55 protein-coding genes and 2 tRNA genes (1 of these 57 running past the window's edge) are annotated in these 57,281 nt (G+C 59.7%); 27 read left to right on the plus strand and 30 right to left on the minus strand.

All coding sequences use genetic code 11. The annotated features are described in order from the left end of the window. Positions 1–178 precede the first annotated feature (178 nt). Complete coding sequence (gene tyrS, locus B3Q33_RS11920; RefSeq protein ID WP_035248480.1) at positions 179–1,378, minus strand: tyrosine--tRNA ligase; 1,200 nt, start codon at positions 1,376–1,378, stop codon at positions 179–181. A 175-nt stretch (positions 1,379–1,553) separates the two neighbouring features. On the opposite strand from tyrS, the gene B3Q33_RS11925 reads away from it, so the two are divergent. Both B3Q33_RS11925 and B3Q33_RS11930 read left to right on the plus strand, forming a co-directional pair. Beyond that, complete coding sequence (locus tag B3Q33_RS11925; protein WP_035248477.1) at positions 1,554–2,873, plus strand: OapA family protein; 1,320 nt, start codon at positions 1,554–1,556, stop codon at positions 2,871–2,873. Then, entirely contained in the window at positions 2,863–3,963 is a 1,101-nt protein-coding gene (locus tag B3Q33_RS11930) for an anhydro-N-acetylmuramic acid kinase (RefSeq protein WP_272963509.1), read from the plus strand. The genes B3Q33_RS11925 and B3Q33_RS11930 overlap by 11 nt, the downstream gene beginning before the upstream one ends. A 182-nt stretch (positions 3,964–4,145) precedes the next feature. Here B3Q33_RS11930 and B3Q33_RS11935 read toward each other — a convergent pair whose 3' ends face one another. The 6 genes from B3Q33_RS11935 to B3Q33_RS11960 form a co-directional block, all read right to left on the minus strand. After that, a complete protein-coding gene (locus B3Q33_RS11935; protein WP_272963510.1) occupies positions 4,146–4,625 on the minus strand; it encodes a phosphatase PAP2 family protein in 480 nt (159 codons plus the stop codon). A 194-nt stretch (positions 4,626–4,819) separates the two neighbouring features. Then, positions 4,820–5,158, minus strand: coding sequence for an iron-sulfur cluster insertion protein ErpA (erpA, locus tag B3Q33_RS11940; protein ID WP_035248468.1), 339 nt, complete (start codon positions 5,156–5,158; stop codon positions 4,820–4,822). A gap of 91 nt (positions 5,159–5,249) precedes the next feature. Further along, a complete protein-coding gene (locus tag B3Q33_RS11945) occupies positions 5,250–5,714 on the minus strand; it encodes a bactofilin family protein (protein ID WP_272963511.1) in 465 nt (154 codons plus the stop codon). Positions 5,715–5,723: 9 nt separating this feature from the next. Next, positions 5,724–6,449 (minus strand): DUF6776 family protein, encoded by a 726-nt coding sequence (locus B3Q33_RS11950; RefSeq protein ID WP_035248463.1) that lies wholly within the window; start codon positions 6,447–6,449, stop codon positions 5,724–5,726. Position 6,450: 1 nt separating this feature from the next. Continuing rightward, positions 6,451–7,500 (minus strand): N-acetyl-gamma-glutamyl-phosphate reductase, encoded by a 1,050-nt coding sequence (gene argC, locus B3Q33_RS11955; RefSeq protein WP_035248461.1) that lies wholly within the window; start codon positions 7,498–7,500, stop codon positions 6,451–6,453. 105 nt (positions 7,501–7,605) lie between these two features. Next, complete coding sequence (locus B3Q33_RS11960) at positions 7,606–9,024, minus strand: chloride channel protein (protein WP_272963512.1); 1,419 nt, start codon at positions 9,022–9,024, stop codon at positions 7,606–7,608. A gap of 115 nt (positions 9,025–9,139) precedes the next feature. Between B3Q33_RS11960 and hemJ the strand changes: the two genes are divergently transcribed. The 6 genes from hemJ to hemL all read left to right on the plus strand — a co-directional run bounded on the left by hemJ (position 9,140) and on the right by hemL (position 15,941). Continuing rightward, complete coding sequence (gene hemJ / locus B3Q33_RS11965; protein ID WP_035248526.1) at positions 9,140–9,583, plus strand: protoporphyrinogen oxidase HemJ; 444 nt, start codon at positions 9,140–9,142, stop codon at positions 9,581–9,583. Positions 9,584–9,655: 72 nt separating this feature from the next. After that, the gene (gene thiD / locus B3Q33_RS11970) at positions 9,656–10,414 is read left to right on the plus strand and encodes a bifunctional hydroxymethylpyrimidine kinase/phosphomethylpyrimidine kinase (protein WP_272963513.1); all 759 of its coding nucleotides are present in this window, start codon (positions 9,656–9,658) and stop codon (positions 10,412–10,414) included. Next, positions 10,411–11,052: a thiamine phosphate synthase gene (gene thiE / locus B3Q33_RS11975; protein WP_272963514.1), complete on the plus strand. Its 642-nt coding sequence runs from the start codon at positions 10,411–10,413 to the stop codon at positions 11,050–11,052. Before thiD ends, thiE begins: the two co-directional genes overlap by 4 nt. Before the next feature lie 154 nt (positions 11,053–11,206). Continuing rightward, positions 11,207–14,005 carry a fibronectin type III domain-containing protein gene (locus B3Q33_RS11980; protein WP_272963515.1) on the plus strand — a complete coding sequence of 933 codons (2,799 nt, stop codon included), beginning with the start codon at positions 11,207–11,209 and terminating at the stop codon, positions 14,003–14,005. Next, positions 13,999–14,448 carry a DUF6174 domain-containing protein gene (locus B3Q33_RS11985; protein ID WP_272963516.1) on the plus strand — a complete coding sequence of 150 codons (450 nt, stop codon included), beginning with the start codon at positions 13,999–14,001 and terminating at the stop codon, positions 14,446–14,448. Before B3Q33_RS11980 ends, B3Q33_RS11985 begins: the two co-directional genes overlap by 7 nt. Positions 14,449–14,660: 212 nt before the next feature. Then, entirely contained in the window at positions 14,661–15,941 is a 1,281-nt protein-coding gene (gene hemL / locus B3Q33_RS11990; protein WP_272963517.1) for a glutamate-1-semialdehyde 2,1-aminomutase, read from the plus strand. 203 nt (positions 15,942–16,144) lie between these two features. Here hemL and ybaK read toward each other — a convergent pair whose 3' ends face one another. The 3 genes from ybaK to mrcB all read right to left on the minus strand — a co-directional run bounded on the left by ybaK (position 16,145) and on the right by mrcB (position 19,458). Then, positions 16,145–16,612: a Cys-tRNA(Pro) deacylase gene (gene ybaK / locus B3Q33_RS11995; RefSeq protein ID WP_273010311.1), complete on the minus strand. Its 468-nt coding sequence runs from the start codon at positions 16,610–16,612 to the stop codon at positions 16,145–16,147. Continuing rightward, complete coding sequence (locus B3Q33_RS12000; RefSeq protein ID WP_273010312.1) at positions 16,609–17,070, minus strand: tetratricopeptide repeat protein; 462 nt, start codon at positions 17,068–17,070, stop codon at positions 16,609–16,611. The genes ybaK and B3Q33_RS12000 overlap by 4 nt, the downstream gene beginning before the upstream one ends. A 150-nt stretch (positions 17,071–17,220) precedes the next feature. After that, on the minus strand, positions 17,221–19,458 hold the full coding sequence (gene mrcB / locus B3Q33_RS12005; RefSeq protein WP_272963357.1) for a penicillin-binding protein 1B: 2,238 nt from the start codon (positions 19,456–19,458) through the stop codon (positions 17,221–17,223). A gap of 252 nt (positions 19,459–19,710) precedes the next feature. Here mrcB and B3Q33_RS12010 point away from each other — a divergent pair, with 252 nt between their 5' ends. The 3 genes from B3Q33_RS12010 (at position 19,711) to B3Q33_RS12020 (ending at position 22,109) form a co-directional block, all read left to right on the plus strand. Continuing rightward, positions 19,711–20,715, plus strand: a complete 1,005-nt coding sequence (locus B3Q33_RS12010) for an adenosine kinase (protein WP_272963358.1) — start codon at positions 19,711–19,713, stop codon at positions 20,713–20,715. A gap of 105 nt (positions 20,716–20,820) precedes the next feature. Beyond that, complete coding sequence (locus tag B3Q33_RS12015; protein ID WP_272963359.1) at positions 20,821–21,153, plus strand: Rieske (2Fe-2S) protein; 333 nt, start codon at positions 20,821–20,823, stop codon at positions 21,151–21,153. Beyond that, positions 21,150–22,109, plus strand: coding sequence for a serine/threonine protein kinase (locus tag B3Q33_RS12020; RefSeq protein ID WP_272963360.1), 960 nt, complete (start codon positions 21,150–21,152; stop codon positions 22,107–22,109). Before B3Q33_RS12015 ends, B3Q33_RS12020 begins: the two co-directional genes overlap by 4 nt. Positions 22,110–22,421: 312 nt before the next feature. Here B3Q33_RS12020 and sfsA read toward each other — a convergent pair whose 3' ends face one another. The 3 genes from sfsA to B3Q33_RS12035 form a co-directional block, all read right to left on the minus strand. After that, a complete protein-coding gene (gene sfsA, locus B3Q33_RS12025) occupies positions 22,422–23,141 on the minus strand; it encodes a DNA/RNA nuclease SfsA (protein WP_272963361.1) in 720 nt (239 codons plus the stop codon). Continuing rightward, a complete protein-coding gene (locus tag B3Q33_RS12030) occupies positions 23,138–24,304 on the minus strand; it encodes an aminotransferase class I/II-fold pyridoxal phosphate-dependent enzyme (RefSeq protein ID WP_272963362.1) in 1,167 nt (388 codons plus the stop codon). Before B3Q33_RS12030 ends, sfsA begins: the two co-directional genes overlap by 4 nt. A gap of 122 nt (positions 24,305–24,426) precedes the next feature. Next, entirely contained in the window at positions 24,427–25,203 is a 777-nt protein-coding gene (locus B3Q33_RS12035) for a hypothetical protein (protein WP_272963363.1), read from the minus strand. A 64-nt stretch (positions 25,204–25,267) separates the two neighbouring features. Here B3Q33_RS12035 and dksA point away from each other — a divergent pair, with 64 nt between their 5' ends. From dksA to B3Q33_RS16605, 15 genes are all read left to right on the plus strand, one after another. Further along, positions 25,268–25,675, plus strand: a complete 408-nt coding sequence (gene dksA, locus B3Q33_RS12040) for an RNA polymerase-binding protein DksA (RefSeq protein ID WP_052042879.1) — start codon at positions 25,268–25,270, stop codon at positions 25,673–25,675. Positions 25,676–25,883: 208 nt separating this feature from the next. Next, positions 25,884–26,771, plus strand: a complete 888-nt coding sequence (gene gluQRS, locus B3Q33_RS12045) for a tRNA glutamyl-Q(34) synthetase GluQRS (RefSeq protein WP_272963364.1) — start codon at positions 25,884–25,886, stop codon at positions 26,769–26,771. Between the two features lie 199 nt (positions 26,772–26,970). Next, complete coding sequence (locus B3Q33_RS12050; protein WP_007149317.1) at positions 26,971–27,147, plus strand: hypothetical protein; 177 nt, start codon at positions 26,971–26,973, stop codon at positions 27,145–27,147. Then, a complete protein-coding gene (locus B3Q33_RS12055; RefSeq protein ID WP_272963420.1) occupies positions 27,137–30,088 on the plus strand; it encodes a sensor histidine kinase in 2,952 nt (983 codons plus the stop codon). The genes B3Q33_RS12050 and B3Q33_RS12055 overlap by 11 nt, the downstream gene beginning before the upstream one ends. A gap of 36 nt (positions 30,089–30,124) precedes the next feature. Beyond that, on the plus strand, positions 30,125–31,453 hold the full coding sequence (locus B3Q33_RS12060) for a sigma-54-dependent transcriptional regulator (RefSeq protein WP_272963365.1): 1,329 nt from the start codon (positions 30,125–30,127) through the stop codon (positions 31,451–31,453). A 362-nt stretch (positions 31,454–31,815) separates the two neighbouring features. After that, positions 31,816–32,067 (plus strand): hypothetical protein, encoded by a 252-nt coding sequence (locus B3Q33_RS12065; RefSeq protein ID WP_272963366.1) that lies wholly within the window; start codon positions 31,816–31,818, stop codon positions 32,065–32,067. Then, positions 32,051–33,406, plus strand: a complete 1,356-nt coding sequence (pcnB, locus tag B3Q33_RS12070; protein WP_272974761.1) for a polynucleotide adenylyltransferase PcnB — start codon at positions 32,051–32,053, stop codon at positions 33,404–33,406. The genes B3Q33_RS12065 and pcnB overlap by 17 nt, the downstream gene beginning before the upstream one ends. A 115-nt stretch (positions 33,407–33,521) precedes the next feature. Further along, the gene (gene folK / locus B3Q33_RS12075) at positions 33,522–34,025 is read left to right on the plus strand and encodes a 2-amino-4-hydroxy-6-hydroxymethyldihydropteridine diphosphokinase (RefSeq protein ID WP_272963368.1); all 504 of its coding nucleotides are present in this window, start codon (positions 33,522–33,524) and stop codon (positions 34,023–34,025) included. Next, positions 34,009–34,710, plus strand: coding sequence for a deoxynucleoside kinase (locus B3Q33_RS12080; protein ID WP_272963369.1), 702 nt, complete (start codon positions 34,009–34,011; stop codon positions 34,708–34,710). Before folK ends, B3Q33_RS12080 begins: the two co-directional genes overlap by 17 nt. Before the next feature lie 177 nt (positions 34,711–34,887). Beyond that, the gene (panB, locus tag B3Q33_RS12085; protein WP_272963370.1) at positions 34,888–35,676 is read left to right on the plus strand and encodes a 3-methyl-2-oxobutanoate hydroxymethyltransferase; all 789 of its coding nucleotides are present in this window, start codon (positions 34,888–34,890) and stop codon (positions 35,674–35,676) included. Positions 35,677–35,877: 201 nt separating this feature from the next. Then, a complete protein-coding gene (panC, locus tag B3Q33_RS12090) occupies positions 35,878–36,735 on the plus strand; it encodes a pantoate--beta-alanine ligase (RefSeq protein WP_272963371.1) in 858 nt (285 codons plus the stop codon). A gap of 88 nt (positions 36,736–36,823) precedes the next feature. Continuing rightward, complete coding sequence (panD, locus tag B3Q33_RS12095) at positions 36,824–37,204, plus strand: aspartate 1-decarboxylase (RefSeq protein ID WP_035248421.1); 381 nt, start codon at positions 36,824–36,826, stop codon at positions 37,202–37,204. Between the two features lie 363 nt (positions 37,205–37,567). Beyond that, complete coding sequence (acs, locus tag B3Q33_RS12100) at positions 37,568–39,505, plus strand: acetate--CoA ligase (protein ID WP_272963372.1); 1,938 nt, start codon at positions 37,568–37,570, stop codon at positions 39,503–39,505. A 217-nt stretch (positions 39,506–39,722) separates the two neighbouring features. After that, positions 39,723–39,899, plus strand: a complete 177-nt coding sequence (locus tag B3Q33_RS12105) for a hypothetical protein (RefSeq protein WP_286827701.1) — start codon at positions 39,723–39,725, stop codon at positions 39,897–39,899. Further along, positions 39,854–40,039 carry a TRL domain-containing protein gene (locus B3Q33_RS16605; RefSeq protein ID WP_414631550.1) on the plus strand — a complete coding sequence of 62 codons (186 nt, stop codon included), beginning with the start codon at positions 39,854–39,856 and terminating at the stop codon, positions 40,037–40,039. Before B3Q33_RS12105 ends, B3Q33_RS16605 begins: the two co-directional genes overlap by 46 nt. An 87-nt stretch (positions 40,040–40,126) precedes the next feature. Here B3Q33_RS16605 and pnp read toward each other — a convergent pair whose 3' ends face one another. The 15 genes from pnp to rlmE form a co-directional block, all read right to left on the minus strand. After that, positions 40,127–42,220 carry a polyribonucleotide nucleotidyltransferase gene (gene pnp / locus B3Q33_RS12115; RefSeq protein ID WP_272963374.1) on the minus strand — a complete coding sequence of 698 codons (2,094 nt, stop codon included), beginning with the start codon at positions 42,218–42,220 and terminating at the stop codon, positions 40,127–40,129. 244 nt (positions 42,221–42,464) lie between these two features. Then, positions 42,465–42,734: a 30S ribosomal protein S15 gene (gene rpsO / locus B3Q33_RS12120; RefSeq protein ID WP_035248417.1), complete on the minus strand. Its 270-nt coding sequence runs from the start codon at positions 42,732–42,734 to the stop codon at positions 42,465–42,467. 77 nt (positions 42,735–42,811) lie between these two features. Further along, entirely contained in the window at positions 42,812–43,729 is a 918-nt protein-coding gene (gene truB, locus B3Q33_RS12125) for a tRNA pseudouridine(55) synthase TruB (RefSeq protein ID WP_035248416.1), read from the minus strand. A gap of 17 nt (positions 43,730–43,746) precedes the next feature. Next, positions 43,747–44,157, minus strand: coding sequence for a 30S ribosome-binding factor RbfA (gene rbfA, locus B3Q33_RS12130; RefSeq protein ID WP_035248414.1), 411 nt, complete (start codon positions 44,155–44,157; stop codon positions 43,747–43,749). Positions 44,158–44,176: 19 nt separating this feature from the next. After that, positions 44,177–46,867: a translation initiation factor IF-2 gene (gene infB / locus B3Q33_RS12135; RefSeq protein WP_035248413.1), complete on the minus strand. Its 2,691-nt coding sequence runs from the start codon at positions 46,865–46,867 to the stop codon at positions 44,177–44,179. Between the two features lie 221 nt (positions 46,868–47,088). Beyond that, positions 47,089–48,597 (minus strand): transcription termination factor NusA, encoded by a 1,509-nt coding sequence (gene nusA / locus B3Q33_RS12140; RefSeq protein WP_035248412.1) that lies wholly within the window; start codon positions 48,595–48,597, stop codon positions 47,089–47,091. 39 nt (positions 48,598–48,636) lie between these two features. Beyond that, positions 48,637–49,092, minus strand: a complete 456-nt coding sequence (rimP, locus tag B3Q33_RS12145; protein ID WP_035248411.1) for a ribosome maturation factor RimP — start codon at positions 49,090–49,092, stop codon at positions 48,637–48,639. A 173-nt stretch (positions 49,093–49,265) separates the two neighbouring features. Then, a tRNA-Met gene (locus B3Q33_RS12150) sits at positions 49,266–49,342 on the minus strand. Between the two features lie 428 nt (positions 49,343–49,770). Further along, positions 49,771–49,856, minus strand: a tRNA-Leu gene (locus B3Q33_RS12155). Positions 49,857–49,870: 14 nt separating this feature from the next. Further along, positions 49,871–50,317: a preprotein translocase subunit SecG gene (gene secG / locus B3Q33_RS12160; RefSeq protein WP_272963375.1), complete on the minus strand. Its 447-nt coding sequence runs from the start codon at positions 50,315–50,317 to the stop codon at positions 49,871–49,873. 10 nt (positions 50,318–50,327) lie between these two features. Beyond that, positions 50,328–51,074 carry a triose-phosphate isomerase gene (gene tpiA, locus B3Q33_RS12165; RefSeq protein ID WP_035248410.1) on the minus strand — a complete coding sequence of 249 codons (747 nt, stop codon included), beginning with the start codon at positions 51,072–51,074 and terminating at the stop codon, positions 50,328–50,330. An 88-nt stretch (positions 51,075–51,162) separates the two neighbouring features. Further along, complete coding sequence (gene glmM / locus B3Q33_RS12170; RefSeq protein ID WP_272963376.1) at positions 51,163–52,497, minus strand: phosphoglucosamine mutase; 1,335 nt, start codon at positions 52,495–52,497, stop codon at positions 51,163–51,165. Between the two features lie 17 nt (positions 52,498–52,514). Continuing rightward, on the minus strand, positions 52,515–53,369 hold the full coding sequence (gene folP / locus B3Q33_RS12175) for a dihydropteroate synthase (protein WP_272963377.1): 855 nt from the start codon (positions 53,367–53,369) through the stop codon (positions 52,515–52,517). 12 nt (positions 53,370–53,381) lie between these two features. Then, complete coding sequence (gene ftsH / locus B3Q33_RS12180) at positions 53,382–55,289, minus strand: ATP-dependent zinc metalloprotease FtsH (RefSeq protein WP_198030663.1); 1,908 nt, start codon at positions 55,287–55,289, stop codon at positions 53,382–53,384. 136 nt (positions 55,290–55,425) lie between these two features. After that, the gene (gene rlmE, locus B3Q33_RS12185; RefSeq protein WP_272974760.1) at positions 55,426–56,052 is read right to left on the minus strand and encodes a 23S rRNA (uridine(2552)-2'-O)-methyltransferase RlmE; all 627 of its coding nucleotides are present in this window, start codon (positions 56,050–56,052) and stop codon (positions 55,426–55,428) included. A gap of 157 nt (positions 56,053–56,209) precedes the next feature. Here rlmE and B3Q33_RS12190 point away from each other — a divergent pair, with 157 nt between their 5' ends. Further along, positions 56,210–56,524 (plus strand): YhbY family RNA-binding protein, encoded by a 315-nt coding sequence (locus B3Q33_RS12190; RefSeq protein WP_035248405.1) that lies wholly within the window; start codon positions 56,210–56,212, stop codon positions 56,522–56,524. 75 nt (positions 56,525–56,599) lie between these two features. On the opposite strand, the gene greA is transcribed toward B3Q33_RS12190, so the two are convergent. After that, complete coding sequence (gene greA, locus B3Q33_RS12195; RefSeq protein WP_035248404.1) at positions 56,600–57,076, minus strand: transcription elongation factor GreA; 477 nt, start codon at positions 57,074–57,076, stop codon at positions 56,600–56,602. 66 nt (positions 57,077–57,142) lie between these two features. Further along, on the minus strand, positions 57,143–57,281 hold the 3' end of the coding sequence (carB, locus tag B3Q33_RS12200; RefSeq protein WP_272974759.1) for a carbamoyl-phosphate synthase large subunit. It continues 3,080 nt past the right edge of the window; 139 of the gene's 3,219 nt are visible here — the last part of the coding sequence; the start codon falls outside the window, past its right edge; it ends in the stop codon at positions 57,143–57,145.

Consider the following 57,281-nt stretch of genomic DNA (forward strand, 5'->3'; position numbering starts at 1 on the left):
TGCTTGCCTGATTGTTAAAGAGCGTCTCGTCCGTGGCGTGTTTCGTTGTTGCCCCGTCGAGGAGTGCGCATTCTAGGGATTTCGCTGGGGGAGTCAAACCCTTTTTTGCACTTTTTCTGAAAAACCGTTCAACCGCTCACTTTCTGCTCAAATCGCTGGAAAAACCATCGATTCCGGCCTATTTGAGCGTTACCCGGGCTATCTTCTTCTTGCCGGCCTGCAGCACCAGACTCTCGCCCCGGCCAAAACTGCGCTCCTCGGTGAGCTGGGCACCATCCAGATAGACCGCACCCCGCCCGAATGCATCCTTGGCCGCCTTACCGTTTTTAGTCAGGCCTGCCTTGGCAAGCAATTGGAAAAGGCGAATTTCCTCCTCTCCCTCCAGCTCAACCAGCACTTCTGGCACGTTATCCGGGATCTCGCCAAGGGCAATCTGGTTACCCGCAGATTTGGGCGCACTCGCCGCTGCCTGAGCACCGTGGAACCTCTCGACCATCTCCAGCGCAAAGGCCTTTTTGGCCTCCTGCGGGGAGCCCAGCGTGTCCGCCTCTGCCTTCAGCCCCTCAATACGCTCGTTGGAGCAGGAACTGAGCAATTCATAGTAACGCCAGGTGAGGCTGTCGGGAAGAGATAGCAGCTTGCGGTACATTTCCCCGGGAGCATCATTCACTCCCACGTAGTTCCCCAGCGACTTTGACATCTTCTGCACCCCGTCCAGCCCCTCCAGAATCGGCATGGTCAGACAGATCTGCGGGGCCTGGCCGTAGGCCTTCTGCAGGGTACGCCCCATCAGCAGGTTGAATTTCTGGTCGGTGCCGCCCAGCTCCACATCCGCCTCCAGCGCCACGGAGTCATAGCCCTGTACCAGCGGATAGAGAAACTCATGGATGGCAATGGACTGATTACCCTTGTAGCGCTTGTCGAAATCATCCCGCTCCAGCATCCGCGCCACGGTGTACTGCCCGGCCAGCTTGATCATGCCGGCAGCACCCACCTCATTCATCCAATCGGAATTGAATACCACCCGGGTTTTCGCCGGATCAAGGATCTTGAACACCTGCTCTTTATAGCTCTCCGCATTGCGCAGCACATCCTCCCGGGTCAGCGGAGGTCGGGTCGCACTCTTGCCGGTGGGATCACCGATCATGCCGGTGAAATCACCAATCAGGAAAATCACCTGATGGCCCAGCTCCTGAAACTGGCGCATCTTGTTGATCAGCACGGTATGCCCCAGATGCAGATCCGGGGCGGTGGGATCAAAGCCTGCCTTGATCTTCAGGGGCCGGCCAGAGGCCAGTTTTTCCCGCAATTCGTCTTCCTGGATGATTTCATCCGCACCGCGGGAAATGAGCGCCAGTTGTTCGTCCACCGTGGCCATGCCTACCTCTATACTGTCCGGGTACCGTTAACACAGGAATAAAGCCCCTGCGAGAAAGCCGGTTATTGTAGCACTTGAACGCGGCCAGAGAAGGCAGGTATCTTTGCAGGTCTGTTTTCGCTGTGCCTCCCGGGCACGACCGGCTTTTTACCCAACCAGGTCCTTCACACTCTCCATGAAAGAACTTTTATCCTCTGCTGGCAGGCTGGTGCGCCAGTTCCCCCGCACCCATTTACTGCTGAGCATGGTTTTGCTGGGCGGCGTCATCCTTATTGCTCTTAGCCCTGACAGCCCCCCGGAACAACCCAGACAACAGGCCAAGACGATTTCCCTACCGGCCAAACCGGCCCGCAAACCCGAGCCCCAGCCGCAAGCCCCACAGGCACCAGAGTGGCAAATCCTGACCGTACAAGCCGGTGACAGCCTGTCCTCGCTGCTGCAACCGCTGGGCGTCGGCGCCGGCCAGGTATTTGCCCTGATCAACAGCGACGACAAGCTGCAACGGCTGACCAAGATCCGCCCCGGCGAAACCCTCCAGGTCACCGTGGATAACGACAACCGACTGACTCAGGTGCAGTACCACCCCTCCAAAGTGGAAACGCTCACTGCCCGCCTCAGGGGCGGCGGCTGGGAAACCCGCCTGAGCCAGCGCGAATACCAGAAGCAGACCCGCTTTGCCGAGGCGGACATCACTGACTCCCTTTTTCTGGCCGGCGCAGCTGCCGGCATCAGCGACAAGCTCACCATGCAGCTGGCCAACCTGTTTGCCTGGGACGTGGATTTCGTCCTCGATATTCGCCGGGGCGATCGGTTCCGCATTATTTATGAAGAGCTGTATCTGGATGGCGAGAAAGTCGGCGAGGGCGACATCCTGATGGCCGAGTTCTGGAATCAGGACCGCCACCTGACCGCCTTCCGCTACGAAACCCGGTCCGGCGACGTGGAATACCTGGATATCAAGGGCGACTCCATGCGCAAGGAGTTCATCCGCACCCCGGTAGCTTTCTCCCGAATCAGTTCCCGCTTCAACCTGAGCCGCAAACACCCGGTACTCAACCGGATTCGCGCCCACAAGGGCATCGACTATGCAGCCCCGTCCGGCACCCCGATCAAGGCCGCCGGCGACGGCAAGGTGATCTTTGCCGGGGTAAAGGGCGGCTACGGCAACGTGATCATCCTCAAACACGGCCAGATCTACACCACCCTCTACGCACACATGCGCGGCTTCGCCAGGGGCATCCGCGTAGGAAAACGGGTCAAACAGAGCCAGACCATTGGCTATGTGGGCGCCTCCGGCCTCGCCACCGGGCCGCACCTCCATTACGAATTCCGCATTAACGGCTCTCACCGCAATCCACTCACCGTGCCCCTGCCCAAGGCGCGGGGCATCAACGACAATGAGCGTTCGGAGTTCCTGATTGCCGCCAATCGCCTCAAGGCCCAGATGACCCTGTTCGCCGAGGCCTCAACCCTGGCCAGCAGCGATGTCCTCTGAGGCCCGCGGCGATTACCTGATTGGTCTGATGACCGGCACCAGCGTGGATGGCATCGACGCGGTGCTGACCCGGATCGGTGACGGACATTTCTCCCTGCAGACCACCCTCAACCAGCCGCTGCCCGATCCTCTGCAAGACGCGGTGCTGGCCCTCTGCCAGCCCGGCGACAACGAAATTGACCGGGCCGGCGCCGTCAGTCGCCAACTCTCCCTATGCTATGCACAGGCCTGCCAGACCCTGCTGGAACAGACCGGCCTGAAGCCACAGCAGATCCGCGCCATTGGCTGCCACGGCCAGACAGTTCGCCACCGGCCCGGCGAAAACGGCTTCAGTCTGCAGCTGGGCTGCCCGGATACCCTGGCAGTGGAAACCGGCATCACCGTGGTGAGCAATTTCCGCAACAAGGACATGGCACTGGGCGGCCAGGGTGCACCCCTGGTCCCGCCCTTCCACCAACAACTGTTTGCCCGACCCGGCCAGCGCCGCGCCATTGCCAACATCGGCGGCATGGCCAACGTGACCCTGCTGGACGGCAACACCCTGCTGGGCGGTTTCGATACCGGCCCAGGCAATGTACTGATGGATCTCTGGATCCGGCAGCACCGCCAGCAACCCTTCGACCGCAACGGTGACTGGGCCGCTGGCGGCGAGCCAGACCCGAGGCTACTGGCACAGCTGCTGGATGATCCCTACTTCCGGCTGCCACCCCCCAAGAGCACCGGCCGCGAGCTTTTCCATGCCGATTGGCTGAAACCACACCTGCCAGGCCACAGTGAACCTCAACAGGTTCAGGCCACCCTGGCCGAGCTGACCGCCCGCAGCATCAGCGACGCGCTGGCGGATTTCGCCCCACAGCAACTGCTGGTGTGCGGCGGCGGCGCCCACAACCACCACCTGCTGGCACGGCTACAGCACCATCTGGAAATTCCGGTGATCAGCACCGAAAGCGAAGGCCTGCACCCGGACTGGGTAGAAGCCGCCGCCTTTGCCTGGCTGGCATGGGCACGGCTGGAAGGACAGTGCGGGAATGCGCCGGTGGTTACCGGGGCGTCCAGGGAAACCATTCTGGGCCAGGTCACCCTGCCCTGAAAGGCGAAGAGCAGCCGCTCATTACCTCGCCATACCCCCCGTAGGAGCGGCGCTTGAGCCGCGAACCATTCGGCCTTTATCGCAAGCAGGTTCGCGGCTCAAACGCCGCTCCTACGGGGAGGTATAGAAAAATGTGCGGACCTATGGCCAGGGCGGAAGAGGATCGTCGAGAGGAGGGAGAACTAAACCAGCCAGAGCGCAAGCATGGCACAGCTGACACCCAGGGTGGCGCCGGCGAGAATATCGCTGGGGTAGTGCACGCCCAGCAGCACCCGTGACAGCCCCACCATCACCGCCAGACCCAGGGCCAGCAGCATCACCGGCGGATAGAATACGCAGAGCAGGGATGCCATCACAAAGGCAGCGGCGGTATGGCCGGAGGGAAAGCTAAAGCGGTCTGCCGGCTGGATAAAGGCAGACAGGCTTTCCAGCGCATCCGCTGGTCGTGGTCGTTTGATCAGGTGTTTCAGCAGCACGAACAGCGGCACTTCCAGCGCGTAGGCGGCCATGGCGGTAAGGGCAAACTCGCTGCCCCCCTGCCGATCCATCCACCAGATCAGCAGTGTCAGGGCCACATAGAAGGGCCCATCACCGAGCCGGGACACCAGGCGGGCCATGCGGGCACGACGGGCGGCCTGGGGCTGCTGAAGCAACCAGCACATGGCACGGGTATCCGCGGCGGTCATTCTTTGAAATGTGGGTTTCGTAGTCATCATGGGGACAGTGTCACCCACGAAAACGACGGAAAGTTGATCAAACGGTGAAGGTTTTGTGACAGCAGGAGATGCAACAAGCAAGACCCATCATGCTGGAGGACGGGCCTGTTGTGTACTAGGGCGAGCGAGAAGGTCCGGCGTCAGACGGAGAAGGAAGACCCGCAACCGCAGGTAGTGGCCGCATTGGGGTTGCTGACCACAAAGCGCGAGCCCATCAGCCCCTTCTCGTAGTCAACCTGGGAACCATCCAGATACTGGATGCTCATGGCATCGACCAGCAGGGTAACGCCTTCCTTTTCAACAATGGTGTCGTCGTCGTTGACCGCCTCATCAAAGGTGAAGCCGTAGGAAAAACCGGCACAGCCTCCCCCCGTGATATACACGCGCAGCTTGAGTTGCGGATTGCCTTCGTCGTCACGCAGTTCCTTGACCTTGGCGGCGGCGGCATCGGTGAATGAGATTGGGGCGGTTTCGGTCATACTCTCGCTAGCAACGGATGGCGGATTGGCCCGTGGCCGGAAAGGCCTACGGGCTGATTATGTTCCAGTACCCGACTAAAACAGTCAAGAATTATTCAGCTGCCGCGGCCTTGGTCGCGGTCTTGCCGGCATTCTTGTCAGTGGCATCCGGTGCCGGCAGGTTGCGACGCTCATCGTCCAGCCGCACCAGCTTGCCGTTTACCCGGGCCCCCATGACCATTTCGATCATCAGGTAATAGACATTCCCTTCCACGGCGGCTTTCTCGGCCAGCTCCAGATTCTCGGTGGCGTGCACATCCCCTTCCACACGACCGTTGATGATGACATTGGGCACCTGAATCTCCCCTTTGACCACCCCGGTCTCACCAATAATCAGACGGCCACCGTCCTTGCCCACACTGATATTGCCTTCCACGGTGCCTTGCACGTGCAGGCCACCAGTGAATTCGATATCGCCCCGAACCGTGGCGCTGGGCGCGACCAGGGTGTGGTTACGATAATCCTGGGACGAACCGGATGTACTACCTGTTGCGGATTTCTTGTCTCGGCCAAGCACGGGTCTCTCCTACTGCCATTTTACGGTTTTTTGTATCTGGTAACGGTTTCTGCCGCCGCTCTCAGCTTCTACGTCCACGGCTTCCAGCTCCACCCCTTCCGGTACCTGAAAGCGGCCACTCAGCTCCTGAAAGTAACGAAACCGGAAGCGCGTCTCACTGCCATCTTCCAGCCAGTCGGTTCCATTCCGGGAAAAAGACTCCCCCTCGCGACTGCCACGCAGGGTGAGACTGATGTCGCCGGACAGATAATTGCGATTATCTCCTGCCTGCACCAGCACCACCCGGTAACGGTAAAAGCCGTTTTCATCATCCGGCTGCAGCACCATTTTTTCAATCTGCAGCCCTTCGCTGGCGCCCGGGGCCATGACGCTCTTGTAAAACACCACCGCCTCTTCCAGCTCGGCAGCCTGATCACGCAGGGATTTTATCTCCTGGCGCAGGGTTTCCCGAGCCTCCCGGGTAACTTCGGTATCGGTGCGGTACAGAGCCAGCTCATTGCGGGCCGCTTCCAACTCACGCTTGGTGCTCTTCAGATCGCTGCGCAGTCGCTGATTGGCCGCGGACGTATCCAGGGCGCCACTGCTACCGGTCCAGAAACCGCCGGCAAACAGCACTACGGCAAGAACCAGCAAACCCACCGTCCATAGCCGGCGACGCTTTTTCTGCCGGGACGGGCTCACCGGCATCAACATCACATCATCAATGCCTGCCCGACTTTTCGGTTTGCGCGCCATATCAGGGCATCAGCGGAACGACTGCGAGTCCCGCCCCTTCATCCAGCCCGAACATAATATTCATGGCTTGCACCGCCTGCCCGGAGGCACCCTTGACCAAATTGTCGATCACCGACAGTACTACAATCACGTTCTCGCCCCGGGGCTGGTGCAAGGCAATCCGGCAGGTGTTGGCGCCTTTCACGAAACGGGTCTCCGGGTGGCTACCCAACGGCATCACATCCACAAAGGGCTCATTGGCGTAACGAGCCTCGTAGGCCGCCTGGATCTCTTCCAGGGACGGCGATTGGTCGTTGAGCTGCCCATAGAGGGTGGCGTGAATACCGCGAATCATGGGAATCAGGTGTGGCACAAAGGTGGCTCTGACAGGCCCGCCGGCGATATCCGCCAAACCTTGTTCGATTTCTGGCAGGTGACGGTGACCACTGGCGCCATAGGCCTTGTAGCTCTCGCCGGCTTCCGCCAGCAGCATCGGCACCTTGGCACCCTTGCCGCCGCCACTGGCCCCACTGGCCGCGTTGGCAATCAGTTGCTCCGGCTTGATCCAGCCGTTCTCCAGCAACGGCAGGTAGCCAAGCTGGATGGCAGTGGGGTAGCAGCCGGCACAGGCCACCAGTCGCGCATTACGCAGTTTTTCCCGGTTCACTTCCGGCAGGCCGTACACCGCGTCCGCCAGCAATTCCGGGCACGCGTGCGGTTCGCCGTACCAGTCGCTCCACAATTCATGGTCACGCAGCCGGAAATCCGCAGACAGATCCACCACGCGCACCCCGGCATCCATCAGCTCCGGCATCATGCGCATGGCCACATTATGGGGGGTGGCGAAGAACACCACGTCGCAGGAAGCCAGCCGCTTCACGTCCGGCTCGCTAAAGACCAGGTCGGTGCGTCCCCGCAGGGAAGGGAACAGGTCCGCCACCGCGGTGCCGGCTTCCCCCCGAGAGGTAATCACATCGAGAGCCACATGGGGGTGGTTGACCAGCAGGCGCAACAACTCCACTCCGGTGTATCCGGTGCCACCAACTACGCCGACCTTGAGGGGCTCTGCCATATCATTCTCCACCCTGCTAATCAGGGAACTGCATTTAACCTGAAGCCGTAGCTTCAGGTTCACAAATGACCCCGCATGATAGGGGCGCCACCATGGGCCGGCAACTTATCCGGGCAATTGCCGTTCGGATTCCTTGCCCGCGGCCGACTCCGCTCCCCCGTCATCGCCTTTTTCCCGGGGCTTTTCAAGGGCCATGCCACGCCCATCCGAGAGACGCTCGGCGAGAGAATCATAGAGCGGGCGAGCCCAGACAAGCTTGGCCACCGCCGTTGCCAGAAACGCCCCGGCCATCAGCGGTAGCAGGATGTCATGGCGGTTACCGGTCAACTCCATGACGATCACAAAAGAGGTAATGGGACGCTGGATGACACCGGCCAGAAAGGCAGCCATGGCTACCAGGGTAATCCCCACCAGGGAAGACTCCGGGAAGAAACCGCCAATCACATTGCCGAACCCGGCCCCCGCAGCCAGGCTCGGCGAGAACAGCCCGCCGGGAATACCGGTGAAGTAGGACACCAGAGTGGCGGACATCTTGGCCAGGGCAAAACTCCAGTTCCCCGGGTGCTCTCCGTCCAGCAGGGTACTGGCCTGCTCATAGCCACTGCCGTAGGTGGCACCGCCGGTGAGCAACCCCAGCAACACCAGCACCAGCGCGCACATCAGCACCACTCGATAGGGGTGCGCCTTGGCATGGGGAGAAAGAAACTGACTGCCCTTGATCAGCAACCGACTGAACAGACCGCCGAACAGACCACACACCAGCCCGGTGACGCCAATCGCCGCCCAGTCCCGGGTAATATCCAGGGCGCCCTGCGGGTGACCGAAAAAGCTGTAGTGCCCCATGATCATCAGCACCACCACCCCGGAAAGAATAATGGCCAGGATCAGGGTACCGCTGGTGCGCTGCTCGAAGGAGCCGGACAATTCTTCGATGGCGAAAACAATCCCCGCCAGCGGCGCATTGAACGCCGCCGACACCCCGGCAGCACCACCGGCCACGATCAGGGAATTATCCACATATTTCTGATTCAGGCGCCCCAGCCGACCCACCGAATACATCATTGCCGCGCCCATATGAACGCTGGGGCCTTCGCGCCCGATACTGGCGCCGCACAGCAACCCCAGGCAGGTCAGAATGAACTTGCCGAAGATGACACGCAGAGAAAGAAAGGTGGGGCGCAGCCAATGGTAGCGCTGCTTGAGCACCACCAGCACCTGAGGAATACCGCTACCCTGAGATTCGGTGCCGAGCTGTCGCATCAACCAGACGATCAACAGCATGCCCAGCGGCGTGATCAGCACCGGCAACAGTGGCGACTGTTCGTGTATCTGGATAAAGGTGTGTGACGCCAGTTCTGCCACCCAGGCGAACGCCACCACCAACAACCCCACCAGCACGGCACCGATCCAGAACACCGCCCGCAGCTTCCAGTCTTCCCAGGACCCCAACTGACGACGACCAACGCGGCGAGAGCGAAACAGGTAGTAACGCATCAGACGACGGTGGCGTGGCCGCTTATTCACGGGACTCCTTGGCAATCAGTGCAGGTTGACGAAACAATGGCAGGAAGTCGGTATAGTCTACGCTCTGACTTCCGATCCCTCCACTCACTACACTCCGGAGATTTGCCACATCATGATGCAGTTCGCCCTTGACCACCTGCTCTGGATCAAAGCGTTCCACCTGATCGCCGTGATCTGCTGGTTTGCCGCCATCTTTTACCTGCCGCGTCTATTCGTCTATCACGCCATGGCGGAAGACACCGTCAGCCGGGAGCGTTTTAAGGTGATGGAGCGAAAACTGTACCGGGGCATCATGAACCCCAGCATGATCGTCACCGTATTGCTGGGCCTGTGGATGCTGATGGCCAACTGGGAAGCCTATAAAGGTTTCGGCTGGATGCACGCCAAGCTAACCCTGGTGTTTCTCCTGATCGGCTATCACCATGTCTGCCTGGCCTACATGAAAAAATTCGCCGCCGACGCCAACACCAAGAGCGACAAGTTTTACCGGATCTTCAATGAGATCCCCGTGTTTCTGCTGGTGGCCATTGTTATATTGGCGGTAGTGCGACCATTCTGAAAAACGCTGCACGCCTGACACCGGACGAGAAGATCGCCCGTACGTCAGGCGTCAAGCGCCAGGCGTTCTTTTATGAAAACCAATATTCTCGTCATCGCTGGCCACGACCCTTCCGGGGGCGCCGGCATCCATGCGGACATTGAAGCCATTCGCGCCCTGGGCGGCTTTGCCTCCACCCTGATCACCGGGCTCACCGTGCAGAATAGTCAGAACGTGCGCGGTTTCCGGCTCACCGACGTGGATCTGTTACGTCAGCAGGCAGCCACCCTGCTGGAAGACTACGACTACCAGGCAGTGAAAATCGGTATGACCGGTTCCGTAGCCATCATCGGCTTCATCGCCGAGCTGCTGCAGCAACTGCCCGGCGTGCCCGTGGTGCTCGACCCGGTGCTGGCCGCCGAAGCCGGCGGCAGTCTGGCCAGCGAATCCCTGGCGGAGGCCATGCTGGAACGGCTTGCTCCCCACTGCGATATAATGACTCCCAACCTGCCCGAAGCCCAGGCCCTCAGCGGCCAGGTCTCCGTCGCCGACTGCGGCGGCGAGCTGGTTAAACGCACCGGCTGCGCCACTCTGATCACTGGCACCCACGACGCCACCGACCAGGTCACCAACCATCTGTTCAGCGCCGACGGTGAGCAACAGTGGAACTGGGAGCGCCTGCCACACAGCTATCATGGCTCCGGCTGCACCCTGGCCTCATCTATCGCCTGCCTGCGCGGCCGCGGGGAATCCCTGGCCAATGCGGTGGCAGACGGCCAGGCCCATGTGGACCGCTTCCTGCGCAACGCCTTCCGCCCGGGCCAGGGCCAACATGTGCCCGATCGGCGATGAAGCACCCCGCCATCCATGGCCTGTACGCCATCACCGACCCGGCCCTGATTCGTGATCGGCAATTACTGCCAGCCGCAGAGGCGGCCCTGCGCGGTGGCGCCCGGCTGCTGCAATACCGGGACAAGACCGCCACCCCGGCGCAACGGCGCCAGCGGGCCGCCCAGCTGCAAGCCCTGTGCCGGCAGCATGACGCCCTCTTTCTGGTCAACGATGATCCCGCCCTGGCCGCAGACATTGATGCCGACGGCGTCCACATCGGCCAGAGCGACGGCGGCATCGCCCGCGCCCGACGCTTGCTGGGCCCAGGCAAGATCATTGGCGTTACCTGTCATAGCGATCTGGCACTGGCAGAGCAGGCCGCCGCTGCAGGCGCCGACTACGTGGCCTTCGGCCGCTTCTTCCCCTCTCGCACCAAACCCCTGGCTCCGCCCGCTGATCCGGCGATCCTCGACCAGGCCCGTCAACAGCTGACGATTCCGCTGGTCGCCATCGGCGGCATTGATTCCGACAACGGCGGCCAGCTACTGGAGCGGAGTGCCGACGCTCTGGCCGTAATCCACGCCCTTTTCTCCGACCCCGCTCCCGACCAGGTAGAGCGGGCCGCGCAGCAGCTCAGCGCCCTGTTTAACGCTGTCTGAACCTCAAATAACCGTGCACGACCGTTCAGATAGCGAGGAATGGGATACGCCGCACAACATACCCGCCCGCAGGTACGCAAAATCCCCCGCAACGTCTACACCGAAGTAACTACACCTAAAATACGAAAAACCCAGTAAGAGGGGAGCACCACCCATGGCAATGCGCTTTCGTCGGCCACTGGCATCCTGGCATGGCCTGCTGTTGGCTACCCTGCTTTTCCCGGGCAGTCATGTCGCCGCTGCAGATCCACAAGCCAGCACCGAACTGTTCATCGATGGCAGCCGTTACCGGGCGGTACTGGAACCCAGCACCGCCCGGATCGGCATGTCCGATGCGGATCGCAAACTCCTTCAGGGCAATCACTACAGCGGCTCTCTGGAACAGGTTCCGGGAAGCTGGGTGCGTCTGTCCCAGCTCGAGGATAACTGGTCCGGGGTCGTGTCACTGAATGGCGAAATGCACGTTATCGACAGCGACACGTTCAGCCAGCATAACAATCTCCCCGTTGCCCGTTCCCTGCAAAGCCTGCAGGCGCCCGGCACCTGCGGCGTAGGCAATGGCACCCACAGCTCCCTGGAACTGCCGACCCGGGAAGGAGCCAGCGCTCGTTCAGGTGAGTACCACATTGCCGCAGCCACCCTGGAAGAAATGTGCACCAAGCAGGTGGACGGTGTCTGCCTGCTGCCGGAGAAATACCTGATCGTCGACCACCTGTTTCAACAAAAGCACCCGGATACCTACCAGGACAAGGTGGTGGAACTGCTCAACATCATCGACGGTTTCTACCGCAACGACCTGAATATGGTCTTCGATACCCTGCACGTGGAATTTCCCAGCGAAGAGTTGCTGCTGGAATCCACCAGCGCCAATGAACTGCTGGTAGATCTGCGTGAGAAGTACCACGGCTTTTCCTTCGCCGACACCAGCACGGCCAGCCCATTGATGGAACTGCTCTCCGGCCGTGAATTCGACGGCTCCACGGTGGGCCTTGCCTATGTCGGCACCCTCTGCAATACCAATGGCTACGCCACCGGCGTAACCCAGGAATACGTCAACATTCCCCTGACTGCCGTGGTCATGGCCCATGAGATCGGCCATAACTTCGGCGCCAACCACGACAATGTGGAAGCCGACCAGGAGGAAAATCCGGAACGTTACTGCGGCAATGGCTACATCATGTCCAGCTGGGCTGACGGCAGCGCCACTGGCTTTTCCAGTTGCTCGGTAAACCAGATGACCGCCAAGGTCGACAGCCTGGGCAACCACGATGCCTGCTTCAACTACCCGGTGGATGCAGGATTCACCGCCGATAATGCCAACCCTGAGCGCTTCGATAACAGCACCGGCACCACCCTGGCGCTGGCCTTTACCGTGGACTACCAGCAAGCCTCCCGGGCACCGGACCAGATCCAGCTGCAGGGGAATCTCAGCAATGCCCGGATCGACCAACTGACCCTGCCGGATGGTGACTGCAGCATTGCCCCGGATCAGCGGAGCTATAGCTGCTCTCTGACACCGCCCTTCGCCCCTGCCAGCCTGACACTACGCATCATCAGCAGCACCCCGGCTGACGCTCTCCTGACACAGACAGCCACGATCAGTGGCAGCGAAGTGAAGGACATCCTTTCCGGTAACAACCAACTGAGCACTCCTCTGGCCTATGACATTGTGTCCAGCCAGCCCAACGACCTGCAGGCCCAGGTCCAGCAGGAGCCACCACAGGTGACTCTGACCTGGACCGACCGGGCATTTACCGAAACCGGTTACCGGGTCGAGCGCTCCAGTAACAACAACAGCTGGACGCCGCTGATCAGCCTTCCGACAGACAGCGAGACCCATACCGACACCGGCATCGACACTGATCTCAACTATCAATACCGGGTCATTGCCGAAGGCAACGACATCACCGGCGACAGCTCAAACATCGTCAGCATCATGGTCGAAGGCACACCTGATGCCCCGGCCAACCTGGCCACGACCTTGGCGGACGGCGGCATCCAGTTGACCTGGAGCGATCAGGCGGACAATGAGCAACGCTACGAAATCCAGCGCCGCCGGGACAACAATGGCAGCTGGACAGTCTGGACCCGTCTTGTCGAAGATCTGGCCGCGGACAGTGCGCAATACCTGGACAGCACCGCTGTGCTCGGCGAACGCTACCAGTACCGTGTCATTGCCCATAACGCCACTCTGGCTTCCGCCCCCTCCAATCTGGCCGAGATTCAGTTTGGTTCACGACCCGAAGCGCCCTCCAACCTGACCAGCCGCCTGCTGGAAGACGCCGTCCGCCTGACTTGGCAGGACAATGCGGACAACGAAACCGGCTTCCGGATTCTGCGCCAGCAATTCAACGGGCAGACCTGGAGTGAATGGCAAAGCCTCGCCGAGCTGGGCAGCAACCAGAGCCGCCACGATGACAGCTCAGTCCTCGCAGGCACGCTATACCGCTATCAGGTGCAGGCCTTCAATGCCGTAGGCCCCTCACCGCTCAGTAACAGCGCGGAGCGGCTCTTCGAGCGCGCACCGGCTGCCCCTGACAACCTGCAGGCACAGCGCCAGAACACGACCGTGGTATTGCAATGGCAGGATAATGCCGACAATGAATTCGGCTTCCGCATCGAACGCCAGCGCCGGGACGGCGACACCTGGCTGGCCTGGCAGGCCATCGCCGAGCTGAATGCCAACAGCACCCGCTACACCGATACCCGAGTCACCATCGGCAACCGTTATCGCTACCGGGTCGCCAGCCTCAACAGTGCCGGCAGCTCCACGCCCTCGGCGGCGGCGGCCATCGCCCTGAACAACGACATCACCCCAACCGGCGATGACAACACCCTTAACGACGACACTCCGCCACAAGATTTCAGCGATGACGGCGGCAGCGCAGGCTTCCTGACTGGCCTGCTGGCACTGCTGGTATTGCTTCGCCGTAAAGGCAGTGCCTCATGCTGAGCTCGCGCCCGCTGATAATGCTGCTGCTTGCAACCCTGCTGTCCGCCTGCCAGGCGGGCAGCCCGGATGCCGCAAACGACCCTCTGAGCCAGGCACGACAGCGCTGGGCCGACCAGGGTCTGGAGCATTACCACTACCAAGCCCGCCAGCAATGCTACTGCGGTCCCCGGGCCCTGCTCCCCGCCAATGTTAAGGTCAGCGGCCAACAGGCCCGATTGGAAACCCCCGACAATGACGAGCTGGCGCCCCTGGCCCGCACCGTGGAAGACTGGTTTGCCCTGATTGAGGAAAAACAACGCAAAGGATGGCACCAGGTAGACGTGGACTACCACCCGCAGCAGGGTTACCCCCGCCATATCCGTCTGGATTTCGATCCGCGCATGGCGGATGACGAGCAGCAATACTGGATCAAGGATCTGACTCCAACAGCGGCCACCCCCTAACCCCCCCGGACGCCCCACTGGTCAAGCCGCCACTCACCCCTCATAATGCCGCCACTTTCCGTGGCGGGCCCCGGGCACGCCCATGTCACGGGGCCTTCATGCCCCGACGACACCATCAACCGTAATTTCCCGTGTGTGCTCAGGCGCACACCCGCCGCCCGCGCGGCCTGCGATGCCAGGCATCGCCAACAGCCAGACAAAGAGGACACCCCATGAGCCGCAAGCACTCCGAACAGCTTTTCCGTCAGGCCCAGCAACACATTCCCGGTGGTGTTAATTCCCCGGTGCGAGCCTTCAAAAGCGTGGGCGGCACCCCGGTTTTTTTCCACTCCGCCAGCGGCGCCTATCTGCACGATGAAGATGACAACCGCTACATCGACTACGTGGGTTCCTGGGGCCCGATGATCCTCGGCCACAACCACCCCCAGGTGATTGCCGCCGTGCAGGCAGCGGTGCAGAACGGCCTCAGCTTCGGCGCCCCCACCGCCACCGAAGTGGCCATGGCGGACAAGGTCTGCGAACTGGTGCCCTCCATGGACATGGTGCGCATGGTCAACTCCGGCACCGAAGCCACCATGAGCGCCATCCGCCTGGCCCGGGGCTACACCGGTCGCGACAAGATCATCAAATTCGAAGGGTGCTACCACGGCCATGTGGACAGTCTGCTGGTGAAGGCCGGCTCCGGCGCCATGGGCATCCCAGGCTCACCGGGCGTCCCCGCCGCCGTGACCGGCGATACCCTGGTGCTGGATTACAACGACGCTGCCAGCGTGGAAGCCGCCTTCAATGAATACGGCGACCAGATTGCTGCCGTCATCGTTGAGCCTGTGGCCGGCAACATGAACTGCGTCCCGCCCACCAAGGCGTTCCTGCAGGCCCTGCGCCAATACTGTGACGACCACGGCAGCGTGCTGATCTTCGACGAAGTAATGACCGGCTTCCGGGTGGCACTGGGCGGCGCCCAGGCGCTCTACGACGTGACCCCGGACATGACCACCCTGGGCAAGATCATCGGTGGCGGCATGCCGGTGGGCGCCTTTGGCGGCAAGAAAGCGATCATGGAACATCTGGCGCCGCTGGGCCCGGTTTATCAGGCCGGCACCCTGTCCGGTAACCCGGTGGCCATGGCCGCCGGACTGACCACCCTCAACCTGCTCAGCGAACCCGGCTTCCATGAGGCTCTGGCGGAAAAAACCACCCGCCTGCTAGATGGCATGACGGCAGCCGCCCACGCCGAAGGCATCGCCTTCACCACCGCTCAGGCGGGTGCCATGTTCGGGTTGTTTTTCACCGAACAGAGCCGCATCAGCAGCTTCGCGGAAGTAATGGCCTGTGACAGCGAGCGCTTCAACCGCTTCTTCCACGCCATGCTGGACCAGGGCGTGTATCTCGCCCCCAGTGCCTTTGAAGCCGGTTTCGTGTCAGCAGCACACAGCGATGAGGACATCGACGCCACCATTGCGGCGGCGCGCAAGGCGTTTGCGAAGGTATAATAGCGTCGCCCAAAACCACCTGTAGGAGCGGCGTTTGAGCCGCGAATCCGAGCCTTGGCGAGGAAAACGCGGTGCGGTTTACTCGCGGCCTCCTCTAGAGAGACCTGTCGAGTTCGGAAGCTCCTGATCGCCTTTCAGGCGATTTCCGCACTGGCGCGCGGTTCGCGGCTCAAGCGCCGCTCCTACAGTGGCTTCGTAGTGAGTCAGTCGCGAACCAGCGCCACCATTTTTCCACCGGTCAGTCCCAGCAAATCACCCGGCGCCATGGCGATTTCGAGCCCGCGCCGACCGGCGCTCATGTAGATGGGATTGTGTGATTCGGCACTAAAATCCAGATATAGCGGCAACCGTTTTTTCTGCCCCAGCGGACTGATACCACCGAGTACATAACCTGTCAGGCGCTGCGCCTTGTCCCCCGGACACATGGCCGCTTTCTTGCCGCCGTGGGCGCGAGCCAGACATTTCAGATCCAGTTGATGAGCCACTGGCACCATGGCCACGACCGGCTGTTCATCCACCAATGCCAGCAGCGTCTTGAAGACGGTTTCCGGAGGCAGCTGCAAGACTTCCGCCGCTTCCAGCCCATAGCTTTCCGCCTTGGGATCATTGTCATAACTGTGCAATTGAAAGGAAACGCCGGCTTTTTTCGCAGCCTGCACCGCCGGTGTCATACCGGCCTGGCCTTGGGATTGCGCAACTCCGTCGCCTTGCTGCGGGCCTGACGGGCGCCGGATTTGTCACCCTGGCGATCACGGGCAGTGGCCACCAGATCCCACAAGCCAGCCCGGTAATCGTCATGGTCAGGAGCCAGTCGCAACGCCTTCAATGCGAAGCCTTCTGCGCCGCGGGGATCGCCCTCGGAAAGCCGCAAGCCCGCCAGCTCCTTGTACAACCAGGAGGAGTCCGGGGCGATATTCAGGGCTCGCTCCAGATAACGCTCTGCAGCCGATGTCTGGCCCTGCTGACGGGCCTGCTCCGCCCGACTCAACAGACCCAATGCCGGCGAGCCTTCCAGTTCCTGACTGGCGGTCATCGGCTCTGCCGGTTCCTCCATCGGAGGACGGACCGCACAGCCCGCCAGCACCATACTGATCAGCATCAGCTGAACAAGCCTTTGAGCACTCAACATTCTTTCTATCCTTGAACAGCGCCACGGCAAGACCGGATTACGGCGTAGGAGCGTGCTTGCCGCGAACCAAGCATCGGTTCGGCTGCAAGCAGCCTCCTACAGAAAACGGGGCTTACCTCGGTGAATTCTTTGCTCTCATCTGATTTGACCCTAGTCAAACAGCCCCTTGAACCAGCCCTTGATGCCTTTCCCCGCTTCTTTTACCGAGCCACAGCCATCGCTGTCCTGGGGAATCGAGGCTTCCAGCATCGGGTAACGACGGGCATCGCCGCAGCCCTCGGCACTGACGCGCTTGCCATCCGGGTTCATCCATACCCATTCCACCCCGGCCGGCGGCGTCTGCGACAGGCTGCGCTGGGGCAGCTTGCCCATCAGCTGCGCCCATACCGGCAAGGCACCGCTGGAGCCGGTAATCCCCGCATTGCGGTTATCATCCCGGCCCACCCAGACTACCGCCAGATGGTTGGCAGAGAAACCGGCAAACCAGGCGTCACGGAAATCGTTACTGGTGCCGGTCTTGCCTGCCACCTTGAGATCCTGCGGCAGCGACGCCCGGGCCGCACGGCCGGTCCCTTTCTCAACCACCTGCTGCATGGCCCACTGGGTCAGGAAAGCCGGGCCGGCATCCACCACCTCGTCGGTATTGACCGGGTAGCGGGCCAACGGCTTGGCTTCCTTGTCGAGCACATCGGTAATGGAGCGCAGGCGAGTGCTGAAACCGCCCGTTGAGAGAGGCTGGTACATCATCGCCACCTCGAACGGAGTCAACTCCAGACTGCCCAGCAGAATACTGGGATAAAGGGGGATATTGCGGGTCACCCCCAGGGTCTTCATGGTGCCGGCTACCTTGTCCAGGCCCACATCCAGCCCCAGGCGAGCGGTACCCTGATTGCGCGAATAGGTCAGCACATCCACCACCGGCATGGCGCCACGGGCCTGGTTGTCAAAGTTCTGCGGCGACCAGGTGGTGCCATTGGGCAGCGTCACTTCCACGGGCCCGTCTTCCACCAGGGTAGCCAGGGACCATTGCTTGGGCTGGCTCACCGCTGACAGCACCACCGCCGGCTTGGCCAGCGAACCGATCGGGCGCTGGGCATCCAGGGCCCGGTTGAAACCGGCCTCCCGGGAGCTGCGATTGCTGACCAGCGCCAGCACATCGCCCTGGGCGGGCGCTACCACTACCACGGCACCATTGAGCTTTTTGGTTTCGTCAGGATCGCGACGGTCCAGGTGATCGCGCAGCGCCCCTTCGGCCGCGAGCTGGGCCAGCACATCCAGGGTGGAGTGGATACGTAGCCCCTCATCGCTGAGCACTTCCGGCGGGTAATCCCGTGCCAGTTGGCGGCGCACCAGATCAATAAAGGCAGGGAAGGCATAAAGCGCGGAGGCCCCACGCGGCACCACTTCCAGGGAGCGGTTACTGTATTTATCGTAATCCGCTTTCGACAAGGCCCCCTCATCCAGCGCCACCTTCAATACCGTGTTGCGACGCTCCAGGGAACGCTCCGGGTGACGGCGCGGATCATACCAGCTGGGCCCCTTGAGCAGCGCCACCAGGGTCGCCAGGTGATGGGGTTCCAGCTCTTCCAGGGGGCGCCCGAACAGGAACTGGGCACCCAGCCCCATGCCATGAATGGCCCGGGCACCGTCCTGTCCCAGGTACACCTCGTTGAGGTAAGCCTCGAGAATCTGCTCCTTGCTGTAATGCAGCTCCAACAGCATGGCCATGGGCATTTCCAGGAGCTTGCGTGACAGGGTGCGCTCGGAGGTGAGCCAGAAATTCTTCACCAGTTGCTGGGTCAAGGTGCTGCCGCCCTGCACCAGCCGCCCGGCTTTGACGTTCGCCAGCATGGCCCGGGCCAGACCGCGCAGGGAAATACCATGGTGGTCGTAGAATGCCTGATCCTCGGTGGCGATCAGCATCTCCACCAGCAACGGCGGCACCTTGTCCAGCGGCACCAGCACCCGATCTTCCGCATGCTGGGGATGGATGCTGCCGATCTGCAACGGCTCCAGGCGAGCCAGCCGATCACCACCGGCCTCCAGGGAACGAATCTGCCCGCCGGACAGGCTCAATCGGATTCGCTCGGCCTTCTCGCCGCCATCACTGTCGTTGAAACCGCGGGTATGCAGCAGCAGGCTGCTGCCCTGCACCGCATAGCTGCCAGGGGTAGCCGCACGGGAATCGCGCCGGTAGCGCATCAGATCGAGCAACTTGAGCATGTCCTCGCGGGACAGCACGCGGCCTTCATAAAGCTCTACCGGTCGCGCATACACCCGCGCCGGCAATTGCCAGACATGGGCATCAAAACGCTCGCGTACCAGCGCATCCAGGTAGGCCAGTCCCGCCGCCCCCAGCACCAGGCACACCAACGCTGCCTTGCCCACAAAGGACCAGCTGAACCAGCGGCGTTGTTGTCCGCTGCTACGTTTTTTTCGATTTGGTTGCCGCCGCGATCGTGCGGGGGACTTTTTCGCTTTTTTCGCCATGGCACGGAGTATAGAGAAAAGTGTGAGTGTTTTATGAGTCTCTCTTGCCTTATCCGTTCCCTTCACAGTGATTTGAGTAAATTTTGCAACCGGACTCGGGGCGCCCATAATAGCCGCCCTTGCTTATCCGAACCGAAACACGGAGCCTCCATGACGAAAAAATACGACGTTTATGCCCTCGGCAACGCCCTGGTGGATACAGAAATCGAGGTCAGCGACGCCTTCCTTGAGCGCATGGAGGTAGGCAAGGGCCTGATGACCCTGGTGGACGAAGCCCGTCAGGCGGAGCTGATCGCTGCTCTGGCCGACGAAGCCGAGCCTCATAAACAGACCAGCGGCGGTTCTGCCTGCAACACCGTGGTCGCCACCCGCTACTTCGGTGGCAACAGCTACTACGCCTGCAAGGTGGCCGATGACGCTACCGGCGACATCTTTGTCAACGATCTGACCGCCGCCGGCGTAGACACCAACATGAACGGCAACCGCGACACCGGCATTTCCGGTAAATGTCTGGTCATGCTGACGCCGGATGCGGAACGCACCATGAATACCTATCTGGGTATTTCCAGTCAGGTTTCCGAAGCGGAGCTGGACGAAGCCGCCATCGCCGCCAGCCACTATGTGTACCTGGAAGGCTATCTGGTCAGCGGTGACAGCTCCCGGGCGGCGGCCATCAAACTGCGCCAGCTGGCCGAGAAGCATGGCGTGAAAACCTCACTGACCTTCTCCGACCCGGCCATGGTGCAGTTTTTCAAGGACGGCCTGTCCGAGATGCTTGGCGACGGTGTGGACCTGCTGTTCTGCAACGATGCCGAAGCGACCAGCTACACCGATACCGACAGCCCGGAAGCGGCCCTGGAAAAGCTCAAGGCCGTATGCCGTTCCGCCGTCATCACCCTGGGCGCCAAAGGCGCGCTGGTATGGGATGGCGAACAGACCCATCGCATCGACCCGGTACCAGTGAAGGCCATCGACAGTAACGGTGCCGGCGACATGTTTGCCGGTGCCTTCCTGTACGCCATCACCCACGGGCACGATTTTGCCGCTGCCGGCAAACTGGCCTCTGCGGCCGCCGCCCGGCTGGTGACCGAATTCGGCCCACGCCTTTCAGCGGACGTGCATCAGGAAATGCGCCAGACCGTACTCGGCGACTAACCGCCACTTTTTGAAGGGCAGACATGGCCACAGGCCGTCTCTGCCAGACCCAAAAACGGCGGGGATGTGCTGCACCCCGCCCGATAAACAGCACACAGGTAAGCCATGGAACACATCTGCAACGTGAACGACATCGAACACGAGAGCGCGCGGGAATTTCAGAAAGACGGCCAGCCCGTCATCGTGGTCAAATTTGATGGCCAGATGCACGCTTACATCAACTGGTGCCCGCACCTGGGCATCGAACTGAACTTTATGCCCGACCAGTTCATGGATGGCGACAACCAATTTCTCATGTGCGCCAACCACGGCGCCCTGTTCGACATTGATACTGGCGATTGCCTGTCCGGCCCCTGCAGCGGTGACAAGCTGATCCCGGTTCCCCTGGAAGTGCGCGGCGACGAAGTCTGGCTGGGCGAGGTAACACAACCGGCATGAGCCACCCCTTTGATGACCTTACCCCGGATTACATGCTGGATGCGGTAGACGCCGCCGGCTTCCTGAGCGACGGTCGCCTGCTACAACTGAACAGCTTCGAAAACCGGGTATACCAGGTGGGCCAGGAAGAGGGCCCGCCGGTAATCGTCAAGTTCTACCGCCCGCAGCGCTGGAGCGACGAACAGATTCTCGAAGAGCATGCCTTCAGCCTGTTTCTGGTGGAGCGGGATCTGCCCGTGGTTGCGCCGATCGAAAAGAATGGCACCACCCTGTTCCACTGCGACGGCTTTGCTTTTGCTGTCTTCCGCAGAGCGGGTGGCCACGCGCCGGAGCTGGACAACGACAACCATCTGGAACAACTCGGCCGCACCCTGGCCCGCTGGCATGCCTGCGGCAGTGACCGGCCCTATCAGCTCCGCCACACCATGGACCCGGTCGCCGACATTCGTGCCGCCAGCACCTTTCTGATCAATGACGTGGTGGACCTGAATTACCGTGGCCAGTATCGGGATGTCTCGGGCCAACTGCTGGAGACCATCGAGCAGCGCCTGAACGATGTGGACTTCCCGCTGCTCAATGTGCACGGCGACTGCCACACCGGCAACATTCTGTGGCGCGATGACAAACCGCATTTTGTTGATCTGGACGACAGCCTGCGCGCGCCCGCCATGCAGGATCTCTGGATGCTGCTTTCCGGCGAACAGGACGAACAGCAACATCAGCTACGGGTCCTCGCCAGCGGTTACGACACCTTTCTGCCCTTCCCCTGGCAGCAGGTTTCCCTGATCGAGCCATTACGCACGCGCCGCATCATCTGCTACGACGCCTGGCTCGCCAAGCGTTGGGATGACCCGGCCTTTCCGCCCGCCTTTCCCTGGTTTGAATCGATGAACTACTGGCAGGGCCAGGTGGAATTATTGCAGCAGCAGCTGCGCAGTTTGCAGACCCCCCTGTAGAGGAACAGCGAATTTCTGTAGGAGCGTCGCTCGCGGCGCGATAGGTTTTAAAAGACAACAGGCACCGTGTTGTCTACAAAGCCGCTGTAGGAACGTAGCGCAGCGGAGTAACGCACGTAGTTCCGTGCGGCCCGAAGGGTGAGCGAAGCGAATAATTCCTCTCGAGGGACGAATCCGAGCCACGGCGAGGGAAAAGGCGAGGCAGGGGTTGTGCCCGGTCACTCTGAAGGCGCCCCGGTTCACAGAAACGACGTTGCTGGCCTCTGAGGCGTTTCCCACGCTAACGCGTGGTTCGTCCCTCGAGAGGAACTCCTACAACTGTATCGGCAAGGGCTTTTCCAGCCGGAAATCGTCTGGCGATAACGCCACCTTCCACGCCAGCACTTCCACCCCTTTCTCAACCGCCTCGCGCAGCAGCTCTCCATAGCGAGCATCAATTTCGTCCGCCGGCCGGGCAGCCAATGCGCCGCTGTGCTGCACACAGAAAAACAATACCGCCCGCTTACCGGATGCCACCACATCCATCAGCGTCAGCAGATGTTTCTGGCCGCGCTCGGTGACGGAATCCGGGAAGGCAATGATTCCATCATCCGTGTCGTCGGGCCCCGGCCCCAGGGTGACGTTTTTCACCTCGACAAAGGTGTGGGGATCGCTGCGCTCTCCCAATGCCAGATCAAAGCGGCTGTCACCGTATTTCACTTCCCGTTCCACACCGGTACCGGGGCTCAGTGCGTCAACATGCCCGGCGCGGATCGCCTCTTCCACCAGCGCATTGGGCCGGCTGGTATTCACCCCGGCCCAATGGCCATGGCCCACCTGCAACGCTTCCAGGGTATGGCGATATTTGCGCTTGGGATTACCGCTGTCGGAGATCAGCGCCTGCTGGGGCTCACCGAGTACGCAGTTTTTCATGGAGCCGGTGTTGGCACAGTGCACGGTCATTTCGCTGCCATCGGCGCGCACCACATCGGCCATAAACCGCTTGTAGCGTCGCAGCAGCGTGACCTTTTCCAGGGGAGGAGAAAACTTCACAGGGACTCCAGGTAATGGCCCAGCCGGTGCAGAGCCTCCACAAGACGAGACTCGGCGCAGGTATACGCCAGCCGCACATAGCGGCCATGGGCATGACCCTCACCGAAATCCAGGCCCGGGGTCATGGCCACCTTTTCCTTTTCCAGCAGGTCCGCACAGAAGGCGAAGCTGTCGTCGGTCCAGTGGCTCACATCCACATACACATAGAAAGCACCGTCAGCATTGGAGACAACCGGCAACTTCAGATGAGCAAGCCCATTGAGCAGACACTGGCGGCGGCGAGCAAACAGCTGATGGCGCTGTTCCAGGATAGTCAGGGAAGGCTCCTGCAACGCGGCGAGCGCACCGTATTGCGCCGGAGTCGAGGGTGCCAGAAACAGATTCTGGGCCAGCCGCTCAATAGCCGGCACAAGCGGTTCCGGCGCCACCAGCCAGCCCAGACGCCAACCGGTCATGCAGAAATATTTACTGAAGCTGTTGATCACCAGCACCTGATCGGTACGCGACAACACCGACTCCGCCGGGCCTCGATAACAAAGCCCCTGATAGATTTCGTCCACCAGCAGCAGCCCATCTCGTTGTACCGCCCCCTCAGCCATGGCCTGCAGGGTGTCCAGTGACAGCATATTGCCGGTGGGATTATCCGGGCTGGCCACCATGGCCAGGCGGGTATCCGGCTGCCAGGCCCCCAGCAGCTCACTGGCCGTCAGGGTGAAGTGATTGTCTGCCTTTAATACCAGCGGCTGCGGTTTACCGCCCACCAGATTCACGAACTGGCGATTACAGGGGTAGCCCGGATCGCTCAGTAATACGCCGTCACCGGGATTGATCAGAGCCGCCAGCGCCAATTGCAGCGCCCCCGAAGCGCCTGGCGTCACCACGATCTGCGCCGGTGACACGTTAGCGGCAAACCGCTCCCGATAATCATCGGCAATCGCCTGGCGCAAAGCAGGCAGCCCTGCCGCTGGCGTGTAGCCGGTCCCCCGGTCACGGGTGGCGGCAGCGATGGCTTCCAGCACCGGCGCCGGGGTTTCAAAATCCGGCTCGCCCACTTCCAGATGAATCACATCGTGCCCCTGAGCAGCCAGTTGCTGAGCTCGCTCCAGCAGCGCCATAACATGGAAGGGTGGGATCTGTTCGGCGAAGTGCGACAGCGTTATCACAAGATTCCTCTTTCCTATAAGGGTGGCATGGCTATAATCGGCCAGATTTTCACCAACTGGTGACAAGACTTACCCTGACGGGGTAAGGTCAAAAGATTACATTACGCCCGTGCCTGGTGATATCAAGCGGGCCCCAGGGATAGTGGGACAGGATAGAGAGTCGAGAAGATGCTAAGGGAGTTACTCAAAATGGCCACCGGCAAAAAGAAAGCCCCGAAAAAGGCGGCTAAAAAACAAACTACCGGGTCTGCTTCCAGCAGCAAGAAAGCCACTACATCGACCGCTGCCCGCAAGGCGCCAGCCAAGAAGGCTGCCGTGAAGAAGGCTCCGGCCAAGAAAGCAGCGGCGAAAAAGGTGACTGCAAAGCCTGCGGCCAAAAAGGCCCCAGCCAAAACCGCAGCCAAAAAAGCTGCCGTAAAAAAAACCGCCACCAAGCCTGCCGCTAAAAAGGCGCCGGCCAAGAAGGCCTCTGTGAAAAAAACCACTCCCAAAAAAGCGGTCGCCAAAAAAACGACACCGGCGAAAAAAGCTGTCACCGCAAAACCCGCAGCGAAACCCGCTGCAAAGAAAGCCACCGCAACGAAAGCTCCGGTCAAAAAAACCGCAGCAAAGGCACCAGCCAGTAAACCCGCCGCCAAAAAAGCGGCCAGCACGCCGGCGGCAAAACCCACCGCCAGCAAGGCCCAATCCACTGCTGCCAGCGCCAAGCCGGCGAAGGCCAGCAAACCCGCTGCCAAAAAAACGGCAGCCAAAAAAGCAGCACCCGCTGCACCCAGAACAAAACTGCCTACCTCCGGGAAGGCATCGGCAGCGGCCCGGGCCGCTGCCAGAGACGCATCGAATACCGGTAACGCACGGAGCGCGACTGCCGGCAAAGGGACTTCGCCGAGCCGATCCACCTCTTCTGCTCAGGTAAAAGCAAACGTGAAAAAGAAAACCGCCTCATCCGCCTCGCAGGCTCAAATGCACGGCTTCAAGCCCTACATGCCAGCCAAGAACGAGGAGTACATGAACGAGAAGCAACGCGAACACTTCCGCCAGATTCTGCTGGCCTGGCGCCAGGAGTTGATGGAAGAAGCGGATCGCACCATGCACCATCTGCAGGACGAACAGGCCAATCTGCCCGACCCGGCAGACCGCGCCACCCAGGAAGAAGAGTTTGCCCTGGAGCTGCGTACCCGCGACCGCGAACGCAAGCTGCTGAAGAAGATCGAGAAGACCCTGGATCTGGTAGACAAGGATGATTACGGCTTCTGCGAAGCCTGCGGCATCGAAATCGGCATCCGCCGCCTGGAAGCCCGCCCCACCGCCGACCTGTGCATCGACTGCAAGGAACTGGCGGAGATCAAGGAAAAGCAGCTGGCAGGTTAAGATCAGTTGCAAGTTAAAAGTTGAAAGTTGCAAAGCGCGAGGTCGCGCCGAGCAAGTTTCAATTCAGGAGGCCGCGTCCATACTCTGGACCGGCCTTTTTGCTGTTTGAACCTGGCCACGCACTATTCCGGATACGCGCGGGCATGGCATCGCAAAATGCATATAGCCCTCCCCGCGCCTTGTAACTTTCAACTTTAAACTTGCAACTATGCATTATCGCGGACGTTTCGCCCCCACACCCTCCGGCCCCCTGCATTTCGGGTCGCTGCTAGCTGCGCTGGCCAGTTGGCTGGAAGCGCGCCATGCGGGCGGGGAATGGCTGGTGCGAGTGGATGATCTGGATCCACCCCGGGAAATGCCCGGCGCCGCCGATACCATCCTGCGTCAGCTGGACACCTTCGGGCTGCATTGGGATGGCACAGTACACTACCAGAGTCAGCGGCAATCCGCCTATCAGCAAGCGGTGGACTCCCTGCTCGACAGCGGCCATGCCTTTCACTGCCGCCTGACCCGCAAACAGCTGGCCGCCCTGGATCATAACCACCCCGGCATCAGCGCCGCTGTGCCCCCCGCCAACGATACCGCCATCCGCTTGCAGGTTCCCGACCGGGAGCTGAGCTACCAGGATGGTATTCAGGGGATCATCACCAACAACCTGCACCGTGACGGTGGCGCCTTTGTCATTCGTCGTCGCGACGGCCTGTTCGGGTATCAACTGGCCTGCGCCCTGGACGATGCGGATGAAAACATTACCCATGTGTTGCGGGGAGCCGACCTGCTCGATTCCACCTTGCGCCAGCGCTGGCTGCTGGAATGCCTGGGCAGGCCTGTGCCTGAGTATGCGCATCTACCGGTGGTCACCGATGGCCGGAACCTGAAGCTGTCCAAGTCAGCAGGCAGCGAAGCCCTCGATCCCGCTCGTGCCAGCCAGCTACTCACCGCCGCCCTCCACTGCCTGGGCCTGCAGCCACCCTCAGATTTACAAGGCGAAAGCCCGGCAGTGCTATTGGCATGGGGCACGACGCACTACCCTGCTCACCACTGGCCAGCGGGACGTCAGCAGCCACTACCAGAGGAGCTGCACGCTACAAGCTGAAAGCTGCACCGCGAATCAGGAAAGCCCCGCAACAAATGCTGTCTCCGCGCTTCACGGTATAAGCGCGGAAACAACCGACCAGAACACCAATACACATCCCGTGCCTTGCAGCTTGAAACTTGTAGCTTGCCGCTGTCCCCGCTTTTACACGCCTCACCCCCTGGCGTATGCTCATCGGCCCGGAGGGGTTAAACCACCTATGTATACCGACCGACTGCTGATCATCTTTATTCTCGGCACCTACCTGCTTTCACCCGCCATCATCGACTGGTGGAGCGAAGGTGGGCGCGCCTGGTATCGCCCCTATCTGATCTGGCTGGGCCTGATCGCCCTGAGCTACTGGATTGCCAAGAGCAAGGATGTCGATGGTCTATAGTGTCAGCGATCTGATCCTGATTGCCGGTTGCTACCTGCTGTTTCTGTTTGCGGTGGCCTGGATCACCGAGCGTGGCTGGCTGCCCGCTCACTGGGTACGTCACCCGGCGGTCTACGTGCTGTCGCTGGGCGTCTACGCCAGCGCCTGGGCGGTGTATGGGTCGGTGGGCTACGCCTACCAATACGGCTATAACTTCCTGTCCTACTTTCTGGGGATTTCCGGGGTCTTTCTGCTTGCCCCCATTCTGCTGGCACCTATCCTCAGACTGACCACCACCTATCAGCTCAGCTCGCTGGCCGACCTGTTTGCCTTCCGTTACCGCAGCCGGCTGGCTGGTGCCATGACCACCATCATCATGCTGATCGGGGTACTGCCCCTGCTGGCCCTGCAGCTGAAGGCCGTGGCCGAGTCGATCCAGATACTCAGTGGCACCGCCGACCCCCGCGATCTGGCCGCCGGGTTCTGCCTGATGATGGTAATTTTCGCCATCCTGTTCGGCGCCCGCCATACCACCGCCCGGGAAAAGCACGAAGGGCTGGTAATGGCCATCGCCATGGAATCACTGATCAAGTTGCTGGCCTTCGGGGCGGTGGCATTGCTCGGCCTTTACGGTGTGTTCGATGGACCTTCAAGCCTGAATGCCTGGCTGGATGACCATCCGGAAATGCTGGCGCGGCTCTACTATCCCCTGCAGGACGGCACCTGGCATTCCATGATCATGGCGTTCTTTGTCTCGGCCGTAGTGTTGCCACACATGTTCTATATGGCCTTTACCGAGAACATGAACCCGCGCGCCCTGATCACCGCCAGCTGGGCCCTGCCGTTGATGTTCCTGCTGATGGCACTGTGCGTACCGGTCATCCTGTGGGCCGCCGCTGCCGGTAATGCCCCCACCCCGCCAGATTATTACGCCCTGGGCATCGGCATGATTACCGGTGGCCACGGCGCGGTGCTTGGCTATATCGCCGGGCTTGCCGGGGCCAGTGGCATGCTGATCGTGGCCACCCTGGCCCTGTCCGGCATGTGTCTGAATCATCTGGTACTGCCCGCCAGCCCGCTGCAAGGCCAAAACCTGTATCGCAATCTGCTCTGGACCCGGCGCATACTGATTGCCGCCATCCTGGCTCTCGCCTACCTGTTCTATCGTTTTTCCGGCACCGAACACACCCTGGTAGAACTGGGCGTACTCACCTTTGTGGCCACCCTGCAATTTGTTCCCGGGCTGATCGGCGCCCTGTTCTGGCCGTCCGGCAACCGCAACGGCCTGTTCGCCGGGTTGCTGGTCGGCTTTATCCTCTGGGTAATGCTGCTGCTGGTACCCATCGCCTACCCGAACTGGCAGTTCCAGCCGCTGATGGAGCTGCTGGGCATGCGCTTCCAGACTGGTGCCAGCCAATGGCACAACGTGGCCATCGCCTCGGTCACTGCCAATGCGCTGGTCTATGCCATCGTGTCCATTGTCACCCCCATGTCTCGGTCAGAAAAAAACGCCGCCGAAGCCTGCGCCGTGGACAGCCTCCGCCGCCCCTATCGCTGGGAACTGGAAGCGAAGAGCGTGGACGATTTCATTGATGCCATGAGCCAGCCGCTGGGGCCGATCACCGCCACCCGGGAAGTGGAAATGTCCCTGCGGGATCTGCACCTGCCGCGCACGGAAACCCGACCCTATGCCCTGCGGCGACTGCGCGACCAGCTGGAAACCAATCTGTCGGGCCTGCTCGGTCCCTCGGTGTCCCACCAACTGATCGACGATCACCTGCCTTACCTGCCGGAGGAAGAGCAACACTCCAGCGAAGACATCCAGTTCATCGAATCCCGTCTGGAACAGTACCGGGATCGTCTGTCCGGGCTGGCGGCGGAACTGGATGGCCTGCGACGCTTCCATCGTCAGACCCTGCTGGAACTGCCCATGGGGGTCATTTCCCTGGGCGCCGACCGGGAAATCATCGGCTGGAACCGGGCCATGGAAAGCCTCACCGGCATTACCGCTGAAGACACTATCGGCTCGCGTCTGGCAGACCTGGATCCGCCCTGGGGCGACTTCTTTACCCGCTTCAGCCACGACGACAACGCCCATCAGCCCCAGCAGTCACTGGAAGTGGAAAACCAGACGCGCTGGCTGAGTCTGCACAAGTCCGAGGTGATGGGCGCCGGCACTGCCGAGCAGGCTGGTGGCCAGGTACTGGTGATCGAGGACATTACCGAACTGCGCCACATGGAAGCGCACCTGGCACATAACGAGCGACTGGCCTCCATCGGCCGACTGGCCGCCGGGGTAGCCCACGAAATTGGCAACCCGGTCACCGCCATTGCCTGCCTGACCCAGAATCTCGATCAAGACAGTGACCCGGAGGAGCAACAGGAAGCCTGCGACCAGATTCTGGAACAAACCCGGCGTATCACTCGTATCGTGGAATCCCTGGTAACCTTCAGTCATTCCGGCGGTATCAAGCTCAGCGAGCAAGTACCGGTGAACCTGTGCGATACCGTGGACGAAGCCATCTCATTGCTGCTGCTGGACCCGGATCACCGCCAGCAACCGTTCGAGAATCACTGCCCGGCCAGCTACTGGGTCAAGGGCGATCCGCAGCGTTTGCTCCAGGTTTTCATCAACCTGCTTGGCAACGCCGCCGATGCCAGCGAACACCAGCAGCCGGTCACCGTGCACTGTGAACCGCGCGGTGACTTCCTAGATATCCTGTTGGAAGATCAGGGTCACGGCATCCCGGATACGTTGCGCGACGCCCTGTTCGAACCCTTCGTCACCAGCAAACCACCGGGCCGCGGCACCGGCCTTGGCCTGGCTCTGGTGTACAGTATTATCGAAGAGCATCAGGGCAGCATTCGGGTAGAAAGCCCCCTGAGCGAAGACGGCGGCACCCGCTTTGTGGTCAGCTTGCCCGTGCACCGGCAAGCTTCGGCGGAAGAGACGCAAACGTAGTATCCTGCTCAACTCGACAGACAGTAAGAGCCATACATGAGTCACATCCTGATTGTTGAAGATGAACCGGTGATTCGCGGCGCCCTGCGCAAACTGCTGGTACGCCACGAGCACTCCGTGGCAGAAGCCGACTCCGTGGAGCAGGCCCGGGAACAACACCTCAATCAGTTTGATCTCATCATCAGCGACCTGCGCCTGCCCGGCGAGCCCGGCACCGCCCTGATAGACAGTGCCGGCGCCACCCCGGTGCTGATCATGACCAGCTATGCCAGCCTGCGCTCCGCAGTTGATGCTATGCGCCAGGGCGCGGTGGACTATATCCCCAAACCGTTCGATCACGATGAAATGCTGCTGGCCGTGGAGCGCGTGCTCAAGGAAGGTCGACTGAACAGGGGCAATCGCGCTCTGCGCCGGGATATGGAGCGCAGCTACCCGGTACACAACATGATCGGCGACAGTGATGCCATGCAGGAGCTCAAGCATCGTATCCACCGGGTAGGCCCCACCAATACACCAGTCTTGATCATGGGCGAATCCGGTACCGGCAAGGAACTCACCGCCCGTGCCCTGCACGAACAAAGTGAGCGGGCCGGCGGCCCGCTGATCTCGGTGCAATGCGCCGCCCTGCCGAAAAACCTGCAGCTGACCGAACTGTTCGGCGATGAAGACAGTGCCGGGCGCATCGAGGAAGCCGATGGTGGCACCCTGTTTCTCGACGAAGTGGGCGAACTGAACAGCGACGTGCAAAGCCGTCTGCTGACCCTGCTCACCCACCACGAGATCCACCGCCAGGGCTCCCTGTCGCCACGCAAAGTAGACGTGCGCATTCTTGCCAGTAGCCAGCTGGATTTACCCGGTCGAGTGGCAGAAGGTCATTTCCGTCAGGATCTTTACTACCGGCTCAATGTCATGGAGCTGACCCTACCTCCCCTGCGCGACCGTCAGGACGATCTGCAACGTCTGGCCAACGCCCTGCTGGCCCGCGGCTGCGAAAAGCTCAACCGCCACGACCTCTACTTCACCGACGCCGCCTGGCAGGCCATGGTCGGCTATAGCTGGCCGGGCAATGTGCGCGAACTGGAAAACGTGATTGAGCGGGCCATTATTCTCACCGAAGAAGACGGCATCGGCCCGTCACAGCTGGGGCTGAATCCCAACCGCACCCCCCAGCGGGTCAGCCGCGCCAGTCTGGATCCCAGCGAGGATCTGTCCCTGGAGGATTATTTCACCCGCTTCGTGATGGAAAACCAGGACAGCATGACCGAGACCGAACTGGCCCAGAAACTGGGGATCAGCCGCAAAAGCCTGTGGGAACGCCGCCAACGGCTTGGGATTCCCCGCAAAAAAGCCGGTAGTCGCCGTTGATGCCCCGCCTGTCCTTGTTGGACGACCGGCGAGACGGCTTTTCGATCCAGTCTATGTAAAAAACTTCTCACTTTGGCAGGAGGGAAACAACGCCCATTCCTCTGCAAAAGACCTCAGGTGGGAACAAGTGTTACCGCGCTACACAGACAGGTAACACCAGGGTTACACATTCCCAAATACTATTTACGCTTGTTTTAGGTTTTTCTCTTAACCTGTTGTTTTAAAAGGAATTCACTCTTTGTTGCATTACCCCAGTGGGACGGGCACTATGAATCCCACGCCAGCAAACAATAAAAACAGCGGCGTAACAGGCTCAACAATAACAACAAGAAAGAAGAAGAATAATTTCACGAGCCGATGCAATGCTGCTGCAACTGATGATTGCAGCGACAAGGCAGAAAACAACACAAACAATAATAACAACAGAATCAGCGCAAAATATGGGAGTCACAACTTCGGTTGTGGCTCCTTTTTACTTTCTGGGCCATGCCAACGTCGGCCAGTATCTCAATGAACCAGAAAAAGTGCTACTATCGCCGCTTTATTGCACACCTTTGAGGCTAATACTGACGCATGCCCTGCAAGTTCCTGGAACGTATGACTGGCTGGTTTAAGAAGGGTTCCCTAAAAAACCGCAGAACGTTCGAACCGCGAGTCATTCCCCGCGACCAACATCCCATTTCCCGCAAACAGGTGTCCCGCGCCGCGCTGGATGTCCTTTATGGCCTGCACAAGGCGGGCTTTGAAGCCTATCTGGTAGGCGGCTGCCTGCGGGATATTCTCTGTGGTCGCGAGCCCAAGGATTTCGATGTGAGCACCAATGCCACGCCGGAACAGGTCAATCGCCTGTTCAAGCGCAGCCGCATCATTGGTCGCCGCTTCCAGATCGTGCATGTGCGCTTTGGCCGCGAAGTCATCGAGGTCTCCACCTTCCGCGCCATGAATCGGGAAGACAACCCTGACCGGGACCAGCACCACGCCCACGAAGAAACCGGCCTGGTACTGCGCGACAACACCTGGGGCAATATCGAGGAAGATGCCCTGCGGCGGGATTTCACCATCAACGCGCTGTACTACAACATTGCCGATTTCACCCTGCATGATTTCGTCGGCAGTCTGGATGACATCGACGAGCAGGTCATCCACCTGATCGGCGACCCGGAAACCCGCTTCCGCGAAGACCCGGTGCGCATGCTGCGCGCCGCCCGCTTCGCCGCCAAACTGGGCTTTCATATCGATCCCGCCACTGGCGACCCGATACCCGACCTGGCGGAATTGCTGTTGCAAGTCCCCTCCGCCCGCCTGTTCGATGAAGTGCTCAAGCTGTTCCTCAGTGGCCATGCCCGGGATTCCTATGAACAGTTGCAGAGCCTTGGCCTGTTCCGCTTTCTGTTCCCGGAAACCCAGCAGGCCCTGGAAGGAGAAAAAGGCCAGATCTGGGAAGCCATGCTACTCGCCGCCATGGACAACACCGACAAGCGACTGGCCGATGGCAAACCGGTCACTCCCGCTTTCATCTACGCGGTACTGCTGTGGCCGATCATTCAGGAACGCATGGGCCATTACCTGTCCAGCGGCCTGCCGCCGGCCCAGGCCCTGCACAAGAGTGCCACTCGCGCCCTCAACACCCAGATCAAGCACACCGCGATTCCCCGCCGCTTCTCCACCGTGATGCGTGAAATGTGGGAGTTGCAGCTACGTCTGGACAAACGCGCCGGCAAGCGCGCTGACGCCATGATGGAGCACCCCCGCTTCCGCGCCGCCTATGATTTCCTGTTACTGCGTGAACAGGCAGAAGAGATCAAACCCGGGCTCGGCGACTGGTGGACCCGCTATCAGGAGCAGGATGAGCAGGGCCGCCGCCAGATGATCAGCGAGCTGGGGAATCAGCCCGGCGGTGGCGGCAACAAGCGACGACGCCGCCGGCGCAAGAAACCGGCAGCGGAAGGCTGACAAGACGACTCAAGTGATGAGGAGCGAGTTTCGAATGACAACCGGTTCTGGTTTTCGAAACTCGTTCCTCGTCACTCGTAACTTGCCCCTCCCCTGATCCGAACCGGGAGCCCTGATGCACGCTTTTATCGGCCTTGGCAGCAATCTGGACTACCCCTCGCAACGGCTGATCTCGGCCTTGTGGGCACTGCAACGTCTGCCCGGTCTAACCCTGCGCCAGCACTCCCGGCTCTACACCAGTGCTCCCGTCGGCCCCCAGGATCAGCCTGACTATGTCAATGCGGTCGCCGCAGTCGACACCTCTCTTGCCCCCCACACCCTGCTCCACAGCCTGCAGGCCCTGGAACTGGCAGCAGGCCGCCAGCGCCTGCGCCATTGGGGCGAACGCACCCTGGATCTGGATATCCTGCTAATCGACAACCGCGCCATCGATAGCGATGACTTACAGGTTCCTCACCCGCAAATGACCCGGCGGGCCTTTGTGCTGCTGCCATTACTGGAAATTTGCCCCGACGCCCTCTTGCCGGATGGCACCGCACTGAGTAGCTTTCTGGGGCAGGTAACCGAACAACCGATTTCACCGCTGGCAGAGCTGGATCGAAATGCACTCATCGAATGAGAAAACACTGACCGAACGCATTGAACAACGCCGGCAGGCCCGCACCCTGCCGCGCTTTATTGCCGTTGAGGGCCCCATTGGTGCCGGCAAGACCAGCCTGGCGAAACGGCTCGCTATGACCTTCGGTTACGATCTGCTCCTGGAACAGGCAGATGACAATCCTTTCCTCACCCGCTTCTATCAGGACCCGGCCCGCTATGCCCTGCAGACCGAGCTGTTCTTCCTGTTTCAGCGCGCCGACCAGCTACGCCAGATCCAGCAACAGGACCTGTTCGCCGGGCCCCGCATCGCCGACTTCCTGATCGACAAGAACCGCCTGTTTGCCCAGGTCACCCTGGACGAGGATGAATTCGAGCTATACCGCAATGTGGATGACCACCTGACGCTGGACGCCCCGCAGCCTGACCTGGTGATTTATCTACAGGCCCCCGCCCAGGTGCTGCGTCAGCGTATCAGCCGTCGCGGCAACGATTTCGAGCAAGGCATCCAGAGCGATTACCTGGACCGGCTCAGCGATGCCTACACGGAATTCTTCCATTTCTACGACCGGGCACCGCTGCTGATCGTCAATGCGGCGGAAATTGATCTGGTCAACCACGACCGGGACTACCAGCAACTAGTGAGCGAGTTGCTGGACATCCGTTCCGGGCGCCACTATTTTAACCCCCGGCCGCTGGTCGGCTAAAACTAGCTACGAGCTTCGAGCCTGTAGCTTCAACGCGACATGGCCCTGTGCGCTCTGAAAGCCAGGAAGCCGCGACAAAGTCTGTGCGCGGCACAAATGCTGCAAAACCTGACAGCTTTGACCGTGTTGTAGCTTGAAGCTTGTAGCTCGCCCCTGAATTTCCCCAGGAGGTTTCCCATGTCAGTCACCATCCGCACCCTGCACAAACGCAAACAGGACGGCGAGAAGTTTTCCGTGCTCACCGCCTACGACGCCTGTTTTTCCCGGCTGATCTCGGAAGCTGGCGTGGACGCCATTCTGGTAGGCGACTCTCTGGGAAACGTGATCCAGGGACAGACCAGCACCGTGCCGGTAACCCTGGAGCAGATGGCCTACCACACCGAATGCGTGGCCAGGGGCAATCAGGGCAGCCTGATTATTGCCGACGTCCCCTTCATGGGCGCCGCCACCGTTGAGCGTGCATTGGAGACCTCCACCGCATTGATGCAGGCCGGCGCCAACATGGTCAAACTGGAAGGTAGCGCCTGGCTGGCAGAAAGCATCGAGATTCTCAATCGCAATGGCATCCCGGTCTGCGCCCATCTGGGCCTCACCCCCCAGGCGGTCAATGCCCTCGGCGGCTACCGGGTCCAGGGCAAGGATGATGCCGGCGCCAGCGAGCTGCTGGAAGCGGCCAGAACCCTGGATCAGGCCGGCGCCGCCATGCTGCTGCTGGAGTGCGTGCCCCGGGAGCTCAGCGCCCGCATTACCCGGGAAGTGAGCGTGCCGGTCATCGGCATCGGTGCGGCCCCGGAATGCGACGCCCAGGTATTGGTGATGCACGACATGCTCGGCATCAGCCCCGGCAAACCGGCCCGCTTCGTCAAGGATTTCATGGCAGAAACCGGCGACATCCGCGCTGCCTTCAAGGCCTATGACCTGGCCGTGAAAGACGGCAGCTTTCCTGCCGACGAGCACTGTTTCTAGAACATCAGTTGAAAGTTAAAAGTTCAAAGTTAAAACGCGATCATAGCCCCTTGGGGCTTGAAGATCTGTCGCCGCGCTCAAGGCCGTAGCAGCAAATTGGACCTATAATCGCGGGCAGAGCATTCATCATTTAGCACTGCATCGCCCGCGCTTTGAAACTTTTAACTTTCCACTTTCAACTGCTTCACCTGAGGATTCCTGATGCAAACCGTCCATACCGTCTCCCAGGTTCGTGAATATGTGCGTGGCTGGCACCAGAAAGGCCTGTCCGTCGGTTTCGTGCCCACCATGGGCAATCTTCATGACGGTCATATCAGCCTGATCAAGGAGGCGCGGGCTCGTTGCGACGTGGTGGTGGTATCCATTTTCGTCAATCCGACCCAGTTTGGTCCCAATGAGGATTTTGATCGCTACCCACGCACCCTGGACGCGGATGCCGCCGCCCTGGTGGATGCGGGCACCGATCTGCTGTTTGCTCCCTCCGTGGAGGAGATGTATCCATTGGGCCAGAACCAGACCTGGGTGGATGTTGATGGCCTTGGCGACTATCTGTGCGGCGCCAGCCGGGCAGGCCACTTCCGGGGCGTCACCACGGTGGTATCCAAGCTGTTCAATATCGTACAGCCGGATGTGGCCGTGTTCGGCGAAAAGGACTTCCAGCAACTTGCCATTCTCCGCCGCATGAGCGAAGAGCTGCTGTTCCCGATCAAGATCGTCGGCGCCAGCACCAGCCGGGAAAGTGACGGTCTGGCGCGCAGTTCGCGTAATGGCTTCCTCAGTGAAAGTGAGCGCACACTTGCGCCGCAACTCTATCAAACTCTGCAGCAGCTGAAAGCGGATATCGAAGCCGGTGAGCAGGACTATCGAGGCCTGGAAAGCCGCTACCGTGACAGCCTCGAGCAGGCCGGTTTTCAGGTGGACTATCTGACCGTGGCCAACGCCCGCAGCCTGGCCCCCGCCGGCTTCGACGACAGCGATCTGGTGGTCGCTGTGGCCGCCAAACTGGGCAATACTCGATTGATAGACAATGTCAGTCTGGCCGTTGTGCGTGACCGGTGATTCATGCATACTTCCGGCCCCTTGAAGCGCCTGCTTGGTAGTAACAACGTGTATCCGCAGGCTTCGGGTAGCGCAAGAGGTAACCAAGATGCAGTGCACCATGCTGAAAGCAAAACTCCATCAGGCTCGGGTGACCCACGCGGAGCTTGAGTACGAAGGCTCCTGTGCCATTGATGGTGACCTGATGGACATGGCGGGTATCCTGGAATACGAACAGATCCAGATCTATAACATCGATAACGGTGAGCGCTTTGAAACCTACGCCATTCGTGGCGAAGCCGGTTCCAAGATCATCTCCGTCAACGGTGCCGCTGCGCATAAAGCCCAGCCCGGCCACCGGGTGATTATCTGCGCCTACGCCAGCTATTCCAGCGCCGAACTGGTGAACTTCAAGCCCAGCCTGATCTATATGGCAGAAGGCAACGAAGTAAAGGGCACCAGCAACGCGATTCCGGTACAGGTTGCCTGATACCGAAATCCGAAAAGGAATTCCTGAAACGCCGGCTTTTGCCGGCGTTTTTTTGTCCGCTCAGCGGCTAGCCCTATCGCTTGCAGGCAAGCTTTTACAGCGGCAGTACTCAAACCCATTCGCGTCCATCTGCACCTCAATAACCGCAAACTTCATCCGCGCAACTATTCAATGTTAACTATTCACTATTAACTGCCTCCTCCCTTGGCCATTCAGCAACACATTGTTTACTCTTGATGCCAACAAACCGCTCCCCCCTTCGACCATGGTTGAATAGCCAGCCAGGGAGCGTCACACAATAATCAAGGGAAAGCCGGGAGCCCCACGGGCGCTCCCCACTGGCAGTATCCCAAGGAGGCCCCGATGTCCAAGACCCACATTCACCCTGTTCCCGCAGACTTCAAAGCCCAGACCCTGATGGACCGCGATACCTACGAAAAATGGTACGAACAGTCCATCAATGACCCGGATACCTTCTGGGCCGACCGGGCCCGGGAATTCCTGGACTGGAAAACTCCCTGGGACACCGTCAGCGACTGGGACTTCAACGAAGGCCGTGCCACCTGGTTCCAGGGTGCTACCCTCAATGTCTGCTACAACTGCGTGGATCGCCACCTCCCCGAGCGTGCCAATCAGACTGCCATTATCTGGGAAGGCGACGAACCGGATCAGGACAAACACATTTCCTACCAGCAACTGTTCGAGGAAGTGAGCAAGTTCGGTAATGTACTGAAAAGCCGTGGCGTCAAGAAAGGGGATCGCGTGGTGATCTACATGCCGATGATCCCGGAAGCGGCCTACGCCATGCTGGCCTGCGCCCGCATCGGCGCGATTCACTCCGTGGTGTTCGGCGGTTTCTCCCCGGAAGCATTGAAAGATCGCATTCAGGACGCCGGCGCCTGTGCCGTCATTACTGCCGACGAAGGGGTCCGTGGTGGTAAGGCCATCCCCCTCAAAGTCAATGCAGACAAGGCCATGGCCAGTACCGATAGCGTGCATACCTGCCTGACGGTTCAACGTACCGGCGGAGATATCGACTGGCAGGCGGATCGGGATGTCTGGTACCACGAGGCCATGGCGGAAGCATCCAGCGATTGCGAACCGGAATGGGTCGACGCGGAAGACCCGCTGTTCACCCTGTACACCTCCGGCTCCACCGGTAAACCCAAGGGCGTCGTCCACACCACCGCCGGCTATCTGCTCAACACCGCACTGACCCATAAATATGTGTTCGACTACCACGAGGGTGACATCTACTGGTGCACCGCCGATGTGGGCTGGATCACCGGACACAGCTACATTGTCTATGGGCCACTGGCCAACGGCGCCACCACGCTGATGTTCGAAGGCGTGCCCACCTACCCGGATGCCTCTCGCTGCTGGCAGGTGGTGGACAAGCACAAGGTCAACATCTTCTATACCGCCCCCACCGCCATCCGCGCCCTGATGGGGCTGGGCGATGAGCCGGTCACAAAGACCTCACGGGCCAGCCTGAAGCTGCTGGGCACGGTGGGCGAACCGATCAACCCGGAAGCCTGGGAGTGGTACTACAAGGTGGTGGGCGAGTCCCGCTGCCCCATCGTCGACACCTGGTGGCAGACCGAAACCGGCGCCATCATGATTGCACCGCTGCCGGGTGCGGTGGACCTGAAAGCCGGTTCCGCCACCCTGCCCATGTTCGGCGTACAGCCGGTACTGATGGACCCGGACGGCAACGAACTGGATGGCGCCACCTCCGGCAATCTGGCCATCAAGGCCAGCTGGCCCAGCCAGATCCGCACCGTCTATGGCGATCACCAGCGCCTGATCGACACCTATTTCAGCGCCTACAAGGGCTATTACTTCACCGGTGACGGCGCCCGCCGTGATGAAGACGGCTATTACTGGATCACCGGCCGGGTGGACGACGTGCTCAACGTGTCCGGCCACCGCCTGGGCACTGCCGAAATCGAATCCGCTCTGGTACTGCACACCAGCATTTCCGAAGCTGCCGTGGTCGGCTACCAGCACGATGTGAAGGGCCAGGGTATCTATGCCTATGTGTCCCTCATGGCCGGCAAGGAAGGCAGCGACGAGCTGGTGCAGGAACTGCGCGACATGGTGACACAGGAAATCGGGCCCATCGCCAAACCGGATTTGATCCATTTCGCCCCCGGCCTGCCCAAGACTCGCTCCGGCAAGATCATGCGCCGCATCCTGCGTAAGATCGCCGCCAACGAGCTGGACAGCCTGGGCGATACCTCCACCCTGGCCGACCCGGCGGTGGTGGATCAGCTGATCGACACCCGGCTGAATCAGTAAGGCACCACCCTGCTCCATCGCAAGCAACAGCAAAAAGGCAGCCACAGGCTGCCTTTTTGCTGTTTATTCGTTGCCTATCACACCAACCCTCCGCGTTTATCTCACAGCCACAATGGTCAATTTCTTACATATATCATCCCGTTTCACCGACAGACATATTTCTGTCATAAGGCATCCTTGCGCACGGAATCAACATGTTGAAAACCAAGGAGAAAATATGAAGAAGCTGTTCGCGCTTGCCGCTGTTTCCGGCTCACTGTTCCTCACCGGCTGTCAGACCCCTTACTCCCCAGGCCTGATCTACAGTGACATGGCCGCCCCTGTAGACGTGCGTGACAACGCCGTCGCCTGCACCAAAGAAGGGACTGCCACCATGAAGAACTATCTGGGCTAGGCTACTTTGCTTTCGGCGACGCATCCACCGCCAAGGCCAAGCAGGATGCCGACATTGCCCGCGTTGGTACCGTGGATGTGAAGTTCAAGAACATCCTCGGCCTGTACGGCGAAACCACCACCACCGTATGTGGTGACTAAGTCTGCCATTTCCGGCTAACCCCGGTATTCAGACACAAAAAAGGCCGGCAAATGCCGGCCTTTTTTGTGGAGCGGAGAAAGAAAGGCTTAGCCCTCCTTCGCTTCCTTCATGGACAGCTTGATACGGCCACGCTGATCCACGTCGAGAACCTTCACCTTGATCAGGTCGCCCTCATTGACGTAGTCAGACACCTTCTCAACCCGCTCTTCAGCGATCTGGGAGATGTGCAGCAGGCCTTCAGTACCGGGCATGATCGCCACGAAAGCACCGAAATCCACCACCTTGGTGACCTTGCCTTCGTAGATGGCGCCCACTTCCGCTTCGGCAGTGATTTCTTCCACACGACGCACGGCTTCTTCTGCCTTCTCGCGGGTTTCACCGTAGATCTTCACGCTGCCATCGTCTTCCAGATCAATGGTGCAACCGGTTTCGTCGGTCAGCGCACGGATGGTGGCGCCGCCTTTACCGATCACGTCACGGATCTTGTCCGGATTGATCTTCAGGGTCAGCAGGGTCGGCGCATTGTCAGATACCTGGGTGCGAGATTCAGCAATCGCCTTGGCCATTTCACCGAGGATGTGGATACGGCCGGCATTGGCCTGTTCCAGCGCCTTCTCCATGATCTCTTCGGTGATGCCTTCGATCTTGATGTCCATCTGCAGGGCGGTTACGCCACGGGCAGTACCGGCCACCTTGAAGTCCATGTCGCCCAGGTGATCTTCGTCACCGAGGATATCGGACAGTACCGCGAAGCGGCCGTCTTCTTCCTTCACCAGACCCATGGCAATACCCGCCACTGGCGCGGTCAGGGGAACACCGGCATCCATCAGCGCCATGGAGGTGCCACATACGGACGCCATGGAGGAGGAACCGTTGGATTCGGTAATCTCGGACACCACGCGGATGGAGTACGGGAAAGCCTTCTCGTCAGGCACTACCGCTTCCACACCACGGCGGGCCAGACGGCCGTGACCGATCTCGCGACGCTTGGGAGAGCCGATCATGCCGGTTTCGCCCACACAGTAGGGAGGGAAGTTGTACTGCAGCATGAAGTGATCCTGGCGGGACCCTTCCAGTGCGTCGATGAACTGGGCATCGCGCATGCCGCCCAGGGTGGCGGTAACGATGGCCTGGGTTTCACCACGGGTGAACAAGGCAGAACCGTGGGTCTTGGCCAGCACGCCGACTTCACATTCGATGGCACGTACTGCATCAAGAGCACGGCCGTCGATACGCGGCTTGCCGGACACTACCGCTTCACGGACCACGGATTTCTCGACCTTGCCGAACAGCTCTTTCACTTCGCCGGCTTCCGGAGCGCCTTCTTCGCCGGTGGCAAACGCTTCCACACAGGCATCACGCAGCTCGCCCACTTTGGCGTAACGGGCCATCTTCTCGGTGATGGTATAGGCTTCGCCCAGCGCACCTTCAAATTTTTCCTTGATGGCGTTTTTCAGCTCGGTGTTCTCGGTAGCGGGCTGCCACTCCCAGGTGGGGGTGCCCACTTCGGCAGCAAATTCCTTGATGCCCTGAATAACCGGCTGCATTTCCATGTGACCGAACAGGACAGCGCCCAGCATCTGGTCTTCGGACAGCTCTTTGGCTTCGGATTCCACCATCAACACCGCAGGCTCGGTACCGGCAACCACCAGATCCAGGGCGGATTCTTCCAGTTCGCTGCGGCTGGGGTTGAGGATATACATGCCATCCTTGAAACCAACGCGGGCAGCGCCGATGGGGCCACCGAAAGGAATGCCGGAAATAGACAGGGCGGCGGAGGTGCCGATCAGGGCAGCGATATCCGGATCCTGATTCTTGTCGGCAGACATGACCGTGGCGACTACCTGCACTTCATTCATGAAGCCCTTGGGAAACAGTGGGCGGATCGGGCGGTCGATCAGGCGGCAAGTGAGGGTCTCTTTCTCGCTGGGACGACCTTCACGCTTGAAAAAGCCACCGGGGATACGGCCGGCTGCGTAGGTCTTTTCCTGATAGTTAACGGTCAGGGGGAAAAAGGGTTTGTTGGGATCCGCTTCTTTTTTGCCTACCACGGTAACCAGCACTTCGGTGTTACCGATACGAACCATGACAGCAGCGGTGGCCTGGCGGGCGATCTGCCCGGTTTCCAGGGTTACCGTGTCACGGCCGAACTGAATCTGTTTAGTGATTTTATTGAACATATCTCGTCTCTTCTCTCTTCACGACAATCTTCGAGGCCCATGCCTCTGATAACAATTCATCTTTTGCCCAGGCATCATAGCCCGCCAGGGCGCCTGGCCCAACCGTAAATTAGCCAACAGATACGCCCGAAGCCCTTAGCCAGCGGTATTCCGAACGTGATCTCCAGCCATTTTCCACAGGCCAGAAACAACAGAAGCCCGGCGACTGCCGAGCTTCTGTTGTGGTTACCCGATCTGCGGTCTTTTAACGACGCAGACCCAGCTTTTCGATCAGCTGCAGGTAACGGGTGCGGTCTTTCTTGGCCAGGTAGTCCAGCAGCTTACGACGCTGGTTTACCATGCGGATCAGGCCGCGACGGCTGTGGTGATCCTTCTTGTGACCCTTGAAGTGGTCCTGCAGGCCATTGATATTGGCACTCAGCAGAGCAACCTGTACTTCCGGGGACCCGGTATCGCCTTCTTTCTGGCCGTGCTCTTTCAGGATTTCCGCTTTCTGTTCAGTGGTTAACGCCATTCTATTTCTCCAATATGCTCAATAAAAAGACGCGGTCAGCCATGCATATTTATAGCTGCCGTCTGTGGATGGGCGTCTCAGCCCGATACCAGTCGACGAGGGGCAATCCGCCCGTCTTCCAGCACTTCACCGACACCCAGAAATTCTTCACTGGATGCCTGGTAAATACTTACCCAACCGTCCGCAGGACGGTCTGAGGTCATCACTGGCTGACCCTGCTGCAGGTAATAGGCAGCATTGTCACCCAGCTCAATGCGCGGCCAGTCTGCCACGCTGGTGGATAAAGGCAAGAGCAGCTCGTCGATTGCTTCGAAGCCGCCGGTTTCCTTGATCTTGCCCAGTTGTTCCAGGGTCAGCATGCGCTCCGCCGGATAGGGACCGGCAGACAGACGGCGCAGGGCGGTGACATGGCCGCCACAACCCAGCTTCTCACCGGTATCTTCCACCAGCGAACGCACATAGGTGCCTTTGGAACAATCCACTTCGAATTCCAGCTCATCGCCTTCGATACGCAAGATGCGAAGATCATAAATCGTTACCGGGCGCGGTTTACGCTCCACGGTCTTGCCTTCACGGGCCAGTTTGTAAAGCGGCACACCCTGGTGCTTGATCGCCGAATACATGCTTGGCACCTGTTCGATATCCCCCTTGAAGGACATCAGGGCGTCTTCAATCTGTGCAGGCGTCGCCGTCACCGCTGTGGTGCTGACCACATCACCGTCCGCATCGCCGGTTTCGGTAATCACTCCCAGCTTGGCGGTGACCCGATAGCTTTTGTCCGACTCCAGCAGGAACTGGCTGAATTTGGTGGCCTCACCAAAACAGATCGGCAACATGCCGGTGGCCAACGGATCCAGGCTGCCGGTGTGACCGGCCTTGGCCGCGGCAAACATTTTCTTGACCATTTGCAGGGCGCCATTACTGCTGACACCACCGACTTTATCCAACAACAGGATGCCGTTGACGTTACGGCCACGAGGACGACGTTTTGCCACCTGACAGCTCCGCTACACTAATCGTTTTCGGTTTCGTCGTTGTCCGGACGCAATTCCCGGTCTTCCGCGCGGGCTTCATCAATCAGCTGTGACAGATGTGCCGCCCTTTCCGGGGTCATGTCGTAATGGAAACGCAATTTGGGGGTGGTGCGGGTGTTGAGGCTCTGAGCCAGGCTGCTGCGCAGGAAGCCACTGGCTTTTACCAGTACTTCCTCCGCCTCGGCGCCTTCTTCCTCGCCCTTGCCCAGCAGAGTGAAGTACACGTCGGCAAAGGACAGATCCCGGGACACCGTTACATCCTGGATGGTGGCCAGATTTACCCGCGGGTCTTTCATTTCAAACTGCAGTAACCGCGACAGCTCACGCTGTATCTGATCGGCAATCCGGTCGGTACGGTTAAAGCCCTGCGGGCGACGATGACGGCTCATGGCTAACGGGGCACGCTCCTTACAGGAAGCGCGCCACCTCCTTCACTTCAAAGACTTCGATCTTGTCACCGGCTTTCACGTCGTTGTAGCTCTTCACAGCGATACCACACTCCATGCCGTTGCGTACTTCCTGGACATCGTCCTTGAAGCGACGCAGCGATTCGAGCTCGCCTTCGAAGACCACGACATCATCGCGCAACACGCGGATCGGACGATTGCGGTACAAGGTACCCTCGATGACCATACAGCCGGCAACGGCACCGAACTTGGAAGAACGGAACACGTCGCGAACCTGGGCGGTACCAAGGATCTCTTCGCGCTTCTCTGGTGCCAGCAGACCACTCATGGCCGACTTGACGTCGTCGATCAGTTCGTAGATCACGCTATAGTAACGCAGATCCAAGCCTTCCTGTTCGCACAGTTTCTTGGCCTTCGAATCAGCACGGACGTTGAAGCCCAGCAGTACGCCTTCACTGGTCATGGCCAGATTGACGTCGGATTCGTTGATCGCACCTACGCCGGCAGATACCAGGTTCACCTTCACTTCATCGGTGCCCAGATCATGCAGGGCGCCAGTGAGCGCTTCCAGGGAGCCGCGTACATCGGTCTTGAGGACGATGTTGACGGTCTTGGTTTCTGCGCTGCCCATGTTCTCAAACAGGTTCTCCAGTTTGGAGGCCTGCTGACGCTTGAGTTTCAGGTCGCGATCACGCTCCTGACGGAATTCAGCCACTTCACGGGCCTTCTTCTCGTCGGGCACCACCTGCACCTGTTCACCTGCTTCCGGGGCACCATCCAGACCCAGTACTTCCACCGGGATGGAAGGACCGGCGGTTTTGATGGGCTTGCCGTTCTCGTCGACCATAGCTCGTACGCGGCCGAAGTGAGCGCCAGCCAGCAGCATGTCACCGATATTCAACTGACCCGCCTGGATCAGAATGGAAGCAACGGTACCGCGGCCTTTTTCAATACGCGATTCAATCACTACGCCAGTGGCAGAGCCCGTGGACGGTGCTTTCAGTTCCAGCAGCTCGGACTGCAGCAGGATGGCATCAAGCAGATCATCTACACCCTGCCCGGAATGTGCAGACACGTTGATGAACTGATATTCACCGCCCCACTCTTCCGGGATCACATCCTTAGTGGCCAGCTCATTGCGAACACGATCCGGGTCCGCCTGCTCTTTATCAATCTTGTTCACGGCGATGATGATCGGCGCACCGGACGCCTTGGCGTGGTCGATCGCCTCGGCGGTTTGCGGCATCACACCATCGTCAGCAGCAACCACGATCACCACGATATCCGTAGCCTTGGCACCGCGGGCACGCATGGCCGTAAAGGCTGCGTGGCCCGGAGTATCCAGGAAGGTGATCATGCCCTTCTCGTGCTCTACATGGTAGGCACCGATATGCTGAGTAATACCACCGGCTTCGCCGTCGGCAACCTTGGCCTTGCGGATGTAATCCAGCAGGGAGGTCTTGCCGTGATCCACGTGGCCCATAATGGTCACCACTGGAGCGCGATCATTCAGATCCCCCTCATCACGGTTAACAACCATGCCGGCCAGGTGATCTTCAAGAACTTCTTCCTGCCCTTTGCTGGCAACGGGCTTGTGACCCATTTCTTCTACCAGAAGGAATGCGGTCTCTTGATCAATAAACTGATTGACCGTCGCCATTTCACCCATCTTCATCATGGCCTTGATCAATTGCTTGGCCTTGATGTTCATGCGCTGGGCCAGATCGCCCACGGTAATGGTTTCCGGTACTTCGACTTCGTAGATTTTCTTCTCCGTCGGGGTTTTAAAGCCGTGCTGCTTATTCATGGAGCTCTTCATCTGGCCGTGAGCCACGCCAGCTGATTTCGGCTTGCGACGACGGCGACGAGATTGGCGCTCTTCACGCTGATAGCTGGCTTCCTGCGCGGCAACAACAATGGAAGACCCTTTGTCTTCCTCTTCCTCAGGCTTTTTCTCTTCCTGATCGCCACGTTTTTCCAGCTCCGCCGCGATACGGGCAGCTTCTTCAGCGGTACGGCGAGCAGCTTCCTCTTCCGCTTTCTTGCGGGTTTCTGCTTCCTGTTTGCGCTTGGCTTCATCGGCTTCACGCTGCTTGCGTTCGGCTTCTTCGCGCTTGGCTTTTTCTTCAGCCGTTTCTGCCTTGGCAGGCTTTTTGGCGGCCGCTGTCTTCGGCACGGAGACACGCTTGGTCTTCTCTTCCGCCGCCTTTTCGCCTGCAGCCTTGCGCTCGGCTTCCGCACGGGCCTTGGCGTCTTCTTCTTTCTTGCTGGCCGCTTCTTCAGCCTGACGCTTGGCAACTTCTTCAGCCTGGCGCTGCTCTTCTTCCGCCAGACGCGCAGCCTCTTCGGCCGCCTTGCGTTCGGCTTCCTCGCGTTCCTGCTCTTCAAGCGTCTCGCGCTTCACGTAGGTGCGCTTCTTGCGCACTTCCACGTTTACGGTCTTCGATTTGCCCGCCGCACCGGTAGTCTTGATGGTGCTGGTGGACTTGCGCTTGAGGGTAATCTTCTTGGCTTCGGTATCCGCGGCACCATGGGACTTGCGCAGATGAGCCAGCAGCTGCTGCTTCTGCTCATCGGAGACCACTTCGCTGGCATCGCCATGGGGTAATCCGGCGTCTTTCATCTGCATAAGCAGCTTCTCGACGGGAGTCCCTACGATGTCGGCCAGTTTCTTTACGGTCGTTTCTGCCATGTCAGCAACACTCTCCTGTCCGTCTCTAGCAGGCTATTGAAAATAGCCTGGGCCATTGCCCTTTGGGCGAATGACCGCACTGCCCGGCACATTCCGGTCAGCGCATTGTGTGCTTATCTTTGCGGACCGTACCGCGAAGATAACTTGAAAAGCACCTTGTGGCCTTTTCAACACCCTGCTGTTGGTGCCCGCGTCTAATCCGCCAGAACTAATAAAGGCTGTCAGGCTCCGGCTTCGCCTTCATCGGCGAACCAGGGAGCCCGGGCTGTCATGATCAACTCGGCGGCACGCTCTTCGCTCATGCCACTGATTTCCATCAGATCATCCACCGCCTGTTCGGCCAGGTCTTCCATAGTGGCGATGCCACGGGACGCCAGCTCCACCGCCAGGTCACGATCCATGCCATCCATGTTGAGAAGATCTTCAGCAGGCTCGGCCAGTTCAAATCTCTCTTCGGATACCAGTGCTTTGGTCAGCAGGACATCCTTGGCACGCTGACGCAGTGCTTCGACAATATCTTCATCGAAACCGTCGATAGCGAGCATCTCTTCTTCAGGCACATAGGCCACTTCTTCCAGGGTGGTAAAGCCTTCATCCACCAGAATGCCGGCCACATCCTCATCCACGTCCAGTTCTTTCATGAACGTTTCCAGGGCCTGGGCGGCTTCCTCTTCCTGCTTGTTCTGGGCATCGTCAAGAGTCATGACGTTGAGTTCCCAGCCAGTCAGCTCAGAGGCCAGACGGATATTCTGACCACTGCGACCAATGGCCTGGGCCAGGGCGGATTCATCTTCCACCGCAATATCCATGGAATGGCTTTCTTCATCCATTACGATGGAAGCCACTTCCGCCGGCTGCATGGCATTGATCACCAGTTGCGCCGGGTTGTCGTCCCACAGGACGATATCAATACGTTCACCGGCCAGCTCGTTGGAAACGGCCTGGACGCGAGCACCGCGCATACCGACACAAGCGCCAACCGGATCAATACGCTGGTCGTTGCTTTTCACGGCGATCTTGGCGCGCGAGCCGGGATCACGGGCTGCGCCCTTGATCTCGATCAGCTCTTCACCGATTTCCGGCACTTCAATCTTGAACAGCTCAACCAGCATGTCCGGGCAGGCACGGCTTGCAAACAGCTGTGGGCCACGATTTTCTTCGTTCACGCCCAGCAAGTAAGCGCGAATCCGGTCATTCTGACGCACCGCTTCGCGGGGAATCATGTGCTCACGGGTGATCAGCGCTTCCGCGTTGCCGCCCAGATCCAGAACGATGGAATCCCGGCTGGCTTTCTTGACGATGCCGCTGATCAGCTCACCAATGCGATCACGATATTCTTCGATGATCTGGCGACGCTCGGCTTCGCGCACTTTCTGCACGATGACCTGCTTGGCTGTCTGGGCACCGATACGACCAAAGGCTTCGGATTCGATTTCCTCTTCCCAGGTGTCGCCGATCTGCAGCGACGTATCCTGTTCATGGGCTTCATCGAGGGTCAGCTGCTTACCGAATTCGTAAAGCTCTTCATCGGGCACCACGTGCCATACGCGGAAGGTGCGAGAATCGCCGGATACCCGGTCGATATCCACGCGAATTTCCACGTCTTCTTCCTTAAAGCGTTTTTTGGTAGCGGCCGCCAGAGCAAGCTCGATGGCCTCGAAAATCACGTCACGGCTGACGCCTTTTTCGTTTGATACGGTTTCCGCTACCAGCAGGATCTCTTTGTTCATGGCCAGGCCTTTACAAAGACAAAGTTCTTCAGGGCGTGCTCAGTCGAAGCGAGGCTGCAACCGGGCACGATCTACCTGACTGTAAGGAATACGCAGGGTGTCGCCATCAAGCTCCACCACCAGCGTTTCGCCATCCACGGCCACAATGGCCGCCGTCATTTTACGCTTGCCAGACACCGGCGCCAGCAACTTCAGCTGAACGTCTTCACCGATGTAGTCGGCATATTGCGCAATATCAAACATGGGCCGATCCATGCCCGGCGAGGACACTTCCAGGTTATATTCGCCGGGAATTGGATCTTCCACATCCAGCACGCCGCTGACTTCGTGACTCACCGCCGCGCAATTATCTACCGAAATACCGTCTTCATGGTCGATATACACACGCAAAACAGCCCCGCGCCCCTGGATATGTTCAATACCCCAAAGCACGAAGCCCAAGTCTTCAACGACCGGAGCCAGCAGCTCCGTTAATTGTTCTACGCGTTTCGACATGTCCTTTCCGACAGTACAAACAAAAAATGGGCCTGGGGACATTACAGTGACTGCAAGGAAGCCATGCAATCGACCGCACATCCACCGCCCATTCCACTGCTGCGGATAACAAAAGGCCCCTGCTAGAGGGGCCTTTTGTCCGCTTTGAACCAGCCTTGACTGATTCCTCTAAGTGGTAGCGGGGGCAGGATTTGAACCTACGACCTTCGGGTTATGAGCCCGACGAGCTACCAGACTGCTCCACCCCGCAATAAAACCGTTGAACCTTTAGCGCCCCTCGGCACTCGATTTACATTCTGGTGAGTGTAAATCTTTTCGGTTCCAGCTGGTTGAATCTTGCTAATCCAAGCGTTCAACCCGCCTCAAATATCGAGCGCAAATAGTACTTAGAGGCGCTCACTCTGTCAAGGCAATCGCGAAAAAAACATTTACTTTTCGCTGCCTTAGCACGACCGGGAGCGAACTCCAGACTGCGCCCGCAAACACCATGGCATCTGCGCTGCCGGGACTGCTCTCTGCTGCTCGTCGCCGCAGAAATCAACCGGAAAGCGCCACAAAAAAACCACGTTGCGCCATGCCATGGAGCGATGAAAAACCACTTTCATCGCGCCCGATCGGAGAGTTAGCACCACCAGACCGGGTTACACCGAGATCCGCCAGCGGATCTCATTTCCAAATTGGTGCCGAAGGCCGGACTTGAACCGGCACGAGCGAAGCTCACTACCCCCTCAAGATAGCGTGTCTACCAATTCCACCACTTCGGCAAAGAACGCTTTCGTTACTGCTCCGACTGAGGCACTTCAGCCGGGGCCGGGGATTCTACCCCAGCTTGCGGCACATCTGAAACCTCTTTTTGTGCCGGAGCATCATCGGATGCAACCGGCACTTCAGACATGGTCGCTGGCACGTCGGAATCCGCCGGAGCAGCCGGCACATCATCTTCCTGCTGCTCGAGGGTTTCCAGTTCCGGCAGGAAACTGCGCACGCCCTCAGCTTCCTGACGAGCCATCCAGGCCAGTCCCATGCTGGTGATGAAGAACACCACCGCCAGCATCGCCGTGGCGCGAGTCAGAAAGTTAGCCGACCCGGCACTGCCAAATACAGTCTGGGAACCGCCACCACCGAAAGAAGCGCCGGCATCGGCACCCTTACCGTGCTGGATCAGCACCAGCCCAATCAGGCCAAGGGCCGCCAGCACATGCACTACATGAACAACAATATCCATAATGACTCTATTATTCCGCCGCCTGACAGATAGCAATAAAACTGTCGGCTGTTAACGATGCCCCGCCTATCAGACCCCCATCGATGTCTGACTGGGCAAACAGAAGGGCGGCATTATCCGCCTTTACACTGCCGCCGTAAAGCAAGCACAGCGATTCAGCGATATCCTTATCGTTTTGGGCCAGAGACTTCCGCAGGGAAGCATGTACTTCCTGGGCCTGTTCCGGGCTGGCGGTTCTGCCGGTGCCGATAGCCCATACCGGCTCATACGCCACTACCGCTCTGTCGAAAGCGGCAATACCCACCGCATCCACGACGGCCTGCAGCTGCCCGCACACCACGGCTTCGGTATCACCAGCCTCACGCTCTTCAAGGGTTTCACCCACACAGAGGATTGGCACAAGGCCGGCAGCCTGAGCCCGGGAAAACTTGGCGGCGATCAGCGCATCAGTCTCTTCATACAGCGCGCGACGCTCGGAGTGGCCAATAATCACGTAGCCACAACCCACCTCCGCCAGCATCGGAGCGGACACCTCCCCGGTGAAAGCACCATCATCCTGATCGCTCAGATTCTGCCCGCCCACACCAATGGTCGCCGGCAAAACGGATCTCGCCGCTGCCAGATAAGGATAAGGCGGACAGATCACCACCTCCGCCGCACCGTCATAGCCAGCCAAAACTTGCGCCATCTCGGCTAGCAAATCCTGCCGTCCGTTCATTTTCCAGTTGCCGGCAACCAGCGGTGTTCTTGATTTCATCTGTTATTCCTTGGATATAAAAATGCCTGACGCCTGACGGAGTATGACGTTTGCCATCCCCACGTCCGGCGCCAGGCAGCCAGCGTTATCAGGCAATCGCCTTTTCCACCACATCGGCCAGTTCCCGGCACAGGCTAGCCACCTGATCCGCATCCTTGCCCTCGATCATCACCCGCACCAGTGGCTCGGTACCGGAGGGCCGCAGCAGAATCCGGCCATTGCCGCCCAGCTTGTCTTCCACGCCTGCCATGGCAGCCTTCACTTCTGCCTTATCCATAAAACCGTCACGGCTGGAGCCGCGCACATTGATCATGGTCTGCGGCAACAACGCTACATCCGCCAATGCATCCGCCAGACTCTGGTCACGGCGGGATAGCGCCGCCAGCACCTGCAGGGCAGAGACTGTGCCATCGCCGGTAGAGGTACAATCGAGACAGACCAGATGGCCTGAGGATTCGCCGCCGATCAGCCAGCCACGTTGATCGAGCTGCTCCATCACATAGCGGTCACCCACCTTGGCGCGAACGAACTCGATACCCTGCGCCTGCAGTGCCAGCTCCAAACCGAAGTTAGACATCAGGGTGCCGACCACACCGGGCATGTCCGCCCCGCTTTCCTTGCGATCCCGGGCCACCACGAACAGCAGCTGGTCACCATCCACCAGCTTGCCGGTATGATCGACCATGATCAGCCGGTCCGCATCACCGTCCAGGGCAACCCCCAGATCCGCCTTTTCGTCCAGTACTCGCTGCTGCAGCTTTTCCGGATGGGTGGAACCACAATCACGGTTGATATTGAAACCGTCCGGAGTATTGGCCATGGCCACCACTTCGGCCCCCAGCTCCTCGAACACATCCGGCGCGATGTGGTACGCCGCGCCGTTGGCGGTATCGACCACGATCTTCATGCCACTCAGATTCAGACCCGGCACGGTGCTCTTGCAGAATTCGATATAACGGCCACGGGCATCATCGATGCGACGTACCTTGCCGATCTGGTCAGTGGCGACCACGGACATGTCTTCGTCCAGCAGGCGCTCGATTTCCAGCTCAATCTCATCATTGAGCTTGCGCCCATCCGCCCCGAAGAATTTGATGCCATTATCGGTATAGGCATTATGAGAAGCGGAAATAACGATCCCGGCCTGGGCCGACAGAGTGCGGGTCAGGTAGGCAATACCCGGTGTTGGCAGGGGCCCGAGCAGGCGCACATCGACACCGGCGGCAGAAATGCCGGCCTCCAGGGCCGATTCAAACATGTAGCCGGAGATACGGGTGTCTTTGCCGATCAGAATCTTGCTGCCACCATGGGCGGCAAGCACCTTGCCGGCCGCCCAGCCCAGCTTGAGCACGAAATCCGGGGTAATGGGGAATTCCCCCACCGTGCCTCGCACGCCATCCGTCCCGAAATACTTACGCGCCATGACTACTCCTTGTGCGGTTATTTTATACGATGACTGTCGCCTGACTGCCTCACGGCGTGGGCGAAACGCACCACATCCACGGTTTCCCTCACATCATGGGCACGGACAATCTTTGCTCCGCGTTCAATACAGATGGCCGCCGCCGCCAGACTGGCCGGCAATCGCTCACTCACGTCCCGGTCCAGCAGCTTGCCAAACAAGGACTTGCGCGAAATACCAATCAGGACCGGCAGCGCCAGTTCCTGCAACGCGGCCATTTCATTCATTAAGGTAAGATTGTGCGCCACGGTCTTGGCAAAGCCAAAGCCCGGATCGACAAGAAGTCGCTCACGGGGAATGCCAACCTGCTCGCAGGCGGCGACACGCTGACGCAGAAAATCGATCACGTCGGCGGTAACATCCCCATAACGGGGATCATCCTGCATGTTGCCGGGCTCACCCAGCATATGCATCAGACAGACCGGTAATTCGCTGGCTGCCGCAGCCTCCAGCGCGCCGGGGCGGCGCAGGGCGCGCACATCATTGATCATGCCGGCACCGGCAGCAGCAGCATCACGGATCACTGCCGCAGTGCTGGTATCCACGGACACCAGGGCGCCGAGCTCACCCGTCAGCGCCTCCACCACCGGGACCACCCGGTCCAGCTCCTGCTGTTCGGAAACCGGCGCTGCGCCGGGGCGTGTAGACTCGCCACCCACATCAATGATGGCCGCCCCGTCCACCAGCATCTGCTCGGCCTGGCGAAGGGCGGCATCCCGCTCGGTAAAGCGGCCACCATCGGAAAAGGAGTCAGGGGTTACGTTGAGTATCCCCATAACGACAGGCGCGGACAGGTTTAGTGTCCGCGCCCCACAGGTCAGCGTTTCAATCATGGATCAGAGGGATCAATGGGTATTGGCAGGTCCGCCGATGGCATCATCGCCCGGCTCCTTGTCACCGCTGGCAGCGGTACCATTCCCTGGACCCTGATCACGCCAGTCTTTCGGCGGGCGCGGCTTATGGCCGGTCATAATGTCCTCGATCTGGTTGGCGTCGATGGTTTCGTACTGCATCAACGCTTCCGCCATCAGATCCAGCTTGTCTCGGTTGTCCTCAAGAATCTGCTTGGCGCGACCATAGCAGCTGTCGATGATCGCCCGCACTTCACGGTCAATCTCTTCGGCGGTCTGCTCGGACATGCTCTTGCGCTGGGACATCTGTTTGCCCAGGAAGACCTCACCCTCTTCTTCCTCGTAGGCCAGCGGCCCCAGCTTCTCGCTCAGACCCCACTTGGTCACCATGGCACGAGCCAGCTTGGTAGCACGCTCGATATCATTGGAGGCACCAGTGGTCACGCCATCAAAGCCCAACGTCATTTCCTCCGCCAGACGCCCGCCGTAGAGCGAACAGATGGAGGATTCCAGACCGCGTTTGGACTGGGAATATCGATCTTCTTCTGGCAAATACATGGTCACACCCAGCGCACGACCGCGCGGAATGATGCTCACCTTGTAGACCGGGTCATGCTCGGGCACCAGACGGCCAACAATGGCGTGACCCGCCTCGTGATAAGCCGTGTTCAGCTTCTCTTTCTCGCTCATCACCATGGAGCGACGTTCCGCGCCCATGAGGATCTTGTCCTTGGCTTTCTCGAACTCCTCCATGGACACCATGCGCTTGTTGGCACGGGCAGCAAACAGCGCCGCTTCGTTGACCAGATTGGCAAGATCTGCACCGGAGAAACCGGGGGTGCCGCGGGCAATCACGCTGGGATCCACGTCTTCAGAGATTGGCACCTGGCGCATATGAACCTTGAGTACGTGCTCGCGACCACGGATATCCGGCAATGGCACAGTTACCTGGCGGTCGAAACGACCCGGGCGCAGCAGCGCCGGATCCAGCACGTCGGGGCGGTTGGTGGCAGCGATGACGATGATGCCTTCATTGCCATCAAACCCGTCCATTTCCACCAGCAGCTGGTTCAAGGTTTGTTCACGCTCATCGTGGCCGCCACCGACACCGGCGCCACGGGAACGGCCCACCGCATCAATCTCATCGATGAAGATGATGCAGGGAGAATGCTTTTTGGCCTGCTCAAACATGTCACGGACACGGCTGGCACCAACACCCACAAACATTTCCACAAAGTCAGAGCCGGAAATGCTGAAGAAAGGCACCTTGGCCTCCCCCGCAATGGCCTTGGCCAGCAGGGTTTTACCCGTACCGGGCGAACCGACCATCAGCACGCCGCGGGGAATCTTGCCGCCCAGGCGCTGGAATTTCGCCGGATCACGCAGAAACTCGACCAGCTCCTGCACTTCTTCCTTGGCTTCTTCCACCCCTGCCACATCGGCAAAGGTGGTCTTGATCTGGTCTTCGCCGAGCAGCTTGGCCTTGGACTTGCCGAAGGTCATCGGCCCGCCGCCGCCTTTACCACCACCCTGCATCTGGCGCATGAAGAAGATGAAGATCGCCAGAATAATCAGGATCGGCAGTACCGACAGGAACAACTGCATCAGGAAACCCTGACGCTCGGGCTCCACACCTACCACATTCACCTTGTTCTGGATCAGCGTAGGCATCAGGTTGGTATCCAGTGTCGGCGGTTTCACCGTCTTGAACTGGCTGCCATCCTTGTAGGTGCCAGTGATCGCGCTTTCGCCGATCTTGGCTTCCTGCACGTCACCACTCTCTACCCGAGAAATAAAATCCGAGTAGGGGATACTGGTTGAAGCAGGCTGAGTGCTGATGCTGGATGCCACCACGTAAAGTACGCCGGCAATAACCAGCCACAGCACAATATTCTTGGTCATGTCGTTCAAGGGAGACCTCGATCAATTCCGGGCGCTTCACGCGCACACTAACGAACTTACACCTTACACCATTTGCCGAACCCTGCGTAATGCCGGTTCGGACAGCAAAAGCGCCATTTCACGGCTTTTTTACAGCTCATTTCAGACCACTGGCCAGCTGATACACCTCAGTAGAACGGGCACGGCTGGCGGCCGGCTTGCGGCTGACTACCCGGTGAAAACGCTGCAACAGCAGCTGCCGGTACTCATCAAACCCCTCACCCTGGAATACCTTGACCAGAAACTGGCCATCCGGTTCCAGCACCCGCTCGGCCATATCCAGTGCCAGTTCGGCCAGATACATGGCCCGCGGCTGATCCACGCCCTTGTTACCACTCATATTGGGGGCCATGTCGGACATTACAAGGTCTGCCTTGCGATCCCCAAGCGCCGCAAGGATTTGCTCATAGATGGCGTCTTCGCGAAAATCCCCTTCAATAAAGGCCACATCCGGCAGGGCATCCATGGGCAGGATATCGCTGGCGATGACAGTGCCGTGTGAACCCATCAGCCGGCCCGCCACCTGGGACCAGCCACCCGGCGCAGCCCCCAGATCCAGCACTGTCATGCCGGGCCGGAACAGGCGGTCTTTCTCGTTCATCTCCAGCAGTTTGAAACTGGCACGGGAGCGATAACCCTCTGCCTGGGCCTTTGCCACCCACTGGTCGCTGAAATGCTCCTTGAGCCAGGCCTTGCTGGTTTTGGAACGGCTCGATTTCGCCATCAGAGATCACCTCTTCAATCCGCTTTGCCGCTGCCTTGCTTAACGGCTGCTTTTCACCCTGCTAACCCGTAGAATACGCCCATCGCCGGGACAGCCCGGACATTCCCTCATTTTGTGTTGCCCTGCTGGCGACACCCTGCAGCTCTGGAGCCACACCGTGCCGCTATCTCAACAGGACATCAAACGGCTGCGCCGTATTGGCCACCACCTCAAACCCGTACTGATCTTCGGCGGCAAGGGCCTCACCGAGACCTTCGTCGAGGAGCTCAACCTGCGCCTGGAAGACCACGAACTGATCAAGGTGAAGGTCAATGCAGAAACCCGCGATGACCGGGCAGCCATCGTTCAGGCCCTAAGCGACAAAGGCAGCGCCGAGCTGATTCAGCGCATCGGCAACATCGCGCTACTCTACCGGCCTGCGCAGAAGCCGAACCCGAAATTATCCAACATCCTGCGTTATCAGGACGCGTGAATGCCATCGGCTGATTTCACACAGAGCACATAAAAAAGGCGACGTTTAACGTCGCCTTTTCTTTTGCCTTGCAACTCAGATGTGCTCGACCTTGTCGACCTCATACTCCCGGGTACCACCAGGGGTATCGATCTGCACCACATCCCCTTCTTCACGACCGATCAGACCACGGGCGATGGGGGAATTGACGCTCAGCTTGCCCTGCTTGATGTTGGCTTCATCGTCACCCACGATCTGGTACACCTTCTGTTCGTCGGTATCCACATCGATGATGGTCACGGTAACGCCAAAAATCACCTTGCCGGTATGCGTCAGCTCAGTGATATCAATGATCTGGGCCGCGCCGAGCTTGGACTCGATCTCGTTGATGCGCCCCTCACAAAAACCCTGCTGCTCGCGAGCCGCGTGGTATTCCGCATTTTCCTTCAGATCACCGTGCTCGCGGGCCTCGGCAATGGCTGCGGTAATGCGCGGACGATCTTCTCTTTTCAGCTTTTCCAGCTCTTCGCGCAGGGCCTTTGCACCCTTGGCGGTCATCGGTATGCGTTGCATAGTCATCCTCGTCTAATCCATGAAAACCGCCCGGAGCACTCGGCTCCGAGCGCCCCATGGGACGATTTACTGCATTTGTGCGTGCAAATCCTGCAGGCGCCGAACCGTGGGCTCGCCGCTGATTCCCAGCGCCTGACACACCGCGTGGGCGGCGGTGATTGTGGTGGTGTAAAACACCCGGTGCTGCAGAGCAGAGCGGCGAATC

This window comes from Alcanivorax sp. UBA3183 (assembly GCF_002364155.1).
Taxonomy (GTDB): domain Bacteria; phylum Pseudomonadota; class Gammaproteobacteria; order Pseudomonadales; family Alcanivoracaceae; genus Alcanivorax; species Alcanivorax jadensis.

What these genes read in the sequence shown, in the direction of transcription:
- tyrS (WP_035248480.1), bottom strand. Translation starts at nt 1,378, where the DNA reads ATGGCCACGGTGGACGAACAACTGGCGCTCATTTCCCGCGGTGCGGAT.
- B3Q33_RS11925 (WP_035248477.1), top strand. Translation starts at nt 1,554, where the DNA reads ATGAAAGAACTTTTATCCTCTGCTGGCAGGCTGGTGCGCCAGTTCCCC.
- B3Q33_RS11930 (WP_272963509.1), top strand. Translation starts at nt 2,863, where the DNA reads ATGTCCTCTGAGGCCCGCGGCGATTACCTGATTGGTCTGATGACCGGC.
- B3Q33_RS11935 (WP_272963510.1), bottom strand. Translation starts at nt 4,625, where the DNA reads ATGTGCTGGTTGCTTCAGCAGCCCCAGGCCGCCCGTCGTGCCCGCATG.
- erpA (WP_035248468.1), bottom strand. Translation starts at nt 5,158, where the DNA reads ATGACCGAAACCGCCCCAATCTCATTCACCGATGCCGCCGCCGCCAAG.
- B3Q33_RS11950 (WP_035248463.1), bottom strand. Translation starts at nt 6,449, where the DNA reads ATGGCGCGCAAACCGAAAAGTCGGGCAGGCATTGATGATGTGATGTTG.
- argC (WP_035248461.1), bottom strand. Translation starts at nt 7,500, where the DNA reads ATGGCAGAGCCCCTCAAGGTCGGCGTAGTTGGTGGCACCGGATACACC.
- hemJ (WP_035248526.1), top strand. Translation starts at nt 9,140, where the DNA reads ATGCAGTTCGCCCTTGACCACCTGCTCTGGATCAAAGCGTTCCACCTG.
- thiD (WP_272963513.1), top strand. Translation starts at nt 9,656, where the DNA reads ATGAAAACCAATATTCTCGTCATCGCTGGCCACGACCCTTCCGGGGGC.
- thiE (WP_272963514.1), top strand. Translation starts at nt 10,411, where the DNA reads ATGAAGCACCCCGCCATCCATGGCCTGTACGCCATCACCGACCCGGCC.
- B3Q33_RS11980 (WP_272963515.1), top strand. Translation starts at nt 11,207, where the DNA reads ATGGCAATGCGCTTTCGTCGGCCACTGGCATCCTGGCATGGCCTGCTG.
- B3Q33_RS11985 (WP_272963516.1), top strand. Translation starts at nt 13,999, where the DNA reads ATGCTGAGCTCGCGCCCGCTGATAATGCTGCTGCTTGCAACCCTGCTG.
- hemL (WP_272963517.1), top strand. Translation starts at nt 14,661, where the DNA reads ATGAGCCGCAAGCACTCCGAACAGCTTTTCCGTCAGGCCCAGCAACAC.
- ybaK (WP_273010311.1), bottom strand. Translation starts at nt 16,612, where the DNA reads ATGACACCGGCGGTGCAGGCTGCGAAAAAAGCCGGCGTTTCCTTTCAA.
- B3Q33_RS12000 (WP_273010312.1), bottom strand. Translation starts at nt 17,070, where the DNA reads ATGTTGAGTGCTCAAAGGCTTGTTCAGCTGATGCTGATCAGTATGGTG.
- B3Q33_RS12010 (WP_272963358.1), top strand. Translation starts at nt 19,711, where the DNA reads ATGACGAAAAAATACGACGTTTATGCCCTCGGCAACGCCCTGGTGGAT.
- B3Q33_RS12015 (WP_272963359.1), top strand. Translation starts at nt 20,821, where the DNA reads ATGGAACACATCTGCAACGTGAACGACATCGAACACGAGAGCGCGCGG.
- B3Q33_RS12020 (WP_272963360.1), top strand. Translation starts at nt 21,150, where the DNA reads ATGAGCCACCCCTTTGATGACCTTACCCCGGATTACATGCTGGATGCG.
- dksA (WP_052042879.1), top strand. Translation starts at nt 25,268, where the DNA reads ATGCACGGCTTCAAGCCCTACATGCCAGCCAAGAACGAGGAGTACATG.
- gluQRS (WP_272963364.1), top strand. Translation starts at nt 25,884, where the DNA reads ATGCATTATCGCGGACGTTTCGCCCCCACACCCTCCGGCCCCCTGCAT.
- B3Q33_RS12050 (WP_007149317.1), top strand. Translation starts at nt 26,971, where the DNA reads ATGTATACCGACCGACTGCTGATCATCTTTATTCTCGGCACCTACCTG.
- B3Q33_RS12055 (WP_272963420.1), top strand. Translation starts at nt 27,137, where the DNA reads ATGGTCTATAGTGTCAGCGATCTGATCCTGATTGCCGGTTGCTACCTG.
- B3Q33_RS12060 (WP_272963365.1), top strand. Translation starts at nt 30,125, where the DNA reads ATGAGTCACATCCTGATTGTTGAAGATGAACCGGTGATTCGCGGCGCC.
- B3Q33_RS12065 (WP_272963366.1), top strand. Translation starts at nt 31,816, where the DNA reads ATGCTGCTGCAACTGATGATTGCAGCGACAAGGCAGAAAACAACACAA.
- pcnB (WP_272974761.1), top strand. Translation starts at nt 32,051, where the DNA reads ATGACTGGCTGGTTTAAGAAGGGTTCCCTAAAAAACCGCAGAACGTTC.
- folK (WP_272963368.1), top strand. Translation starts at nt 33,522, where the DNA reads ATGCACGCTTTTATCGGCCTTGGCAGCAATCTGGACTACCCCTCGCAA.
- B3Q33_RS12080 (WP_272963369.1), top strand. Translation starts at nt 34,009, where the DNA reads ATGCACTCATCGAATGAGAAAACACTGACCGAACGCATTGAACAACGC.
- panB (WP_272963370.1), top strand. Translation starts at nt 34,888, where the DNA reads ATGTCAGTCACCATCCGCACCCTGCACAAACGCAAACAGGACGGCGAG.
- panC (WP_272963371.1), top strand. Translation starts at nt 35,878, where the DNA reads ATGCAAACCGTCCATACCGTCTCCCAGGTTCGTGAATATGTGCGTGGC.
- panD (WP_035248421.1), top strand. Translation starts at nt 36,824, where the DNA reads ATGCAGTGCACCATGCTGAAAGCAAAACTCCATCAGGCTCGGGTGACC.
- acs (WP_272963372.1), top strand. Translation starts at nt 37,568, where the DNA reads ATGTCCAAGACCCACATTCACCCTGTTCCCGCAGACTTCAAAGCCCAG.
- B3Q33_RS12105 (WP_286827701.1), top strand. Translation starts at nt 39,723, where the DNA reads ATGAAGAAGCTGTTCGCGCTTGCCGCTGTTTCCGGCTCACTGTTCCTC.
- pnp (WP_272963374.1), bottom strand. Translation starts at nt 42,220, where the DNA reads ATGTTCAATAAAATCACTAAACAGATTCAGTTCGGCCGTGACACGGTA.
- rpsO (WP_035248417.1), bottom strand. Translation starts at nt 42,734, where the DNA reads ATGGCGTTAACCACTGAACAGAAAGCGGAAATCCTGAAAGAGCACGGC.
- rbfA (WP_035248414.1), bottom strand. Translation starts at nt 44,157, where the DNA reads ATGAGCCGTCATCGTCGCCCGCAGGGCTTTAACCGTACCGACCGGATT.
- infB (WP_035248413.1), bottom strand. Translation starts at nt 46,867, where the DNA reads ATGGCAGAAACGACCGTAAAGAAACTGGCCGACATCGTAGGGACTCCC.
- nusA (WP_035248412.1), bottom strand. Translation starts at nt 48,597, where the DNA reads ATGAACAAAGAGATCCTGCTGGTAGCGGAAACCGTATCAAACGAAAAA.
- rimP (WP_035248411.1), bottom strand. Translation starts at nt 49,092, where the DNA reads ATGTCGAAACGCGTAGAACAATTAACGGAGCTGCTGGCTCCGGTCGTT.
- secG (WP_272963375.1), bottom strand. Translation starts at nt 50,317, where the DNA reads ATGGATATTGTTGTTCATGTAGTGCATGTGCTGGCGGCCCTTGGCCTG.
- tpiA (WP_035248410.1), bottom strand. Translation starts at nt 51,074, where the DNA reads ATGAAATCAAGAACACCGCTGGTTGCCGGCAACTGGAAAATGAACGGA.
- glmM (WP_272963376.1), bottom strand. Translation starts at nt 52,497, where the DNA reads ATGGCGCGTAAGTATTTCGGGACGGATGGCGTGCGAGGCACGGTGGGG.
- folP (WP_272963377.1), bottom strand. Translation starts at nt 53,369, where the DNA reads ATGATTGAAACGCTGACCTGTGGGGCGCGGACACTAAACCTGTCCGCG.
- ftsH (WP_198030663.1), bottom strand. Translation starts at nt 55,289, where the DNA reads ATGACCAAGAATATTGTGCTGTGGCTGGTTATTGCCGGCGTACTTTAC.
- rlmE (WP_272974760.1), bottom strand. Translation starts at nt 56,052, where the DNA reads ATGGCGAAATCGAGCCGTTCCAAAACCAGCAAGGCCTGGCTCAAGGAG.
- greA (WP_035248404.1), bottom strand. Translation starts at nt 57,076, where the DNA reads ATGCAACGCATACCGATGACCGCCAAGGGTGCAAAGGCCCTGCGCGAA.